We start from the raw sequence: 56,337 nt of genomic DNA on the forward strand, positions 1-56,337 counted from the left end.
AATTTGATAGTCTGTGTTTTTATATAGTAAATGCGGATGAAATAAAATGAATCAGTAGAGGTAATTAGATTGATACATAACGGGGATCGCACACTTCATTTCCAAAAAACATAGATCAATGGACAATGCAGCTGATGGGGCAGGCTTTGGCAGAAAAGTCTTGGCATCCATCATTGATAATCTGTCCTTCAACAGAATGGATGAAGCATGTTTTTTTGAAAACGAAGGTGTCTTCACAGCATTGATTTCTTCATCATAAATGGATGGAGAAATCAGGCTAGGTGTGCTCGCTTCTGCCTGTGAAGCAAAAACGACATTTGAAAAAGGAGAAAACATGACGATGAAGCTAACCAATATCATGATGGAACATCTGATCAATCATCCTCCTCCTTTCAAATTTATTTTCTTTCTTTTTTTACTATATAAAAATATATTTCTTGTTTCAATCATTATGCTTATTTTAGTATCAATTGATCTTGAAATTTTTTGTTTAGAGAAAAAGGTTTTACATGATGGAAATGGAAGTAAGTTATGAGCTTTTAAAAGAAGAGGGGGATGGATGATGACATATATCAATTGTCAGTTAGACGGGGATGTTTTTGAAATCGTTTTCAATAGGCCTGAAGCTTATAATTCTTTTCATGTGGACATGTTTGCTGAATTCAAAGAAGCATGTGATGCAGCGGAGGAAAGCAGTGCAAAAGTCGTTGTCATCAAGGGAGCAGGAAAAGGATTTTCAGCAGGCGGAGATATTGGGATGATGCTCAAGCAGGAAAGTGAAGAAGATTTCCATCGTGTGATGGATTTGATCGATGGTATTACACTTTCTCTAGCTGGTATGAAAAAAGTGACGATTGCGCTTGTCCACGGGTCAGCAGCAGGCCTCGCCTTTAGCTTTGCTCTAAGCTGTGACTACTTGTTTATGCATCAGGATGCAAAACTCGCCATGAATTTTAATGGAGTAGGATTAATTCCAGATGGCGGGGGGCATTTTTTCCTCACAAAAAGAGTCAGTGAGCAAACCGCTAAACAATTGATTTGGAGCGGACAAAAGCTGCCGGCTGAAGAAGCGTTAAAGCTGCGCCTTGCAGACGGGGTGTTTCAGGATGAGGTCGATACGTACCAAAAAGTGTGTGTGAAGCCATTTATGAACATGCCGCTTCAAGCCTTTATCGAAACAAAGATGCTCTATTTCCAGCAGTCAGAATCAAAGCTCTTAGCCGTTCTTCAAAAAGAGAGAGCCGCACAGGCAAGACTGAGAAAAAGTCATGATCACAAGGAAGGTATACAAGCCTTTTTAGAAAAAAGACGTCCTGTCTTTCAAAAAGCATAAATGAACATGAGGCCGGCGAAAGCCGGCTTTTTTAACGTTCAAATAAAAGCAGCTTTCCTGCTTGATCAACGAGTCGATGAGAATGCTTTGTGTATTGCTGTTCCATTAAGCGATGACGTCCTAATTCCTTTGCTTTCTTGTCACTATCCGCTGTGATTTTTTCATTTAATAAAGTCTCACCCGACCGGTCAAATACGGTTAGAAAGTATGTCTTCTCCATTCCTCATCTTCCTTTCCTCTGTTTTTTAATGTAATTAAACATGGAATAAGACAAAACCTCTTTTTTGGCCCTTAAAAATGTGTTTTTTAGATTGAGAGTGATAGAACGTGCATTCGTAAAAATGGCATGATAAAATATGGACAATGACAGTATCGGACAAGGAGAAAGACGTTTGACTAAGCTCACCTTTATTCATGCCGCAGATTTACATTTAGACAGTCCATTTGCAGGAATGTCGACTATACCTAATTCTATATTTAAGCGGCTCAAAGAAAGTACATTCCAAAGTGCTAAGAACATCTTTGATCTCGCCGTTGCGCGGGCGGTAGACTTTGTGCTGCTGAGCGGAGATTTATTTGATGAATCCAATCGCAGCTTAAAAGCACAGCTGTTTTTAAGAAATCAGTTTGTAAGACTGCAAACGCACGGCATTGAAGTCTTTATTATTTATGGGAATCATGATCATTTAGGCGGAGAATGGACACCGATTGAGTGGCCTGAGAATGTACATGTCTTTTCGAGCAGTACGCCAAGAGAGCACTCCTATTATCGAGGAGATCAGCTTGTCGCGAGTATTTATGGGTTTAGCTACAAAGAGCGGGCTGTCTATGAAAATATGACATCTCATTATGTCAAAACAACAGATGCTGCCTATCACATTGCAATGCTTCACGGCACATTAGCCGGACAAGAAGGACATGATGCATATGCCCCATTTCAGCTTCAGCAGCTCATAGCACGGGATTTCGATTATTGGGCGCTCGGACATATACATAAAAGAGCCCTTCTGCATGAAGACCCATTTATTATTTACCCTGGTAATGTGCAGGGCAGACATATTAAAGAAACGGGAGAAAAAGGCTGTTACTTGATTCACCTCTCCGAAGATTCTCAGGCAGCGGATTTTATCAGCTGTGCAGATATCATCTTTGAGAAACTGGCCATAGACATCACAGAAACGGTTCATATGACGGATCTTGTCACACTTGTGGAAGGCAAAATCAATGAGCTGAAAGAGGAAGGCGTTCCTCATTTTGTGAGAATTGAATTGACAGGTGATGCACCTTCTTACTTTGAGCATATGCAGCTTGAGGTCCTCGAAGAGCTGTTGACTGTTTTTCATGAGCAGGAGGAAGATGAAGACGTGTTCGTTTGGGTGATGTCAATTGACTGCCGAACAAATGAGGATGTGATCTATCCAGAGGATTCTTTTTTGAAGGAACTAACGGCAGAAATTGCACAGTTTGAGTCATATGAAGAGCTGCTTTTACCGATCAAGCGTCACCCAATCTACAGGAAGTCAGGAAAAGCGCTCACAAAAGAGGATGAATTGGATATAAAAGAAGAAGCACAAAGGCTGCTGACGGAACAGCTGAAGCAATTATGAGAAAAGGAGAGGTATGATGAAAATACGTTCACTCCATATAGCGAATTTCGGGAAATTTTCAAATCGAACCTTTCACTTTTCTGATGACGGTTTTCAGCTAGTTTACGGCCTGAATGAATCGGGGAAAACGACATTGAAGGCGTTTATTGAGTCGATGTTATTTGGTTTTTCAAAAAACAAGATATACAAGCCGAAACAAGGATCTTTCTATGGCGGCTCCCTCACTTGCTTAGATGAGGAGTTAGGTGTCATTCACATTGAGAGATCGTCCGATCGAGGCGGTCAAGCACAGGTGTTTTTACCGAATGGTGAAGTGAAAGATGAAGCATTTCTACGAACTCTTTTAAAGGGAACAGATCGCAGATTATTCCAATCAATCTATTCATTTGATGTGTTTGGACTGCAAAATGTCCAAGCCTTAAACGAAGATCAAATCGGTGAATTTCTCCTTTTCTCAAGTTTATTTGGCTCAGATGCTGCCTCTAAGATGGATAGCAGGCTGCTTAAGCAGCAGGAGCAGCTGTTTAAACCAAATGGACGCAAGCCGGAATTAAACCAGCAGCTTGATCGTTTAAAAGAGCTGGCTGCCCAGCTGAAACAAGCTAGATTGGCAGAAGGCCGTTATACAGAGAAAAAACGGGAGCATTCTGAATTAATAGAGAATATCGCAGCGCTTCAAAAGGAAATGAAGCAGACAGAAGAACAGATACACCAGCTAACTGAACACATTCAACTTTATCCCATGATAGAGAAGAAGATGGAGTTAAAAAAAGAATTAGCCCGTTATCCAGAACGAGTCAAACGCTTTAGAGCAGAAACAGAGCATGAATTGGATAAATTAGAATCACACCTTCACCCGAAAAAGGCTCAAATGACTGCACTAAAGCAAAAATTTGATCATTTGCAAACCTCGCTGGCACAAGTTCAACCGCTTTATGACAAGGATACATTACTGGAGATGAAGCGTGTCGTTGATGAATCTTCTCATGCTGAACGTATTAAAAACCGCTTAGCTGAATGTAAAGCAGAACGTGATTCATTGAAACAAAAAATGGACGAAGCCGCAGCGAAGCTAAAGTGGCAGCGTTCAGTCAAGCTTGATCAGATTGACGACTCCCTTGAATTTGAGTGGGAATTAAAGGAGGCTGTCAGCCAATACGTTCGTTTAATGGACAGAAAAGCACAGCTGGATGAACGGTTTGATCATGCAAGACATGAGCTGGAGGAAGCGGAAACCGCTTTAAAAGGATTAAAGGAACAGCAGGCCAAATCGCATAGTACAGTAGAAGCTGGGGAAACAAGAACAAAAGAGAAACAGGTTCATTCCCGGGCGTGGTTATTTCCTGTGATGGTGACGTTTGATGCTGCATTTCTGCTTGTCCTCTTCTTTTTAACAGAGTGGTGGGTCACTTTCTTATTTGCGGGATTTTCTGTTTTTGTTTTCTTTGCTATTTACCCATTTTTAAAATCGACACAGGTGAAACAGGGAAGCGGCATGGGCACATTCGATTCCTTCCAAGTGCAGGCAGCTTCAGCTGAAACGCTTGTGAGGCAGAAGGAGCTTTTGTACGAAAGGATCATCCGGCAATATGAAGACTGGGAGCAGGAGCTGGAACCTGTCCAGCAGCAAGTAGAGGAAAAGAAAAGACAGCTGGGCTTGTCCTCAGAGCTTTCTTTCCTAGTAGAAGCCTTTCTTATTCTGAAGCAATTAAAAACGGATACAGCGGAATATGAGGAGCTTAGCCGGGAAATAGACGACCTTGCCGGCCAGCAATCCAATTATGAGCAAAGGGTGGAAGCGTTAAGCAGTCTTCTGCAACGAAAGGAAGGCACCATTCAAGAGAACATCTCGGCCTTTCAAGAGATTTTGAAAGATGAGGCGAAAAGAGAAAAAGAACGTCAGACATTGGGTGTATCGATTCAACATGTGAAACAGCAGATCACGGCGCTGGAAGGGGAAATTGACTATTACGAAAAACAAATGGACGCGCTTTTTCGTCAAGTAGAGGCAGAGTCCAAAAAAGATTACCAAATTCTTTCCCATCTATCGAAAGAATATCGGGAACGGCTTTCCCATTTGCAGCAGCTGAATCAAGAGCTGCATAGAAGCGGCTGCTTTGATGAGGAAGAATCGATTGTTCGTAAAGGATTGCGTCTTCTTGAAGAAGAGTGTGCGGAAGCAAAGCAGCACCTGAATAACATACAATCAAATGCAGCGAAAATGGAAAAACGTCTGGCAGAACGAGCAGTGGAAATCCGGCAAATAGAAGCTTCAGGTACGGTGTCTGATTTGACTCATCAGCTTTCAGCTGAGCAGGAGCATGCAAAGCACCTTGCGAAAAAATGGGCGGCGGTTCAGCTTGTTCGCTCCGTTATTCGAGAAAAATTGAATGAACATAAAGAAAAAAGGCTGCCAGCACTGCTGCAAACAGCTTCCCGCTTTATTCAGCCGTTAACAAATGATCGATATGAAGCCATTTTATTTTCACCCGAGGATGACCGGCTGATCGTGAAAAGGATGGACGGACGAATATTCCGCCCAGAAGAGCTCTCACAAGCAACCTGTGAACAAGTCTATCTGGCCATTCGTTTTGCACTCGCCTTGTCTCATCAGCATGAATGTCAGCTTCCGTTTATGATGGATGACAGCTTCGTTCATTTTGATCATGTTCGTCTAGGAAGAGTACTGGAGTTGATGAATGAACTCACGCGTTTTGAAACACAGCTGTTTTATTTTACCTGTCATCAGCATATGACGCAGGCAGCAGAAGATGGACAGATTACGAGTTTAGCAGTTGAATGATTGACAAATAATGACTTATGTTATACTTATATGAGCAGAAACATGGAAGGAGCTTTTATTGAATGGCTAAAGGGATCATGACCTATGATGTCGGCGAACAAGTTGACCTGCATTTATTAATTAAATCATCTACTAAAGGGATTGCAAGTAATGGCAAACCATTTTTAACGCTCATTCTTCAAGATCAAAGTGGAGATATTGAGGCGAAACTATGGGATGCAAAGCAGAATGATGAAATCACCTACGGTCCGCAAACCATCGTGAAGGTAGTAGGCGACATTCATCATTATCGCGGGAGGAATCAGCTGAAGCTTAGGAATATACGCCCTGTTGCTGAAAACGAGCAAATTCGAATTGATGACTTTCTCGAAACAGCTCCTATTCCAAAACACGATATGATGGATACGATTATGCAATATATTTTTGATATGAAAAACCCTAATATTCAGCGTGTTACAAGGCATTTGCTGAAGAAATATGGACAGGAATTTGCTGATTATCCAGCAGCGACAAAAAATCATCACGAATTTGTCTCTGGACTCGCCTACCACGTCGTGTCTATGCTGCATTTAGCAAAATCAATTGTTGACCTATATCCATCACTAGATCGAGATCTTTTATATTCAGGCATCATTCTTCATGATTTAGGGAAAGTCAAAGAGCTTTCGGGTCCAGTCTCCACGACATATACTGTGGAAGGGAATTTAATTGGCCACATTTCCATTATGGTGACAGAAATTGCGAAAGCTGCGGAAGAGCTTAGCATTGATTCAGAGGAAATTCTCATTTTACAGCACTTGGTCCTGAGTCATCACGGAAAAGGAGAATGGGGCAGCCCGAAACCACCAATGGTGAAAGAAGCTGAAATTCTCCACTATATTGATAATTTAGATGCGAAAATGAACATGATGGATCGTGCGCTTGAGCATGTGAAACCAGGAGAATATACAGAACGTATTTTTGCACTTGAGAATCGTTCGTTTTATAAACCAACCTTTCATCACGAATAATCATGTCAAAACGTCCGTTTATGCGGGCGTTTTTTTCATAACTTGTCTTCTTTTCGCATAAGCATATAACACAAAGGAAGAGAGGAATGTCCTTAAGAAAAGGAGGCGATGAAAAAATGTTGTTTTTTCCGTGGTGGGTGTATGCATGTATTATCGGCATTATTTTCTGTGCGTATAAATTAATGACAACAGCCAAAGAGGAGCAAGAAATTGATCAATCCTTTATTGAAAAGGAAGGAGAAATATTTATCGAGCGAATGGAACAGGAAAGAGAGCGCAGACGCCAGAATCAGCAGGTAAAAAGATCACAGGATACTGCGGCACATGAAGATCATTCAATTGCTTAATCTCGTCATACAAAAACCCCTCTGCACGATTACGGCAGAGGGGTTTTTTGTGATTACTGGTTCTGTTGTGTCTGCTGATTTTGTGCAGGCTGTTCAGATTTTTCTTTGAACGTTTTTTGAAGCTCTTTATCTTTTACTTTCACATCAGCATCTTTTACTAATTTGTTTAAGATGTTTTGGATTTCATTTGTGTCTGCTTGTTTTTGGTCAAGCAGTTCTTTTTTCAAGTCTGCTTTCATGTCATCATATTTACCGCGTTCTTCAGTCTTTTTAATGATATGGTAGCCGAATTGGGATTTTACTGGCTTGCTGATTTCATTTACTTTTAGTTTGAAAGCAGCTTTGCTGAAGTTCTCGTCCATTTGACCTTCTTTTGCGAACCAGCCTACATCGCCGCCTTGTGCTGCTGAAGCAGTATCAGTTGAATATTCAGAGACAAGGGAATCCCATTTTTCACCTTTATCTAATTTCTTTTCCACTTCGTCAGCTGTTTTCTTATCAGCTACTAAAATGTGGCTTGCACGGATTTTTCCTTTAAGGTCATCGTAATACGATTTTACTTCTTTATCAGTGATTTTGATGTTAGCTTTGGCAGCCTTTTGAGTCAGCAGCTCATATTTCACTTGATCTTTGATGTAATCTTTACCGAATTCATCTTGAAGCTGTTTTAAACGATCTTCACCAAGTGTCTTTTTATATTCTTCCAATTTCTTATCAATTTCTTTATCAGATACTTTGTATTTGTCAGCAAGAACCTTTTGTTGAACAAGTAGGTTTAGAGCATCTCCACCTGCTTGTTTCTTAAGAGTTGTATAAAGTTCTCCTTTTGTGACATCTCCTGATTTCGTTGTGGCGATCACATCTTTATCACCGCTACTGCATGCGCCAAGAGTTAAAACACTTACTGCTGTTACAGCTGCTAAAGCCATTTTTTTCATTCAAAAAACACTCCTAATCTTTCCAATTTATTTATCATTGCTTGTATCATAACATATTGTGACACGCTGTAAAAAGAAATGCAAATGGAAGGGCATTCGTCTAGTCAAAAAATTGCGCGCGACATACACATATAGTGATCACAAAAAGGAGGCTGAATTATATGGGAGCAGGATATTCTAATGGGTTTGCTTTATTGGTCGTGCTATTCATTTTGCTGATCATCGTTGGTGCAGCATATCTTTACTAATTAAATCGCTGTGACAGAAGGGAGCCGTCCTGCCGTGCGTTAGGGCGGTTCTTTTTTCAAACGATGACAGGTGCCTAAACGTTTTTTATTTTTCTGCATACACTGAGCTTAGAACAGAGGAAGAACTGGCAGGAGGTGTTTTCACATGGGAGGAGAAGTCTTTGCTGGCGGTTTTGCACTAGTCGTCGTATTATTCATTTTATTGATCATCATCGGTGCATCTTGGATTTGCTAATTAAAATATACACAAAAAGCTGCCCTCAAACTGGCAGCTTTTGCTTTGATCTTAAATGGAAATGGTAATTTCAACAAATGATGAGATAAGTAAGATCAGTATCGATACATTGATAAAGCGAAACACCTTATCTTGCCGTTCTTCAGGAATCTCTCTGACAAGGCATAATGTATTAGTAAGCCTGTTTATTGAATACACAATAAACGCGGCAAAGACGATGAAGTAAAATAAAACTATCGGAGATCCCCCCTCTCTATGCTATTCCCATACTACATTACCAAATTTTTTATGAAAAAGATAGAAGTTGGCTTTAAAAACCTCATGATGAGGAAGTTTGGTCAACTAAAATATCAAACTCGTCTTGAGCTTGATCGATGATGCAGGATTTAGGTGCTTTGAGCAGCTTCCATGCAAATAAAAAGTCAGGCAAACAATAGCCTGCATGTATACTTGCGATGATGATAAAATAGTGTGCGTACATAGGAAACGCCACGCCTAACACAAAGTAAACCGGTGAGATGACACAAAACGGGCTGAGAAGTGAAAAAAGCATCACTTTCTTAGGCACGCGCTGCCAGCAATTTCGTTTCATCAATAGCGTCATTTTTTTCTTATTTTTCATCACTGGGATCAAGTGAACCACACGGTGGACAAGCAAAGTCACAAGTAAGAGCACGGCAAAAAGCGGTGCGTTATGGCTGCTTAGCCTCGTTTCAGGATGAGTCAGTTGAAAACATAAAAATGCCATAATGAAAAAAAGGATAGCAAGACTTATGGCAGAAATCATCATTCTCGTATAACCATAATCCTTTTCAAGATTAATGGTCTTCCAACAATTCATTTTTCATCCTTCCAATCTAAAAATCGAATTGAATATCTCAAGATAATTTACTCTTCCTGAGGATAAAAATCAATGGTTTTGATGAAAAAAAATAAAATGATGCCTTCATATGGAATAAAGAGAGGAAACTTTGGATTTTTCAAGAAAAAAGAACTGAAGGGGGAGGTTCGTCTCTTTCGTCAATGAGTAATTTCGGCTAAAATAGAAGGACTAAGAGAAAGAGGGAACGTACATGAGTATTGAGGAACGAATGAGCCAGCTAGAATACTATATGGAACTTTTATTGACGGCAGCCGATATGAGCCGTTATCCATATTATGCGTTATTGATCAGGCAGCGTGTATCGAAAGAAGAGGCAGAGGAAATTGAGCGTATTTGTGCTGAGCTTACAGAGGAAATGGATAAGCAAAAAGCACAAGGCTACGTCATGTTTGACGATCTCCTTGCGCTCTTTGCGGGACAGTTAATTGAAAAGCTGGATGTTCATGAGACGATATTTGCTTTGCATGATCAAGGGCTCTTTCAGCCGCTAATGAATGAATTTATAAAGATCATTAAACAATTTGATTTGTTTTAGACGCTTTTTCTGCTGCCTCAGCTGAGTTTTCAAGTTCCTCAGTCTTTTTTGTGACTTTTCCTTGCTCATTCAAAAAGTCCTTCTCAATGTTTGAAAACGATTTCTCAAAAATCTCCATGAAATCCTCACCATAAATGTTACGGATGATACACATCATTTCTAAAATCTCAGGGAACTTTCCGTAAATGTCATGAAGCGGCTGTGCGCCTTTGACAATACCAGTTCGGGCCGGGTCATAATCTTCGAGTAGTTTATGGAATGTCTCTTCGCCTTTTGGCGTTAGCTCAATATACGTATTGCGCTTATCGTTTAACTTTTTAGAAAATTTTAAAAATCCTCGTTCCTCCAGTTTCTTGGAGAAGTTAAACGCCGTTGATACATGCATGACGCCAAACTTTGCAATTTCTGATATTGAAGCTCCTTTTAATTGATACGCAATCCACAAAATATGATGTTCATTGATATTTAGGTTATACGGTTTGATCCACTGCTGCCAGTCCTTTTCAATGGATTTCCAAAGAGCTTTGCTCAATTGGGCCATTCTTTGACTGAATAAAAGTGCTTCTTTTACATCGAAAGGCTGTTCCGAATGATTCATCCATTTCACCTACTTCTCTTTTTCTTGTAATTCTATTATGCCAATAAAATAAAGATTAATAAAGCTGAAAATTCAAGAATTTTTAAAAGTCATGAAAAACATTGTCAAAATAACCTTTTTTCAACAAAAAAAGTGCGGGATACGCACCCCGCACACTTTTGTAAACGAATATTTTTTTGTGAGTATATTAGTTTTGTAAGGTTTTCTCCAGTTGTTTGAGCTTTTCCTCAATTTCCTGAATTTCCTTTTGTAAGTCCTGCTGATGAGGTTTGATTTCTTCGCGCCATTGCTGAATCGATGTTTGCAATTCAGACCCGACTTCTTTAATCACCTCTGCGCTTTCTTTTGCTGTTTCCACAATTTGCTCTTTTAAAGCTTGTCCATCTCTTTTTAATTTTGTCAGCGTATCTTCGAATTTGTCATAGCCGTCTTTCACTTTTCCGCGCACATCTCTGCCAGAAGAGGGAGTCGTCAGGAGCACTGCCGCACCTCCGAGGAGACCGCCTACAAATAATCCTGTTAATAAAGAACGTCCACTAGCCATTCAAATCACCTCTAGTCAAATTTTACACATTCGCATGTTCTCTCTGAGCTGACGATCAGCTTCATTGAACTTCCATACATAGCTTGCTTTATTTTAGCATACTTTTGAAGAAAAGGGAGGGGAGAAGGTTGTCTGTCTTTCTGTTCGTTTTTATGTGTATCGTTATCGTTTTTACAGGTGGTTCTATTCATTATGCAAGACAGCTTGGGTATGCAGGGTCTTATCCGCCAAAACATGTTTTAAAGCAAAAAGCACTTGTGTGTGCGGCTGGTGCAGGAATTTCGCTCCTCATTTTGCTGCTGACCCTTTTTCTTTTATAAAAGCATGAAAAAAACCTCTTCATCTATCATGAAGAGGTTCGGTTATTCGTTAAGCAACTTCTATCATTCTTGCACGTCTCAGAATGGACTGAGCAATTGGGAAGACAAATACCATAGCGATGGTATTAATCACGGCTGCTGGCAGGACAACACCCACAAGAAGTGCCGGTAATGCAGCTGGCAGTCCAGTGATCAGTAAAGCGGCAGATAAGAAAATCACGCCGGATACGATGGTTCCAATCGCAGTTAATACAGCGGTCAGCACCACTTTGTTCTTTATCTTCAAGCAAGATAAGAAAAGGGCTAAGAAGATAAAGGCTGTCACTGGCTTATCAATCATATTCGGAATTTGTCCGCCTGGGAATCCCGTTGTTAATGCAGAAATGACACCAGTCACTAGCGCAATCACGACAACATGCTGTACCTTTGGGAAAAGGATGATGCTTAAAAACATCATGACCAGCATCATATCAGGTTTCATTCCGAAAAAGATGGGCGGGAAAATCGTATGCAAGACAGCTCCCATTGCTGCAAGCAATGACATAATCACTAATTCTTTTGTTTTCATTTCTATGCTCTCCTCTGCTAAGCTCTTATAGGACTCTCCAATAATATGGCTCATCATTTATTGCAAGAGTCATGACTTTATATTTCTCGTTATTATAACAAATTTATTTCCTTATAGAAAAGCCTTTTTACTCATTTTCTTGCTGGAACTTTTTCATAAAGTCCGCAAGCTTTTGGCAGTCTTCAATTGAGACCGCATTGTAAATAGATGCTCTGCATCCACCGACAGAACGGTGGCCGGCAAGTCCAACCATTTGCTCTTGCTTTGCTTTTTCCACAAAGGAAGAAGTAAGTGCATCATCGCGAAGAGTAAAGGTGACATTCATATGTGAACGGCTGTCAGCGCGCGCATGCCCTTGATAAAAACCGCCGCTTTGATCAATGGTATCATAGAGAATGCCTGCTTTTTGTTCATTGCGTTTTTCCGCTGCTTCTACACCGCCAGCTTGTTTGACATGCTCAAGGACAAGTGACAGCATATAAATCGCAAAAGTCGGTGGTGTATGATAAAGAGAGTTAGCTTTTGCATGTGTTGAATATTTTAATATTTTCGGTGTGCTGCTTTTCTCTTTCTCTAATAAACGTTTGCGCGCAATCACAATCGTGATACCTGAAGGCCCTAGGTTTTTTTGTGCCCCAGCATAGATGAGATCAAATGAAGAAACGTCTATTTTTTTGCTGAGAATATCACTGGACATATCCGCAATGAGCGGGAGTGACGTGTTCGGGAACGTTTTCCACTGAGTGCCGAAGATCGTATTGTTCGATGTGATGTGCAAGTAAGCACCATCTGTTAAACCAGAAGTATCTACTTCTGGAATATACGAGTAGTTGTCATCTTCACTTGAAGCAAGCACAGATGTCTGACCAAACCCTTTTGCTTCTGACAATGCTTTTTCTGACCAAGCGCCTGTTTGAATGAAATGAGCTGTTTCGCCTTCATGTAAGAAGTTCATAGGAATCATCGCAAATTGAAGACTAGCTCCGCCTTGTAAAAAGAGGACTTCATAATCTTCTGGAATGTCCATCAGTTCCACCAAAAGCGCTTTTGCTTTATTGTGGACTTCTTCATATTCACCGCTGCGATGAGAAAGCTCCATCACAGACATCCCAGTTTGTTTAAAATCAACAAGTTCTTCCTGTGCTTTTTGAAGAACTTCTAGCGGCAGTGCCGCCGGACCAGCATTAAAATTCGTCGTTCGCTTCATCACAATCTCTCCCTATTTCTCGCGTTAATGGATCAAAAGATAAAACCATCCTATCACAAATTTGAAGCATTTGGACAAAAAATTTGAATCGTTCAAAATATCTTACTATTAGGAGATGGAAGCGAGGAAAAGGGGCAAAAATAAGAAAAACCTCATCTGTTAAGATGAGGTACAGATTGTTGACAAAGGGCTAAAATGATCTTTATTTTAGCCCTTTGTCTTTTTTTCAGCGTGAAAGAAAACCTTTGAAGTCTAGGAAGCTTGAGCACTGGAGCGGAGCGAATTTGACATTCGTGAGCACCAGCGCGCAGAGCTGACAACGAATGCGAGGGTTTGTCTACACGCTGAACCTCACCTGTTAAGATGAGGTAAGCCGCGTGTGGATGGCAGAAGAAATGTCTTTTAAATCCTCTGACGTGTATTGATCTTGGTGTGATTTCCATACGGCACCAAAGCCATCGCCTTTTCCGTAGCGCGGAATGATATGCATATGGTAATGGAACACCGATTGACCGGCTTTTTCACCGTTGTTGTTCAGGAGGTTTAACCCAATTGGTTCAAACTCCTGTTTGATCGCCCTTGCAATTTTCGGAATCGCTTGGAAGTAGTGGTTAGACACTTCTGGTGTCATCTCATAGATGTTTTCTTTATGTATTTTCGGGATTACAAGGGTATGTCCTTTTGTTACTTGGCTGATATCAAGAAAAGCCAATACATGCTCGTCTTCATATACTTTTGCACATGGAATGTCTCCATCAATGATCTTGCAAAAAATGCAGTCGCTCACGCCATGTCACTCCTCATTATTTTTCCTTTATCGTATCACAAAAAGAAGCAAAAAAGAAAACAGGACAAGCGAACTCCTTTGGTCGCTCATCCTGCTCCTGCAGAAGAAATGCTGATGCTTTCATTCGAATGCCTTTTGAATTCTCTATTTACTGAAATAAAGAATTCATGTGCCTGCTATTTCTGCCGTAAACACCTCATTTGACGTTTTGGTTTGTCGTATACATATTGTATAGGACACAAAAATCAAGAATCAGTGAAGCAAAACAGAAGCTAAGGTTTTTAGATGAAAAACCAACTTGTCATGCGGTTCTTTGCCTTTAACAAACACCTCATTTACTTATTGGTCATCAAGTTCATTTCTTCTACATACATTATGATGACCAAAGCGCCTATTTTTTATTCATGACTCGTCTATAGGTAAACATTTCAAATTATCATTCGTTTTTGTTACTATAAAGGAAAAAAGAAAGAAAGGAACGAATTCATGTCCCTTCTCACTGTAAAAGATGTAACGGGCGGATATACGAAGAATCCCGTTCTAAAAAATATTTCATTTGAATTAGAAAGAAATCAAATCGTCGGTCTCATTGGCTTAAACGGGGCGGGGAAAAGTACAACCATCCGCCATATTATCGGGCTCATGAAACCGCATAAAGGTGTCATTGAATTGAATGGACGAACTCTTCAAGACGACCAAGAGGCATATCGTTCACAATTTACATTTATTCCTGAAACACCTGTTTTATATGAAGAATTAACGTTAAAAGAGCATTTAGAGCTGACTGCGATGGCTTACGGTCTATCAAAGAAACAATTAGACGAACGCCTGCCATCATTGCTGAAAGAATTTCGAATGGAGAAAAGGCTGAAATGGTTCCCTGCTCATTTTTCAAAAGGAATGAAGCAGAAGGTCATGATTATGTGTGCATTCCTTGTGGAACCAGAGCTGTATATCATCGATGAACCGTTTTTAGGGCTTGATCCTCTTGCAATCAATGCACTGCTTGAACGGATGAATGCAGCGAAGAAAAGCGGCGCTAGTGTCCTGATGTCAACGCATATTTTAGCGACAGCTGAGCGCTATTGCGATTCCTTCATTATTTTGCACGAAGGGGAAATCAGAGCGAAAGGAACACTGGCAGAGCTGAGAGAACAGTTCAATATGAGAGATGCGACACTCGATGATCTTTATTTGGAATTAACAAAGGAAGAAAGCTATGAGTAAAACAACGCTTACTATTTGGAAATCAAGATTAGAGGAACACATACAAGAAACAAGAAAATACTTAAAATACATGTTCAACGATCATCTTGTCATTGTGCTCATTTTTTTCCTTGCAGGCGGAGCAAGCTGGTACAGCAGCTGGCTCAAACATATTCCAGCTCACTTCCCATCCTACTGGGTGATGGCAGTTGTTTTCTCATTGGTACTTACAAGCTCATACGTACGTACGTTGATTAAAGAAGCCGATCTCGTGTTTTTGCTTCCTTTGGAAGGGAAGATGGAGCCTTACTTAAAACAAGCGTTTAACTTTAGCTTCATTTCTCAGCTGTTTCCTCTCATTGCTGTATCCATTGTCGCGCTTCCGCTTTATTCGGCGGTGTCTTCAGGAGGCATCACGGGGTATGTGCTGATACTGGCGCAAATGATCTTAATAAAGGGTCTGAATACAGCCATTCAATGGAGAATGACTTATTTTCAAGGAAAACACGTGAGATGGCTCGATGCAGCCCTTCGTTTTCTATTAAATATGATGTTGATCTACACCATCTTACAGGCAGCCTATGCGATTGCAATCGTTTTTTATCTTATCTACGGTGTCTATCTTGTCTACTTAACAAATGCAGTGAAAAAACAGCCCTTTCAATGGGAACTGCATATTTCTGATGAATTAAAACGGAAGCAGCGCTTTTATCGTTTGGCAAACTTATTTACAGATGTGCCTCACTTAAAGAAACAGGTGAAAAGAAGAGCATACATGGACTGGATGTTGAAGTTTGTTCCTTATGATCAGCGTAAAACTTTTTCTTATATGTATGTGAGGGCGTTTGTACGCTCAAATGACTATTTTGGTCTGGTGTTTAGATTAACGGCCGTGTTTGTCCTGATTATTTTGTATACAGGTGCAGCAGGCTGGGTGGGTGCGTTACTAGTCTTGTTCACAGTATTTATCACAGGTGTACAGCTTGTGCCGTTAACGAAGCACTTTGCTCATCTTTCATTACAGGCACTTTATCCAGTTTCTCAAAAAGAAAAGGATCGAAGCTTTTTTGTTCTCGTCCGTAATGTGCTCATCATCCAATCGATATTGCTGAGCTGTGCGGTACTTCCAGCAGGAGGCTGGCAGGGAAGCGGACTTGCCCTTCTCATTTCTGTAGCGTTTGTGCTTGTCCTCTTTAAGCCTTACGTACAAAGCAGGTTAAAAAAGATGAGATAAGTGGAGATTACAGCGAGCGTATGATGACATCAAGGAGGGGACCGGATGAATGCAGCTGAACGGAAGTTGTATGAAGAAGCCATTCTTTTTCAAACACGTTTTTTAAGAAAACCTTCAAAGATCGAACGGTTTTCAAAAGGAGTTCAGCAGCAGGTGAACCGCCGAATTCCTGCCAGGTTTCATCAAGTCATCACAAGTGCAGTCAAAACAATGGTTGAATCCACCGTATCAGGATCACACTTTACTTCATTTTCAGTGATTGATGAACAATTATCTATTGTAGAACGAAATGAACTGGCAAAGGATAAAGTGAAGTATTACCAAAAGGCGGCTGCTATCGAAGGGGTTGGAACAGGTGCAGGCGGTTTATTCCTCGGAATGGCAGACTTTCCGCTGCTGCTGAGCATAAAGATGAAATGCCTTTATGAGCTGGCGTGTATTTATGGCTTTGATTTATCTCAAAAGGAGGAAAGACTCTTTTTGCTCTGTATATTTCAACTCACCTTTTCCAGCAGTGCACATCGTCAAAAAATGATGAAAATCATAGATGATTGGGAAACGAGCCGCGAGGAAATGGATTGGTACAGCTTTCAGCAGGAGTATCGAGATTACATTGATCTTGTAAAGCTGTTTCAATTAATGCCGGTCGTCGGAGCCGCTGTTGGCGGGGTGGCAAATCATCAGCTGACAGGACAGCTCGGAGAGGTTGCACGCCATGTGTTTCACTTGCGAATATTGAAAGAAATGAAATAGAAAAGCCGCTGATGACAGCGGCTTTTTTTATTCATTGTAGGAAAGAACGGCGTTAGCGAGTACCTTTGCTGCGATAGGCATTGCTTTTTCGTTGATATCAAACTTTGGATGATGATGTGGATACACGTCCTGGCTGTTTTCGGGCATGGCGCCTGTGTAGAAGAAGGTACCAGGGACATGCTGAAGGTAGTAAGCAAAGTCCTCTCCGCCCATTTGGGTTTCCGCTTCTTTTACTTCTGTGACACCTTCTGTCTGGTTTGCGATGCCAGCAATATATTCAGTCGGCTTTGGATGGTTTTTGACAGCTGGGTATCCTCTTACGTATTCATATGTGTAGGCAGCATCATGCATCTGGCATACCCCTTTTACCACCTGTTCAATTTCTCGTTCGATGATATGCCGTGCACTTTCTTCAAAGGATCGTGCAGTACCCGTTAAAACAGCTGAATCTGCAATAACGTTAAAGGCATTCTCCGCTACAAAACCTCCAACAGAAACAACAGCAGAATCAATTGGATTGACTTTACGTGCAACGACTTGCTGCAGGTTTGCGACGATTTGTGAACCGATGAGTACGGCATCTTTTGTTAAATGAGGCTGGGCGCCATGTCCGCCTTTCCCTTGGACTTGAATGGAGAAACGATCGGCCGCTGCCATAAAGTTCCCGCTTTTATAAAGAATCGTGCCACAAGGCTCTGAAGACCAAAGGTGCGTACCAAATATCACATCGACCCCGTCTAAACAGCCGTCTTCAATCATTGGTTTTGCACCGCCGGGAGCATATTCTTCTGCATGCTGATGAATGAGGACGATCTTGCCTTTTAATTGATCACGATGCGTATGCAAGACTTTTGCTAATACAAGAAGTGTCGCAGTATGCCCATCGTGACCGCACGCATGCATCACACCAGGCTTTGTTGATTTGTAAGGTACATCTTTTTCATCGTGGATGGGAAGTGCATCAAAATCAGCTCTGAGGGCAATGGTTGGTCCCGGAGAAGCTCCTTCAATAAAAGCGAGTACGCCATGACCGCCCACCTTGGTGCGCGTAGGTATTTGTAATGTATCATAGTAGCTGGCGATGAAAGCGGCTGTTTCCTCTTCCTGAAAAGAAAGTTCAGGATTCATATGGAGATGGCGTCTAATTTCAACCATTTCCTCATAATGTTCATCAAGACGTTCATTGATGCTTTTTTGTAAAGTGGATATTGTCATTGAATCGAAAACCTCCTTCATGCTCTTTTACTGATTGTATGGTAATTGTTAGAATCTTTCAACAGAAGAGGATTTCGTGGTCAGTATCCAAAGGTCATTTTACATAAAAGTCGAAGTTGATATGAAGCAGGGAAAGGGAGGAGTAGCGTTGGGAAGCTGTCCAAATTGTTCAAAAACATTTTCTTTCGTCGAAAAATTTCATTTATCACATACGAAAATGATGATGTGTCCAAGCTGCCGGCATCAAATCAAAGAAACCTTTGTCTCAAAAATGAGTTTTTTTATGATCTGCTTGATTCCACTATTGGTGCTGCTGATTCAATTGAAAGGTGCTTCACCTATGTTGAAGTGGCCGGTCTTATTAGGGTGGATATTGCTGAATTTCTATGTGCTTCAGCCGATCATTCATCGGTACGAGCTGAAATCAAGTTCATAAAATGAAGAGCCCAGGCGACTGGGCTTTTTTTGATGAAAAAAAGAAGTGCTGAGAGCAGCACTTCCTTAATTGTCTGTGACGGCATGGTAGGATGTGAGGTAAGCTGGACGAGAGAAAATGGAGCCTGTATCTTCGTGTGGCTGAAAGAATGCTTCTGATTCTTGAAAGTCTTGAAATAAGTCCTCTGATTCCCAAAGTGTCAAAATCAAATAAACTTCTTCATCTTTTTTAGGTCTTAAAACGCGAATAGCCTGGAAGCCGCGCTGATGTTCTGAGATGTTCGTCTTTTTCTGAAAGGTGGATTCAAACAGTGCTCTGCTTTCAAGCTTAACAGGGATATGATTCAAGGTGACGAAACCAGATTGGACAAGCTCGCCTTTCGCATAAATCACATCATAGGCATGAGGGGCTTTAAATACAGTCTCACCCTCCGTTTCATGAAAAAGAGCTGCTTGTTCTTTTCCGACCATATAAAGCAGATTTTCCAGATGGTGTTTCTTTGCGATTTTATGCAAAAAATCTGCTGTTCCATATGTAATATAGAAATTCATCTAAACCGCCTCCTGCTTGATAGTATAACAAAAGAATGATATATAATTCTTTGGCAGTCAATCCATAAAACATATTATGAAGCAATACATCCCATACTATCCGTATAAAGGAATGAGGTGACCTAATTTGAAGAAAAAGAAGATAATCATTCCATTAGTCATTGCAGGAAGTACAATCGTACTCTCATTCATTGGCTATCTGACGATTTTATTTTTAGGACATTATGTCATAGATGAAAAGAAGCTTGTTTTTCACGCTTCCTCCAAAATCATTGATCAGAATGGAAAAGAACTCACAAGCATGTATTCAGAAAATCGGGACCCTGTGTCATTAAAAGAGGTGCCTGATAAAGTAGCAAAAGCTTTTGTGGCTGTCGAGGACAAGCGTTTTTATGAGCATCACGGAATTGATGCACAGTCTATTTCAAGGGCGGTTTATCGAGATATATTAGCAGGAGGGAAGGTAGAGGGCGGCAGTACAATTACCCAGCAGCTCGCAAAAAATATTTTTCTCACAAATGATAAAACCTTTCTTCGAAAAACGAAAGAAGTCATTATTGCCATTAATTTAGAGAGAGATTATTCAAAGGATAAGCTGCTAGAGATGTATTTGAATCAGCTTTACTTTGGCCATGGTGTTTATGGTATTCAGGCAGCAGCCAATTATTATTTTAGTAAGGATGTGAAAGATTTAACGGTCAGCGAAGGTGCCACACTCGCTGCGATGCCAAAGGCACCATCTTCTTACTCGCCTGTTTTACACCCTGATAAAAATAAACAGAGGCGGGACACCATCCTGAATTTAATGAATGAACAAGGATATTTGTCTTCAACAGAAACAGTAGAAGCAAAAGGGAGAACACTAGGCATTCATTTAAAAAAGAAATCAGAAACGCCTTGGGTGGACAGCTATGTTGATCTCATTATTAAAGAAGCAGAATCAGAGTATGCCATTTCGCATGAACAATTGCTTCAAGGCGGCTATACCATTACAGTTCCGATTGATATGAATCTGCAAAAAACCGCTTATGATGCGATGAAGAACAACCGTTATTTCCCGGGAAAAAGCGGTTCTCCGGAAGGCAGCGCCGTATTCATTGATAACGAGTCTGGTGGAGTGAAAGCAGCCATCGGTGGACGAGAATATCAGGCAAGAGGTTACAACAGGGTGACAGCTGTTAGGCAGCCGGGATCTGTTTTTAAGCCGATCGCAGTCTACGGTCCGGCAATGCAGGAGAAAAAATTCAGACCTTATTCACTGCTTGAAGACAAAGAAAAAAGCTATGACGGCTATTCACCTAAGAATTACGATGGGCAGTATGAAGGCAGGGTCACAATGGTAGAAGCCCTCATGAAAAGTAAAAATACCGCTGCTGTGTGGACATTAAGCCAGCTGGGCATTGATACGTCGAAATCATATCTCGAGAAAATGGGGATAGATATCTCGGATAAAGGCTTAGCTATTGCGCTTGGCGGTTTAGAAAAAGGAGTTTCTCCATTACAGATCGCTGGAGCCTTTCATACATTTGCAAATGAAGGCGTATATAAAAAGCCTTTCTTTATTCAAAAAATCACCAATGATGAAGGAGAAACTGTAGAAAAGAATCGTAGTCAGCAAGAACGAGTATTTAGTGTGCAGAATGCTTGGAATATGACAAGAATGCTCCAGCAAGTCGTCAAGGGCGGAACAGCCCAGAGCGGTTCATACGCTGGAGATTTAGCAGGTAAGACAGGTACGACCACATATTCAGGTGTGAAAGGTGCAACAAAGGATGCTTGGTTTGCCGGCTATACGCCTAGTACAACGGGTGCAATTTGGATGGGGTATGACAAAACCGATAACAGCCACTATTTAACTGGAGGCAGTCAATACCCTGTACAGCTGTTTAAAGATATTTTAACAGCAGCTCAAATCACCAATGAAACGTTTGAAAAACCAGCGGGGATAAAAGAGCTTCAATCTCCTATTCATTTAGAAGGACTATCAGGATTTGAAGCCCGCTATGCGTTTAAAATCAAAGGCTTGTTTACATTAGAGCTGTCTTGGGACAATCAGGAGGATAAACGCATTGAATACCGCATCTATGAAAAGAGAAATGGAAGCGAGACGCTGATCGACACAGTGACAGGCGTGGACAGCTATACAATGCCGTATGCCAATGTATTTTCAAATGCAGAGTATAAGGTTGTTCCATATAATACCCAAACGCAAGAAGAAGGAGAAGGCAGTCCATATGTCAAGCCAGAGGCTTTTGGACGTTAATATTCGGCGATTTTTTGAACATTGAGCCGCTTTAGTATACCGTGCCTTGAAAAAACGGTATAGTAAAAGCAGGTTTGAGCCTTGTACAAAAAGAGAGTATAAGGCGAAAGGTGGAATGAAAGGTAATGGGAAAAACGAAGGTTTTTAATGACACGTTCTTAAAGGCGTGTAAAGGGGAAAAAACAGACCATGTACCAGTGTGGTATATGAGACAGGCAGGACGCTCACAGCCTGAATATCGTGCCCTTAAAGAAAAATACGGGCTATTTGAAATTACGCATCAGCCAGAGTTATGTGCTTATGTAACAAGACTTCCTGTAGAACAATATGGTGTAGATGCCGCTATTTTATATAAAGATATTATGACCCCGCTTCCGGCTATTGGAGTGGACGTAGAAATTAAAAATGGAATTGGACCTGTGATTGATGCACCGATTCGATCTAAAGCAGATATTGAACGTCTTGGGGAACTTCATCCTGAAGAAGACCTGCCATATGTGCTTGATACCATTCAGCTTTTAACGAAGGAGCAGCTGAATGTTCCGCTTATCGGTTTTGCTGGCGCACCATTTACGATGGCAAGCTATATGATTGAAGGCGGTCCATCTAAAAATTATCATAAAACAAAGGCGCTGATGTACAGTGATCCTGAGGCGTGGATGCTGCTCATGAACAAGTTAGCTGATATGACGATCACGTACATACGTGCGCAGGTAAAAGCCGGGGTCAGCGCATTTCAAATTTTCGACTCATGGGTTGGTGCTTTAAATGCAGCAGATTACCGGACATTCATTAAGCCTGTCATGCAGCGAATTTTCACGGAGCTGAAGTCTGAAAACGTCCCAATGATCATGTATGGAGTTGGTGCAAGCCATTTAGCGAAAGATTGGCATGACCTGCCGCTTGATGTGGTTGGACTGGATTGGCGTATGAGTGTAGACGAAGCAAGAAAAGAAGGGCTCACAAAAACGTTACAGGGGAACCTTGATCCAACTATTTTACTTGCTCCTTGGGAAGTCATTGAAGAGAGAGCAAAAGATATTTTAGATCAAGGAATGAAATCAGATCACTTTATCTTTAACTTAGGTCATGGGGTATTTCCAGATGTTTCACCAGATACGTTAAAGAAGCTGACAGATTTTATTCACGATTATTCAGCGACACATAAAAAATCATCCATCTAAACTATTTCAAATGATCTGAAGGAGTGTTGGTTGTGGAGAAAAAGAAAATGGGACTTCTTGTCATGGCATATGGCACCCCATATAAAGAAGAAGATATTGAGCGTTATTATACACATATTCGCAGAGGCAGAAAGCCGGAGCCAGAGATGCTGCAAGATTTGAAAGATCGCTACAAGGCAATCGGCGGTATTTCTCCTTTATCAAAAATTACCGAACAGCAGGCAAATGGTTTGTGTGATCATTTGAACGACATCCAAGACGACATTGAATTTCATGTCTATATTGGCTTAAAGCATATTGAGCCGTTCATTGAGGATGCAGTTGCAGAGATGCACAAGGACGGCATCACAGAAGCAGTGAGTATTGTTCTTGCGCCCCATTTTTCAACCTTTAGCGTAAAATCGTATAACAAGCGTGCACAAGATGAGGCAGACAAGCTTGGCAATCTGAAGATTACGTCTGTGGAAAGCTGGTACGATGAGCCGAAGTTTGTGGACTATTGGGTGAAACAAGTGAAGGATACGTATGCATCAATGAGTGATGAGGAAAGAGAATCAGCCGTACTCATTGTGTCTGCACACAGCCTTCCTGAAAAGATTATTGCAGCAGGAGATCCATATCCTGATCAGCTCGCACAATCTGCCAAAATGATTGCAGAAGGTGCAGGAATTGAACATTATGAAATTGGCTGGCAAAGCGAAGGCAACACGCCTGATCCATGGCTTGGACCAGACGTTCAAGACTTAACACGGGACCTATTCGAACAAAAAGGCTATAAAACGTTCGTATATGTGCCTGTTGGGTTTGTCGCTGACCATCTTGAAGTGTTATACGACAACGATTATGAATGTAAAGTCGTGACAGACGAAATCGGTGCAGCCTACTATCGACCAGAAATGCCAAATGCGAAACCAGCATTTATTGATGCCCTCGCAACTGTCATATTAAAGAAGCTTGACGAAAGCAAGTAATTATATAAAAGAAGGCGATCCTATGCATGACAATCAAAAACACCTTGTCATCATTGGCGGTGGCATCACTGGTTTAGCCGCCGCCTTCTATTTGGAAAAGGAAGTCGAAGAAAAAGGTCTTCCCATTCAAATATCTCTTATTGAAGCGAGCCCTAGGCTAGGTGGAAAAATCCAAACATTATATAAAGACGGCTACATCATTGAACGTGGACCTGATTCATTTTTAGAAAGAAAGGTCAGTGGACCGCAGCTGGCGAAGGATGTGGGTCTCGCAGATCAGCTCGTCAATAATGAAACAGGGCAGGCGTATGTACTAGTCAATGAAACCCTTCACCCGATGCCAAAAGGCGCTGTCATGGGTATTCCAACTCAAATCAGCCCATTCATCACAACCGGTCTTTTTTCAGTTGCAGGAAAAGCGAGAGCCGCTATGGATTTCGTTTTGCCAAAAAGCAAGCAAACAGAAGATCAGTCGCTCGGTGAATTTTTTAGAAGACGTGTCGGTGATGAAGTAGTTGAGAATTTAATCGAACCTCTTCTATCAGGCATTTATGCAGGTGACATTGACCGTCTCAGCTTAATGTCCACCTTCCCGCAGTTTTATCAAACAGAACAAAAGCATCGCAGTTTGATTCTTGGGATGAAAAAATCACAGCAGCATGCGAAAGCGCAGCAAGTGACAGCGAAAAAACAAGGGCAGTTCCAAACGATCAATCAAGGACTTCAAGCGCTTGTTGAAGCAGTAGAAAGCAAGCTCAAGCTGACAACGATTTATAAAGGGACAAAAGTGAAGCAGATTGAAAAAACAGATGGGGGCTACGGTGTGCAGTTAGACAGCGGTCAAACGCTTTTTGCTGATTCAGCCATTGTGACAACTCCGCATCAATCGATCTATTCCTTGTTTCCAAAAGAAGCGGGGCTTGAGTACTTGCATGATATGACATCTACTTCTGTTGCAACGGTTGCACTCGGTTTTAAAGAAGAGGATGTTCATAATGAATATGACGGTACTGGTTTTGTCATCTCAAGAAACAGTGATTTCTCTATTACAGCTTGTACGTGGACGAACAAAAAATGGCCGCATACAGCTCCTAAAGGAAAAACGCTATTGCGTGCTTATGTAGGGAAGGCTGGCGACGAATCAATTGTCGAACAGTCAGACCATCAAATCGTCAGCATTGTGCTGGAGGATTTGAAGAAAATTATGGATATTAAAGCAGATCCAGAACTGACAACAGTGACTCGCTGGAAGACGAGCATGCCGCAATATCACGTCGGTCATCAAAAAGCCATTTCGAACATGCGAGAAACGTTTAAGCAATCATATCCTGGTGTTTATATCACAGGTGCTGCTTTTGAAGGTGTCGGAATCCCTGATTGCATTGATCAAGGAAAAGCTGCCATTTCAGAGGCTGTATCTTATCTATTTTCATAAAACAAACTCCCTTTTCTATCAAGGAAAGGGAGTTTTTCATGTTCGAATAATTCAAAAAGAGTGGTGAATCATAAAAGTGAACAAAGTTGTTGCATCTGGAGAAAAGGATATGGTATATTACTTTCTGTACTTAATGACCAAAACGTTCAAATAGTCATTTTGGGAGTGAGATCATGAGTGTTGATAGGAGACAAATGATTTTAGACGGGGCTACGAAGGCATTTACTCAATTCGGGTATAAAGCCACCACAATGGACCTTGTGGCGAAGCTTGCCAACGTTGGAAAAGGAACCATTTATACCTTTTTCAAAAACAAAGAAGAGCTGTTCGATGAAATTTTTACATCCCTTTTAAGTGAGATGAGGAAAATTGCGGATGAAGCAATGGATGAGGAGAAAAGTTTCTCTGAAAACCTTCATTTAGCACTCTTTGCAATATTGGAATTTCGAAAAAATCATCAGCTCACAATCAAAATCTTTCAGGAAAATGCGAAGCTTGGCACGTCAGCGGTCAAGGAAATGATTGAGAAGATGGAGCAAATGATCATTCGCTATATTAAAACGAAAGTAAAAGAAGCGATTGATAAAGGCGATATTAAGCCATGTGATCCTGAATTGACTGCATTTGTGATGGTGAAACTATATATTGCACTTATTTTTGATTGGGAAAAGCGATACGAGCCTTTAACAAAAGAAGAGGTGGCCGAGTCGCTGGAGCTTTATGTACTCAAAGGACTTTTAGCAGCAAGATAATTTTTTTTAAGTTCAAATGACCAAATTCTAAATTTAGTCATTCATCTATGGGAGGAAAACAGCAATGAATTTAATTCGGAATCAATGGAAAGACATTGTGACGAGCAAAAAACTACTGATCCCGATTTTCGCTGTCTTATTTATTCCGCTGATTTACAGCGGTGTATTTTTAAAAGCGTACTGGGATCCATATGGTACAGTTGATCAATTGCCTGTAGCAGTTGTCAACTTGGACGAAGGCAGTCATTATGACGGAAAAACACTGCATGTCGGCGATGATTTAGTGAAGGAATTAAAGAAAAATGATAATTTCAAATGGAACTTTGTCGATAGTGAAGAAAAAGCCTTGAAGGGATTAAATAACGAGGATTATTATCTCGTCGTGGAAATACCAAAGGATTTCTCGAAAAATGCAAGTACAGTCCTTGATAAACATCCGAAAAAATCGAATCTGAAATATTATACGAATCCAGGCGCCAACTATGCGGCGTCACAAATTGCGAATAATGCCATTATCAAATTAAAAGATTCGGTTTCAAAGGAAGTCACAAAAAATTACGCAGAGGTCATTTTTGATAACTTCAAAACGATTGCAAAAGGCTTAGATCAAGCAAGCGATGGTGCGAAGAAAATTGATGACGGAACAAAAGATGCAAAAGATGGCAGTAACAAGTTAAAAGAAAATCTAGCAAAATTGGCTGAAGGAACGTTAACCTATAGCGAAGGTGTTCATCAGTTTGCTGGTAAAATGGGTGAACTGAACACAGGGATACAATCTCTTGACAGCGGTCTTGGCCAGCTCTTAACAGGCTATCAAACCATCGATCAGAAATTTGGAGAGCTTGGTACAGGGATTGATACATTGACTGAAGGGCTAAACACAAGCCGCGAAGGTCATCAGCAGCTCGCTTCTAAAATGCCGCAATTTACAGCGGGTATTGAGCAGCTAAACAACAAAGCACAATCTTTTTCAGAAAAAATTGAAGCAGTAGAAAAAGTCTTGTCGTCACCAGAATTAGCGAATCTTGAAAAGATGGCGCCTAAACTTGATCAGGTGAAAAAAGACGCAAAAACGTTTAGTACAAAACTGGCTTCATTAAAAGAAGCGTTATCGAATCGAGATGCTAAAGTAAAAAGCATCATCCAAAACAGCTCAATGACAGATGAAGAGAAAAAGGCGGCAATGGATCAGCTTGACAGTCTGCCTAAAATCGAACTGCCTGATCTGTCTGGACTTGAACAAAGCTTAGCAGCCTTGCAGGAACTGCCTGATGCTAGTGAGGTTCAATCTGCGGTTGCTTCTGCAAAAGCTCAGCTGCAGCAAGTCAAACAGCTGCCAAAGAAAACGGAACAGCTGTACACGTCTACAGTCGCGATACAAAATGCGATTGATCAAATGACATCTGGTACGAATAAATTGTATCAAGGTGCACTGAAGCTCCAAACAGGTCAAGGCCAATTACAAGATGGTCTGCAAACAGCAAATGGAAAGCTTGATACAGCGAAAAGCGGTGCAGATAAGCTTGCGAATGGTTCAAGCCAGCTTAGTGCAGCGTTAAATAAGCTGGAAAGTGGTTCAACGAATATCCAAAGCAACACATCTAAGCTTGCTGAAGGCTCAAAATCACTCGATAAAGGATTGGGAGATTTAAAGAGCGGTACAGGTAAGCTGTCCGATAAATTAAAAAGTGCCGCTGATGAAACAGGAGAAATTGATGCGGGTCAAGACAATTACAATATGATTGCGAGTCCCGTGAAAACAGAAAATGATACAGCGAAAAAGATCAATAATTATGGTACAGGGCTCACACCTTATATTTTATCGATGGGACTCTTTGTAGGGGCTCTCATGCTCACTGTTGTATTCCCAATGAAAGACCCTGCTGGACGCCCTAGAAATGCGTTTGAATGGTTTTTCAGCAAATATAGTGTGCTCCTCTTTGTCGGTATCCTGCAAGCAGTCATTGCAAGCTCCATGCTCATCTTTGGGCTTGGTCTTGAGGTGGAAAGCCTCTGGCGCTTCTATCTCTTTGCGATTATCGTCAGTCTGACATTCTTAGCGATCATTCAGCTGCTGGCGACAACTATGGGGAACCCAGGACGCTTCATTGCCGTTATTATCTTGGTTCTTCAGCTCGCAGCAAGTGCTGGTACATTCCCGCTTGAGCTTGTGCCGAAATTCTTCCAAGTCATTCATAGTCTGCTTCCAATGACGTATACCATCAACGGATTTAGAACGATCATTGCAAGCGGTGATGACAGCTATTTATGGCACCAGGCAGCGATTCTTGGAACAGTTGCGATCATCATGATGGCAGCAACAACAGCATACTTTGCTTGGAACGTAAGAAAAATGAAACAGGACGAAGCTTAATCTATGAATCCTTCCTCTTTATAGAGGAAGGATTTTTCATTTGAAATTAGACATCTCGAACCTGAAGCGATATATTTTAAGAAGAGATGCTGAAAAAGGCATACATGGAAGGAATTGCTTTCAGACAAAGGAGGAAATGCCGAATGACAACTGAAGTAAACGAAACCGTTCAGCTGATTCAAAAGCTCGTATCAATCCCAAGTCCATCAGGCAATACAGAAAAAGTGATCGGCTTTGTTGAACGTTTTTTACAAGATTTGAATATTGAGACAAAACGAAATCGAAAAGGCGGATTAATTGCCACCATCAAAGGGACAAATGACAAAGAACACCGCATGCTGACAGCGCATGTTGATACGCTCGGTGCGATGGTTAAGGAAATTAAATCAAATGGACGGCTTCGTCTTGCACTCATTGGAGGCTTTCAATATAACTCAATTGAAGGCGAATATTGTGAAATTGAAACAGCATCAGGCCATACATACACAGGGACCATTCTTATGCATCAAACATCCGTACACGTCTATGCGGATGCTGGAAAAGCGAAACGAAATCAAGAAAATATGGAGATTCGTCTCGATGAAAAGGTGAAAAATGCAGACGATATCAAAGCACTTGGCATTCAAGTAGGGGACTTTATTTCATTTGATCCGAGAGTGGAAGTGACGTCTTCAGGGTTTATTAAATCAAGACATCTTGATGATAAGGCAAGTGTTGCGCTGCTTTTGCGTCTCATCCACCGGATTCAAAAGGAAAAGATCACATTGCCGCATACGACGCATTTCTTAATTTCCAATAATGAAGAGATTGGCTACGGCGGCAACTCGAATATTCCAGAAGAAACAGTGGAATATCTAGCTGTAGATATGGGTGCGATCGGTGACGGTCAATCAACAGATGAATATAGTGTATCGATTTGTGTAAAGGATTCGAGCGGCCCTTATCACTATGGATTACGCAAGCATTTAGCTGCATTAGCAGAAGAGAACAACATTGATTACCGCCTTGATATTTACCCTTATTATGGCTCTGATGCATCAGCAGCCATTAGAGCAGGGCATGATATCATTCATGGACTGATTGGTCCTGGTATAGACTCCTCGCATGCTTTTGAAAGAACACATGAAGATTCACTTATCCATACAGCGGATCTCCTTTACTACTATGTTCAATCACCATTAATCACAGCATAAAAAAAGAACCCCTGATAGATGGGGTTCTTTTTGATTAGCTTGAAAGCTGTGTTGGCTCAGGTGCCTCTTGTCCAGTCATCACACGATGTCCTTTTTCAGGGTCATACTGCCCTTCCCATTTAGACATGACAACAGCTGCAAGTGCATTTCCTGTTAAGTTTACAACTGTCCGCGCCATATCCATGATACGGTCCACACCTGCAATAAATGCAAGACCTTCAGCAGGTACACCGATCGTTCCTAATGTCGCGAGTAATACAACAAATGAAGTACCAGGAACGGCAGCCATTCCTTTAGATGTAACCATCAGCACAAGAACTAGTGTAAGCTGCTGGACGATCGTAAGGTCAATGCCATATACCTGTGCAAGGAAAAGCGCAGCAATGGCTTGATACAAGACGGAACCGTCCAGATTAAATGTATAACCGATTGGGATAACGAACGAAACAATGCCTTTTGGACATCCGATGCGCTCCATTTTATCCATGACTCTTGGTAAAACTGTTTCAGAGCTGGATGTACTAAAGGCAAGAAGCATTTCGTCTTTCATGTAAGCAAGAAATCTGAAAATATTGACGCCAATCATCTTTCCGATAATTCCGAATACAACGATAAGGAAGAGAGCGAGCGCAAAATAAACAAGACCTACAAGCTTACCTAATGAAATAAGAGATTCAAGACCAAATTTTGATACGGTCACACCAATGAGTGCAAATACACCAAATGGTGCAGCTTTCATCACAACATTGACGACATGGAACATGGCATGTGATACACCTTCGAAGAAGGCGAGCACTGGTTTACCGCGTTCCCCAATCGCTGAAACGCCAAGTGCAAATAGCACAGTGAAGAAAATAATCGCAAGCAAATCACCTTCCGCCAATGATTGGAAGAAGTTCGTTGGAACGATATGAAGGAACGTATCAGCAACTGATTTGCTGCTTTGCTCTTTTTCCGTTTCAACATATTGGCTAATATCTTGTTTTTCTGCATGTCCAAAGTCAACGCCTGCACCAGGTTGTACAAAGTTTGCAAGGACAAGACCAAGGACAATCGCAAATGTTGTGATAATTTCAAAATAAAGAATGGTTCTAAAACCTAGTTTCCCTACTTTTTTACCATCACCCGCACCTGCAACACCTAAAATTAAGCTGGATACGACAATTGGTATGACAATCATCTTGATGAGTCTTAAGAAGAAGTCTCCAATTGGTTTTAAGTATGTCTCGACACCTGGGTTACCGAAAAAGATTGCCCCAACAACGACACCGAGAATAAGACCGATTAGGATTTGAGTAGCCAATCCAAATTTTAATTTTTTCATAGATTTCCTCCCTAACATATTCATTAAAGGAATATTCCCATCATATTAAGTTTTAATATATGAATTAAAGTATAACTAAAATTAAAGAGGTTCGTCCACGATAAAATTATATTAAGAAAATACAAAATTGTTAGAAAAAATAGACATTTAGAACCCCCTTCATTGCTTCGAGTCAATAAAAAGTGTCTTCAGAACTAAAACTCATCATATGAAAATACTAAAAAACCCTTTTGTGACAGGGGTTTTACCTTTTTACCTATTTTTCAGAAAAAATAAAAAGCACTTTTGACTCCAACTGACGAAGGAGGAAAAAAGTGCTTTTTTATTCAATTTATTTCCTTATTTAAGATAACTTACTTGTGAGCATTCCTCACATTCATTACCATAACACTCGTGCTGTTCCATTAAATCATTTCCACATTTTGTGCATTTTTTTGAGGGCAAATTTCTAAAAAACTCTGTGATTTTTCCTAGCATTTGTCATCCTCCTATAAGTTTTGTTGCTATTATTGTATTATAACAGATTAATAATTGTCAATCTGTTTTGTAACAATAGGCAGGAAGAATGCTTTTTTCATGAAAAATGGGTATATTGTAAGAAGGGGATTTTTAGAAAAGGAGGGAAAAATGACGATGAAATTAACCGTAATTGGATGCTATGGAGGGTTTCCGGCAGCTGGTGAAGCGACATCAGGCTACCTTTTTGAATCAAATGGCTTCAGGCTTCTTATAGACTGCGGAAGCGGTGTTCTTTCAAAGCTTCAGCAATACATTGATATAGAAGAACTAGATGCTGTTCTCCTTTCTCATTATCACCACGATCATATTGCAGATATCGGACCACTCCAATATGCGAAGCTAGTGGGATATCATTTAGGAAAAAGCAGCGGCCCGCTTCCGATCTATGGACATACTGGTGATCAAGAAGCATTTGGACGGCTTTCTGATGATGTACATACAAAGGCAAAGCCTTATCAGCCGGAAGAAGGGATTCAACTCGGACCCTTTCAAATTGATTTTTTGAAAACGGTTCATCCAGCAGAATGCTATGCGATGAGAATTCAGGTAGAAGATGCTGTGGTCGTGTATACAGCAGACTCAAGCTATCAGGAGGCATTTATTCCATTTAGCAAGGGGGCAGATCTGCTCATTGCCGAAAGCAATTTTTACGCTGGACAAGATGGATCAGGTGCTGGACATATGAACAGTACGGAAGTAGGAAAGATTGCAAAGGAAGCAAATGTTGGGGAACTCATCATCACCCATCTGCCCCATTTTGGTCGTCATAAAGACCTAGTCAATGAAGCACAGGCGTTATATACTGGCAGTATACAGCTTGCCCATTCAGGGCTTAGATGGAACAAGGAAGGAAGATAGAGATGCTGTTTATCGATAACGAACAACATTATGATCCAATGATTAATTTGGCAATTGAAGAATATTGCTTAAAATATTTAGATCCAGAAGAAACGTATTTGCTGTTTTACATTAATCAGCCGTCGATCATTATCGGAAAGAACCAAAATACAATAGAAGAAATCAACACAAAGTATGTGGAAGACAACGGAATCAAAGTCGTGCGCCGCTTATCCGGCGGTGGTGCAGTTTACCATGACAAAGGGAACTTAAACTTCAGCTTTATCACAAAAGATGATGGAGACAGCTTCCATAACTTTAAAAAGTTCACAGAGCCAGTCATCAAAGCGCTTGAAAAGCTGGGCGTTAAAGCTGAATTGAGCGGCAGAAATGACATCATGGCAGATGGACGTAAAATTTCTGGAAATGCCCAGTTCGCAACAAGAGGACGTATTTTCAGCCATGGCACACTTCTATTTGATTCAGAAATTGAACATGTCGTTTCGGCTTTAAATGTGAAAAAAGAAAAAATTGAATCAAAAGGCATCAAATCGATTAGAAGCAGGGTTGCCAATATTAGTGAACTGATGGATCAAAAAATGACAACAGAAGAATTTAGAAAAATTCTTTTAAGCTACATTTTTGATACAAATGGGGACGTGCCTCAATATCGCCTGACTGAAAAGGATTGGGAAAAGATTCACGAAATTTCTCGAGATCGCTATCAAAAATGGGAATGGAACTACGGCCGTTCACCGAAATTTAATTTGCAGCATTCTAAGAGATTCCCTGCAGGCTCCATTGATTTGCGATTAGAAGTGAAAAAAGGGATGATCCAGGATTGCAAAATCTTTGGTGATTTCTTTGGCGTAGGGGATATTGCCGATATTGAAAAGCGGCTCATCGGACAGCAATATGATCGTAAAACGATCAGTGATGTCTTAGAAGATATGGATATGCGCCACTATTTCGGTAACGTATCAAAAGAGGATTTTCTTGATTTGATTTATTAATTGCGGGAAAGCACGGCTAGAGATAGCAGTGCTTTTTTGATTGAAGGAAATGAAAGCGATTTACATTTGATCTTGTGGATTTTTTCGATTGTCTATTATAATAGAAAAGAGGAATGTTCGGCCATAAAATGAATGGTCATTCATTCATTGATGACATGTAAGGGGTGGGAGAATGGATTTGATCAAAAATCTTCAGCAGACGGCGATGACGAAGGGAGAAAATATCGCACTGATCTTTGAAGGAAAGAAGTGGACCTATCGAGAGCTGATGACAAGTATCGAGCGTTTTGCAGATGGATTAGTCAACGAAGGGTTTCAAGCTGGGGATCATATCGCGCTTATTTTAGGAAATTCACCGCATTTTGTCATTTCTTTTTTTGGCGCATTAAAGGCAGGGCTTGTCGTTGTACCTATTAACCCAACGTATACACCTAGTGAAATTGGATATATGCTCATCACAGGCGATGTGAAAGGTATTGTGGCGCCTGAACAGCTTCTGCCAGTTTACGAGCAGGTGTATGAGCAGCTTCCGTCCATTGAAAGAGTCATTATTTGTGCAGAAAATGAATCGGCGTGCAGATCAAGCTTCAAGGAAGTATCTGATCGACTTGTTTTCTTTGGAAAACTTGTGTCAGGTGCTGCGAATGAAAACGTACATCCTTCCATTCAGCCAGATGATACTGCTGTTATTTTATTTACATCTGGCACGACAGGAAAACCAAAAGGTGCCATGCTGACTCATTTCAACCTTTATTCAAATGCCAGAGATGTCGCTGAGTATTTATCGATTGATAAAAAGGACAAGGTTATTGCCGCTTTACCAATGTTCCATGTATTTTGTTTAACAGTCTGTATGAATGCACCGTTGATTCATGGTGCGACGATTTATGTCTTGCCGCATTTCAGCCCGTCAGAGCTTTTGCGCATGATGGAAAAAGAGAAGCCAACGCTATTTATTGGAGTGCCCACCATGTATAACTATTTGTACCGTCAGGAGGGGCATGAGGGAGCGATGTCATCCGTGAGAATCTGTATATCAGGTGGTGCCTCAATGCCTGTTGCCTTACTCCATGGCTTTGAGAAAAAATTCGGTGTTACGGTCCTTGAGGGCTATGGGCTATCAGAGGCATCTCCAGTGACTGCATTCAATCCTCTTGACGGAAAAAGAAAACCAGGTTCTGTCGGGACTGACATTATGAATGTGAAGAATAAAATTGTGAATGAACTAGGAGAAGAAGTCGGTCCAAATGAAGTCGGAGAGCTGATAGCAAAAGGGCCAAACATCATGAAAGGCTATTATCAAATGCCAGAAGATACAGAAGCTGCACTAAGAGACGGCTGGCTGTATACTGGCGATTTGGCGAGAAGAGATGAAGAAGGATATATTTATATTGTCGATCGGAAAAAGGATATGATTCTTGTTGGCGGTTATAATGTTTATCCAAGAGAAGTAGAAGAAGTACTCTATCAACATGAAGCTGTAGCAGAAGCCGTTGTCATCGGTGTGCCAGATCCGAACACGGGAGAGGCAGTCGTCTGTTACATTTCCCCTAAGAAACATGCTCACATCAATCAAGAAGACATCATCACACATTGTTCACGCTATTTAGCAAAATATAAGCAGCCCCAAACGATCCATTTCATAGATGATATTCCTAAAAACACAACAGGTAAAATTTTAAGAAGAGCGCTAAGAGAAAAGTATCAAGCAGAAGAAAGTAAATAAAAAAAGGGGGTCTCTGATGAAGAGACTCCCTTCGCATGTAGACAAATCCTCGCAATTCAAAGTTTTCTCTCAAAGATCATTTTAGCTCTTTTGAATGGCTTCTTTTAACTGTCTCTGAAAAGAATTCGACTGTTTTTGATTCAGTTCATAAAACGTTCCATCAACTAAAAAAACGACCTGTGATCGGTTGGTCCAAAGCTGGAAGGTGGTGCCGTTTGTTCGTCCGAACATCACCTTGGCGATATAATCGGGCTTTTTTAAATTTTTCTTGAGATGATTGCTTGTTTGTTTGCCTTTATTTAATTCTTCGATTAAATCTTCTACTGTGTCCTTATCATCTATTTCATAAGAGATGGATTCATTCGCAGGTGAGAGCAGCAATTTTTCAGCTCGATTCTCATCAAAGATTTCGCTCGTCCGGCTGAACACATAAAAGAAGGTAATTAATAAAAGTCCAAAAATCACAACTCCTGCAAGGATTTTCTTCATTTTGATCCTCCAACTTACTGTTTTACATGTAGCTTCCCCGATTTTTGAGTCGCATAATCATTTTTTTCGCGAAAGCTTTTTCTGATGGGGCATGCTATGATGGAGCCACATGAGACAGGTTCTAAACGAAAAAATGCATGACTAGAATAGAGAGAGGGATGGAAAGGAGGCTGACCTGTGCGAGTACGTAAATGGATGGCTCTTGCAACGGTAGCATACATATTGTACGGTCTTTTTATTTATTCGTATCTGTTTCTAATGGGGGATTCATCGGTACCTGAAAGTGTAAAAGGGACAAGTGCAGATCCGCATACCTTTATGACAAGTCATGAGCTTGTAATCAGCGAGAATTTCTCGAACATACGGAATCTGCTGTATTTCATAACCATCCCATTAGATTGGTATGTCTTTTTCCTTTTGCTCATTTCAGGGTTTTCACGGAAAATAGCAGATTGGAGCCTGGCAGCAGCTCGTTTCAAGTTTTTAAGCAAACTTGTGTATGTGTTTGTGCTGTCACTTCTAACAATGATCATTTCATTGCCAATTAAGTGGATTGGCTATCAGCTGTCTTTGCACTACGGAGTATCTGCACAAAGTACGGCAAGCTGGTTGAAAGATCAAACACTGGATTTTTGGATTCAATATCCGCTCCTTGCCCTTTGTGCTATTGTGTTCTTTTGGCTGATTCAAAAGAGAAGAAAACACTGGTGGCTGTATGCGTGGTGTTTGACAGTCCCAGTTACGCTGTTTCTCTTCTTTATACAACCGGTCGTCATTGATCCGTTATATAACAATTTTTATCCACTAAAGGATCAAGCTCTAGAGAAGAAAATATTAACGCTGGCAGACAAAGCGCATATTCCGGCAGATCATGTATATGAGGTCAATATGTCTGAGAAAACGAATACGATGAATGCTTATGTCACAGGAATTGGTGAAAATAAGCGTATTGTCTTATGGGACACAACACTGCAAAAGCTGAAAGACCAAGAAATTTTATTTATCATGGCGCATGAAATGGGACATTACGTCATGAAACACGTCTATATTGGATTAGCAGGATATTTAGTGCTGTCATTGGCCGGATTATTTGCAATCGACCGTCTTTATTTTTATCTTTATCAAAAAGGAGCAGCCACATTTCGTCTCAAGGTGTCACACGACATTGCTGCTCTTCCGCTTCTTTTAATCATCGTATCGATGCTGTCATTTGCAGCTTCACCTTTTACAAATGCAGTGTCAAGGCATCAAGAACGGGCAGCCGACGAATATGCGGTGAACATGACAAAAGACGGGGAGGCAGGCGTAACGTCTTTTCAAAAGCTTGCAAAATCAGGGCTGTCCCAGGTAAATCCACCGTTTTTAGTGAAGATCTTCCGCTATGGACACCCAACCATGATGGAGAGAATCATGGATATGGAAAAAGCGGCGGAAAAAGAGAAAACGCCGAAAAAGCAGTAATAAATAAAATCCGGCTGGATCAGCCGGATTTAGATTGTTGACAAAGGGCTAAAATGATCTTGATTCTAGCTCTTTGTCTTCTTTTCAGCGTGATAGAAAACCTTTGAAGTCTAGGAAGGACGAGTACCGGAGCGGAGCGAATTGAGCATTCGTGAGCACCGGCACGCAGGACTGACACCGAATGCGAGGGTTTGTCTACGCGCTGAATCCGGCTGGATCAGCCGGATTTTTTTATCACACTTGGTTAGTTAGAAGCAGCTTGAACGTTGATTAACCCTTTTCCATAATAGAATGAGTCACCAAGCGGTGTCGCTGTATTTTCTAAGCGCTGGCGAACCTGTGAATTTGTTAGGTTCGGGTTTTTAGAAAGAATAAGCGCTGCTGCTCCTGCTACATGAGGAGACGCCATAGATGTTCCAGTATAAGAAGTGTATCCACTGCTTGGCACTGTACTTAAAATAGAAGTACCAGGTGCAGAAACATCTAATTCAGGACCTGCGCTAGAAGATGAGTTTCTGACATTGTTACTGTTTACATTGGCAACAGCAATTGTAGACTCGTATTTGGCTGGATAGCCAACTGTACTTCTAGAGCCACTAGAGCCTGAATTACCTGCGGCGGCAACAACAACGACTCCGCGGCTGTTTGCTGTATCAACGGCATTTTTAAGTGCTGTTGAACCGCTTGCTCCGCCTAAACTCATATTGATGACATCCATGTTATTGGCTACAGCCCATTCAATACCGCTAATAATCCAGCTGTATTGTCCGTCGCCATTGCGGTCTAATACTTTCACAGCATATAGGGAAGCGCTTGGAGCGACCCCAAGAACACCAATTGTGTTATCAAGGGCAGCAATGGTTCCAGCTACGTGAGTTCCATGTGATTGAAAGTCTTGGGTGGCATTTGGCTCTGAAGGGACGAAGCTCGCACCGCCTGCAACATTTAAGTCAGGGTGTGCAGCGTGGATTCCAGTATCAAGGACAGCTACTTTGACATTAGCACCTTTATAACCTTGAGCGTGTACAGCTGGAGCTTTGATTTGAGGGATTCCATAAGGGACGGTTTGTGCATATGCTTCTGCTTTATGGTCTTCTTCTACGTAAGCAATGCTAGGGTCATGTTCAAGTTTTTTGGCGGCTTGTTCGGACATTTTCACTTGTGCAGCATTAATGAGGCGGTATTGTTTTTCTAGTTTTCCACCATTTTGAATGACAGCTTGTTTCTTAGAGCTGTTTGTGGTGGCAGAGGCTTTAAAACCAACAATATAGCTTTTTTCACTATCTGTTTTGGAGACCGTCTCGGCATTTGCCATGGAGCCTCCAAACCCTGCTGAAAACAGAAGAGGGACAGCCAATAAAACACTTGTCATCACATTTTTCTTTTTCACGCACATTCCACATCCCTTTTTCTTATTTCAGAATAATCATCCGTAGTCTATAAGAATGATCCGTTTGATTATTCTGTATATTCAGTTTAAGGGAAGTAGGCAAATAAGAGTAGACCCGAATTTTTGTGAAAGTCCTAGCGAAAATTGGGGAATTAAGTCACTTGGAACTGGTGGTAAAATATGTTTATTCTATCATTTCAGCGATGATCTATTAAAAAGGGAGTGTGCTTTTTTTCTCATGATCCATTTCCGGTTAAATATTCGATACTCGAAAAGCCATAAAATAGGTAGAATCATCTAGCATCTATTTCGAATTTCGATATAAAAAAATATTATTTTATCATTGTTTTTGCCATAAAAAAGAACCTGCTAAGATAACAGGCTCTTTAAGAAGGGGCGGTTTGAGTTAAATGGCTGACCACGTTGTAATCACGGACCTTCCATTTACCATCTGACCATTCCACATAATTTAAGCAAGCATTAACAAGTCTCGTGTTCTGTAGACCCATATGTTCATCAGCCAAAGTGGTGAGTAAAGCATGGATAGCAGCGCCGTGAGCCACGATCAGGACATGTTGATCTGGATAGGCGGCTCTGACTTTCTCAATACCTTCCAGCATTCGGTTTTGAATCGTCTCAATTGGTTCCATATTTGGATATTGTTTATCTGGAAACAGCTTTTGACGCTCCTCAAACGACATGCCTTCAGCGTCACCATAATCTCGTTCTATAAAATCATCCATGATGACAAGTGGGGCATGGACATGATTTAAAATCAAGTGTGCCGTTTCTTTTGCCCTTGTTAGTGGACTGGAAATGACAACATCCCAATGGACATCCTTTAAGTAAAGTCCAGTTTGTTCAGCCTGCCATTTACCTGTGTCGTTTAAAGGGATATCTGTTCGTCCTTGAATTCGTTTCGCTGCATTCCAATCTGTTTCCCCGTGTCTGACTAGGCAAATTGTTGTCAATCAAATCCCGCCTTTTCTATCTTTTCTTCTATTATACTAAAGCAGAAGAAAAAAGACTGTATTAGCGATTTGTCAGGCTTGTTAAGGATTCGACGGAGCTTGCAACTTGAGACACCGTTTGTTTGACTTCCTTCAATTCGTTAAGGAAGGTCTGAAGGTCAATCTCAATTTTTCCGTTTTGGTTTTTGCTTAAGTTCATGCTGCTGACGATATCATCAAAGAGTGAATTGATTTGTGTCATTTTTTCTTTACTGTCTGTCACAAGTAAATTCACGTCCGCAATGTGCTGAGAAACAATGGCGATTTGTGAATTAGTATTGTTGACAAGTTCGGATACAGTTGAAACCGTTTTCTTGGTGTCCTCTGATAATTTGCGTACCTCGTTTGCAACGACAGCAAAGCCTTTTCCATGTTCACCTGCTCGTGCAGATTCGATTGAAGCATTTAAAGATAACAAGTTCGTCTGCTCTGCAATGCCTGTGACAATCCCAAAGATTTGTTCAATTTGTTTGGCGATTTCTTCAAGGCGTTTAATTTCTGTTTCAATCTTTGTCATGCTGCCATCAATTTGGTTCATTTGTGTTTGCTGAATTTCTAATTCTTTTTTACCGCCGATTGATTTTTCTTCAACCTGGGCTGAAATTTTTGTTCCAGCTTGTGACATGTCCGCCATCTCATCCGATTTTGAGACAAGCTTGTCGACTGCACTTGTTGTGTTTGAGAAGAGCGAAGCAAGCGAATTTGAAGTCTCTGTGATTTTTGTATGAAGCTCCTGCTGCTGCTCTTCTGCTTCATCACGAATTTTAGAATATTCATTTTGGAATGTATCTAGGACAAGCTGCTGCTCTAAATTTAAAATTTTCGTCGTCGCTTTGACCGCTGTCTGATATTCTTTGAAATCTTGGATATGGTTAGCGAATAAATCCATAATGGATAGCAGAAGGTCTTGGAATGCTGCCATGTACCATTTAGGCTGGAGTCCAATCCGTAAATGAACTTGCGCGATTTTAATGCGTTTTGCCACATAGGCTTCGTCAATCACACCTGCAAACATTTCGCTAATATGAATGCGGAGTGTTTTTTTCAAACGATCGACAGAACTATTGTCTTGAATGATATGCATCAAGGAAGATTCGACTTCTAAATTTTTATAAAACTTATCAACAATATGTGCAATATCATCCTGAACAATTGGATTGAGCTGTTTTAATATCAATAGGTCATGCTGCGTCAGGTCAATCATTTTGATTTGTTTGGCGATGTCCGTATTGTTCGAGAAGTTGATTCGTTTTATCCCATCATCCTGCTGTGTGAAAAAAGCAGTGTTTTTTCTTTTCGGTTCTTTTTTAAATAACAATGTGTTTGTCCCCCCATAATCATCAAAAATATCAGACTTTATGTTTTTTATCGGATAATATTGGATTTTTTAAAGGGGGACGAGTGAAATTTCACTGTTCTTTATATGACCTTTTTAGTGGTTTTTTAGCAGGGCCTTCTACTACTTCTCCAGTAATGGAAAAACGTGAACCGTGACACGGGCAATCCCAAGTGCGGTCACTATTATTCCAAGCCACTTCACAGCCTAGGTGAGTACATGTTGTATCGACTAGAAAAACATTCCCATCCTCTGATTTATAGGCGCCGCACTTTTTATGTTCATACGAGATAATGCCGCCCTCGCCTGGTTTTAAATCATCGATTGTTTGATCAGTTCGTTTGAATTTACCACTGATCAGCTTGGCAGCGACATTGGCATTTTCTTTAACGAAATCTTTGACGAAAGAGTCAGTAACAGGTCTTGATGGCGTAAAGATTGATTCATATGGATTCGATTTTCCTTCAATTAAATCACCGATAAGAGTGGCTGCGACGTGGCTTGTGGTCATGCCCCATTTTCTAAAGCCGGTTGCTACAAAGATATTCTGGTGGTGTTTGGTCAGGCGGCCAATGTAAGGGATTTGATCCATTGTGACCATATCGTGTGTCGACCAGCGATACAGCACTTCTTCTATTCCAAGGGTGGCATCTCCAAACGTTTCTAGTCCTTCATAGTGAGCGGATTCATCTCCGCCTTGTCCTGTTTTATGGCCTTCTCCTCCGATGAGGACTACTTCTTCACCGTGCCATTCTGCCGTTCTTAAAGAGTGAGCAGGCTGGTCAATTCCTAGGTACATTCCGTCTGGGAGTGGTTTGGTTGTTCTAGCTGCTACGACATAGGATTGCTCTGGATGAATTCGGGTGAAATAAAGTCCTTTTCCATCATAAAAAGGAAAGTGTGAGCATGAAATGACATAGCGCCCTGTCAGATGATGTCCGCTTTTTGTGACGACAGCAGGGCGGTTCCCTTCTTTTACATCAACAGCGGTTGTTTGTTCAAAGATACGTACACCTCGCTCTAGGAGCTTGTCGATTAGCGCATTGAGATAATGAAGGGGATGAAACTGTGCCTGATTGGTCATCGCAAGGGCTGCTTTAATGTCAGCGTCAAAAGGAAGCTTTGTTTTCCATTCCCGGTCAATACCAAGCTGTTTGTAGGCATCTAATTCCTTCTTTAACTTTTTTACACCGCTTTCTTCCTTTGTATAAAGGTAAGCATCTTTTATCTCTAGCTGACAATCAATGTCGTGCTCTTTGATACGAGCTTGAATGAGGTCTTTTGCTTTCTCATTTGCTTCTACATACAAACGTGCTTTTGGCATCCCAATTTGTTGAATCAGCTCATAATAGTACACATCATGCTGTGAGGTGATTTTAGCCGTTGTGTGTCCGGTCGTGCCTTGCAGCAATTGTTCGGCATCAATGATGATCACATCTAGTCCTCGCTCTGTCATTTCAAACGCCGCAGCGATACCGGTAATACCGCCGCCGACAATGATCACATCTGCTGTGAGATCTTCACTGACAGCAGGGAAAGAATATTTCTGACTGCCGGCCAGCCATAACGATTTTGCCTGTTCCATTCCTTTATGTTCTTGTTCCATGTTGTCGCCTCCACTTGACTTGTTGTGTATAATTTTTCCACAATGCTGAAAATCATACATCTGAAAGGAAACAAGGGCGCCATACATAAAAAAGCCGCCAGCACATAAAAATAAACAAGATAAAAGGAAGGAGTGGACTAACGTGTCAACAAAGCAGCCGAAGAAAACATTGCCGCCTCAGCACCAAAATGAACGTCCGGGTCTTGAATATAAAATGAATCCTAGACCTGTCTTTGATCGTGAGGTGCAGGATAAAAAGTTAGCAGGAAAAACAGCCATTGTGACAGGTGGAGACAGCGGGATTGGAAGAGCAGTTTCTGTTTTATTTGCGAAAGAAGGTGCCAATGTCGCCATTGTTTACTTAAGTGAACATCGTGACGCTGAGGAGACGAAGGACTATATTGAGAAAGCGGGAGGCCGTGTCATCTTAATTGCAGGTGATTTAGGGGATGAGGCTTTTTCAAATGAGGTCGTCAAAAAAACAAAAGATGCCTTCGGTTCCATTGATATTTTGGTGAATAACGCCGGGGAACAGCATCCGCAAAAAAGCATTGAGCAAATTACCTCGCATCAGCTTCTTCGGACGTTTCAAACGAATATTTTTGCCATGTTTTATTTAACAAAGGCTGTTCTTCCTCATTTAAAAAAAGGAAGCAGTATCATTAATACAGCCTCTGTCACCGCCTATAAAGGGCATGAAACATTGATCGATTATTCATCCACAAAAGGGGCGGTCGTAACCTTTACGAGATCATTATCCTTATCGCTCATTAAACAAGGGATTAGAGTGAATGGAGTAGCTCCCGGTCCTATTTGGACACCGCTGATTCCCTCAACCTTTACGGAAAAAGAAGTCTCTGAATTTGGCGGAGATGTCCCAATGGAACGTCCTGGTGAGCCAGTAGAGCTTGCGCCAAGTTATTTATTTTTAGCGAGCGAAGACTCATCTTATATGAATGGACAAATGCTGCATGTGAATGGCGGGACCATTTTAAATGGATAAACAAAAAACTTGCGGTAAAGAGACGAGTTGCTGTCTCTCTGCCGCAAGTAAAATCATCATGATTGATGTAAGCAGTGTTCTGCATATTGAGCTGACAGGTCATTGAATCGCTTTTCATCACGCTGATCCAGTGCCTTATCAATCTCTTCTCTTAGGAAGGTTAAGCGCTGTTTATAAAGCGCCTCATCTAAAACCATTTGAATATAGATGTCTAAAATGGTGACGCCGTTTTCTTCGGTTTTTTGGGTGTTGCGGGACTTCATGAGCTCAGCATACGTTTTTTTCTCTTTCATAAAGAATCCCCCCGATGCCTTTTTTATAGTATATGGATTGGCGGAGAAAAAATCAACAAGAATTTATAATTTTTAGACAATTTATTTTTGAGCAGAATCGACACCTCTTGTCCAATCGACAGGATGTGATATATCTTTAAAAATGGCTTTTCGATAGATCGAATGGACTAAAAAATATGATAAAAAGATGATTTTTAATAAATTTTGAAAAAATCCTGTCGTTTCTTATATGTTGGTGATAGATTAATAGTATCTTAAATAACCAAATATTAACACAGGAGGAAATGAAGTGTCAGGAATTAGTGAAACACCTTTAGATTCATACGTCATTAATCAAACAACAATGGCGGTCCTTCCAGTTGAAGAAGGAAAAAGAGTATATTCAAAAGTCATAGAAAGAGAGACAAGCTTTTACGTTGAATTAAAGCCCCTGCAAATTATTGAACGCAGCTGCAGATTCTTCGGCTCAAGCTATGCAGGCAGAAAGGCAGGAACATACGAAGTAACAGGAATTTCTCACAAACCCCCAATTGTGATTGACTCATCCAATCATCTGTATTTCTTCCCAACTTATTCATCCAACCGTCCTCAGTGCGGCTGGATCTCCCACAAATACATTCATACCTTCCAAGAATCATCCCTCGGAGACACGGTGGTCACCTTTACAAATGAGCAAACCGTCAAACTTGATGTCTCATATAAATCATTTGAGAGTCAGGTGCACCGGACAGCATATCTCCGAACGAAATTTCAAGATCGTCTTGATGGCGGTCTTCCGAAGAAACAAGAATTTATGCTGTATCCAAAGGAACAGCAGCTCAATCTCGTATACGATTTTATATTAAGGGAGCTTCGTAACAGATATTAGTCAAAAGCCAGCGGCAGAGCAGCCGCTGGATCTCTTATCAAGCATGAATGCAATGTAAAAAGATGCCGCTGCATCATAAAGATGAATTCATTGAAACCAAATACGTATGTCTCATCGTCTATTGGTTGTATTGGGAAATGACAGGGAAATGTGGATCCTTTGACGTATTTTCATCCATTTACTCATAAATCACAGAAGTGACACGAGCTTGTCTGTTACAATAAAAGAAATCTTATGTGGTAAAGGATGCTTATATTTGACCGATATGAACGAATGGGATGAAGAAATGGAGGCTCTGTATGAAAAAACAATCACATTTGGTGCTGCTATTTATCCTAACTTTGACATTACTAGCAGCCTGTCAGCAAGCAGATCAGCCGCCTTCAAAGCAAGACACAAAAGAAGCTGCTTATGAACAATGGGTGCAGTCTTATATGGATGAATTAAATAAAGCATATGAAAATATGACAGATCAGTTTATCTCAGATGGACATGGAAAAATCCAAACAAATAAAAAATTGACAGAAGCGACGAAAGCATTTGATCGTGTGATTCAAAAAGGGCTGGATCATCAAGAAGTTCCAGCCGCTTATCAAAAGGCCGATGAACAATTAAAGACAGGTCTTGCTTCCTTTGAAAAAGGGATCAGTAAGGTGGAAAAGCTCTTGAAGCATCCCGATCAAGAAAAGCTGTTTATTTCCGCTACCCATCATTTTCAGGATGGCTTGCAGCAAACAGCCGCATTTATTGAAGAAGTAGGTCAAATTCAGCAATCATCCTAAAAAAGCTTGGAAGTAAACCTTCCAGGCTTTTTTAGATGTGAAGGATTTTCTTTAAACGGCGAACGCCCTCTTGAATCATGCTTTCGTCCGTACAGGCGAATCCTAGTAGTAATCCCTTCGATTGCTTTCAAGCCAACACCAGCTGCTTTTGCTGCCTGTCTCATTCTCTTAATTTCAGGTGCCGGGCAGAAACAAAAGTAAGATGTCCATCTTTCTCTTTCTCCTCCAATTCGTTTAAAATATAGAGAGGAGAGGGGAAGATGAACATGAAAAAAGTGCAGCTTGACGGTGCAGCGTGCAGGTCGCAAGAAGAGCTTCATGACCAGCTAAAAACAGTTTTACACCTTCCTGACTATTACGGAAAAAATCTTGATGCCCTTTGGGACTGTTTGACAGGGGAGGTGGCTCTTCCAGTAGAGCTGACATGGGTGAATTTTCAAACGAGCAAAGACGCTCTTGGTGATTATGCTGAGAGCTTGCGTCAGTTATTTCAAGAAGCAGAAGAGGAATTGAAGGGACAATTTCAATTGAATATTCAATCATGATGAAAAAAGCAGCCGCTGCCGCAGGCTGTTTTTTTTGAGTTTGCGTCTTTTTCATACCGCTATTGAATATTTCACTAGATGTGATAATATATGAACTGTCGCTTAATTGATAATGATAATCATTTGTGGCGGATAGAGCTTGATAGAAAGAGAGAAACCTGTATGAAATTGTATCAATTAAGTTTGTTTTTTGTATGTTTGGCATGTATATCTCTGTTTGTCGGTGTACAGGATCTGTCCATTTTACAGCTGTTTCATTTAACAGATGAACAAGTGCACACGTTAGTTTCAAGCCGCCTCCCGCGTCTTGTGAGTATTGTACTTGCTGGTATGAGCCTTAGTTTATGCGGCTTTATTATGCAAAGCATGACGAGGAATAAATTTGTTTCACCAACCACTGCAGGAACGATGGATTGGGCGAAGCTTGGTATTTTAGTAGCAATGCTTGTTTTTACACAAGCGAATCCGCTTATGAAAATGGGGATTGCGTTTCTATTTACTTTAGCTGGGAATCTTCTTTTCTTAAAAATCCTGCGGCATATTAAGGTGAACGATACGATTTATGTACCATTAGTCGGCTTAATGTTTGGGGGGATTGTCAGTTCAATATCTACGTTTATAGCCTATAAATATGATTTGATCCAAAACGTATCCGCATGGCTTCAAGGAGATTTTTCTCTTATTGTCCAAGGGCGTTATGAACTGCTCTATGTGAGCGTTCCACTATTGATCATTGCGTATTTATATGCTGACCGCTTTACAGTGGCAGGCATGGGCGAGAGCTTTGCCGTTAACTTAGGTTTAACGTATAAACGTGTGATGGCGGTTGGGTTGGTGATCGTTTCAATGATTACGTCTGTCACCATTTTAACTGTTGGAATGCTGCCATTCCTTGGATTAATCATTCCGAATATTGTATCGATCTACCGCGGCGATCACTTGAAAAAAAGCCTCCCGCATACAGCTTTACTAGGAGCTATTTTTGTTCTGATTTGTGATGTGCTCGGAAGGGTGATCATTTATCCATATGAAATATCAGTTGGACTCATGGTAGGCATCATCGGAAGTGCGATCTTCCTGTACATGTTATTAAGGAGGAAACGCTATGCATAAGAAACGTATATTATGCCTGATTGCAGCCATTGCAGCCGTGTTGATCGTAATTTTTATTACCTTTCAAATGGGGTACTGGCCGTACACAGTCCCAAGTCGTTTAAAGAAAGTGCTTGCGATGACATTAACGGGAGGCGCGATTGCCTTTTCATCTGTTGTTTTCCAAACTTTGACCAACAATCGAATCTTAACGCCGAGCATATTGGGTTTAGACGCACTGTACTTGTTTTTGCAAACAGCAATTATTTATGTGTTTGGGTCGACTCATTTAATGATCGTCAATAAGAATTTTAATTTTTTCCTTTGCGTTGGGCTGATGATTCTATTTTCTGTGCTGCTGTATACAGTCATGTTCAAACGCAAAAATAAACATATTTTCTTGCTTCTGCTTGTTGGAATTGTGTTTGGGACATTGTTTAAAAGTCTTTCTTCGTTTATGGAAATGCTGATCGATCCGAATGAATATCAAGTCGTACAGGATAAATCCTTTGCAAGCTTTAATCACATGAACACGGACATCTTACTGATTGCTTCTGTTTTATTTGCGGCGCTGTGTGTGTACATTTGGACATTCCGCTCCAAATTAGATGTCATGTCTCTTGGGAAGGAGCATGCGGTGAATCTAGGCATTGACTACGACAGTGTCACAAAAAAGATGCTGATCGTAATAGCTGTCCTTGTGTCTATCGCAACGGCACTTGTCGGACCGATTACGTTCCTCGGCTTACTCGTCGTAAACGTCGCACGAGAGCTTTTTCGGACATACCGGCATACATACTTGCTATTAGGCTCTTTTTTTATTAGTGTGATTGCCCTTGTAGGCGGGGAATTTCTTGTAGAAAAGGTATTTACTTTTCAAACGCCGCTTAGTGTGTTGATTGATTTAGTCGGCGGACTGTATTTTATTTATTTACTGTTAAAGGAGAGTCGTTCATGGTCTTGATGAAGGGCGTCAGTAAGACGTATAACGGAAAAACAGTGCTTCACGACACAACAATCAGTGTGAAAAAGGGACAGCTGACCTCTCTCATTGGTCCGAATGGTGCGGGGAAAAGCACGCTTTTATCCATTATGAGCCGGCTGATACAGCCAGACTCAGGTGCAGCTTATTTAGAAGACAACCCATATAGCGCATACCCTCCGCAGGAACTTGCGAAGAAGATGAGTATTTTAAAGCAGGCCAATCATATGAATGTGCGGCTGACCGTTCGGGAGCTTGTCAGTTTTGGCCGTTTCCCTTACTCACAGGGCCGTCTGACTAAAGAGGATGAGAAGATGATCGATGTGTCCCTCCAATACATGAAGCTTGCTGATATCCAGCATCAATATGTAGATGAACTGAGCGGTGGACAAAGACAAAGAGCCTTTATTGCAATGGTGCTGGCGCAGGATACAGATTATATTTTTTTAGATGAGCCTTTAAACAATTTGGATATGAATCATTCTGTCGAGATGATGAAGCTCTTTCAGCAGCTCGTCAAAGATCTTGGGAAAACAATTGTTGTCGTTCTTCATGATATTAATTTTGCTTCTGTGTATTCCGATCATATCGTCGCCTTAAAAGATGGACAGGTTATTAAAGAAGGTGGAGTGGACGAAGTGATTCAAACAGATGCACTTGAACAAATTTATGACATGCGCATACCGATTGAAGTTATTCGCGGTGAGCGTATTTGCTTATATTTTTCTTAAAAAATAAAGAGGTGATCACGTATGAAAAAATGGATATGGATGATGACTGTATTAACAGCGATCGTGGTACTCGCTGCCTGCGGAAATCAAGGAAAAACAGAAGGAATTAAAGAAGAAACTGTGACGGTAAAAGACATGCTGAATAAAGATGGTGTAAAGATCAAGAAAAACCCGAAAAAAGTGGTCGTGTTTGATATGGGAAGCCTTGATACGCTAGACAAACTAGGTGTGAATGTAACAGCTTTACCGAAACAAGTGGTGCCTAAATATTTATCTAAATATGAAGGAGACAAATATGAAAATGTCGGCGGATTAAAAGAGCCGAACTTTGAAAAAATTGCAGAAATCAAGCCGGATTTAATCATTATCCAGCACCGTCAAGCAGATGCATTCGATGAATTTTCTGAAATTGCCCCTACGATTTATATGGATGTAGACAATGCCAATTATATGGAATCATTTAAAAAGAATGCCGCAACTTTAGGCAAGATTTTTGATAAAGAAGACAAAGTCAAAGAAGAACTAGCTGCCATTGATCAAAAAGTGGATGCTTTAAAGAAAGAAGCAAAAGAGTTAAAGAAAAATGGACTGGTAATCATGGCGAACGACAGCAAAATGACAGCCTTTGGTCCTAAGTCAAGATACGGTCTCATCCACGATGTGTTTGGTATCACACCGGCAGATCAAAAGCTTGAGCCATCTGATAAACACGGACAAAGCATTTCGTATGAATACATGGTCAAAACGAACCCAGATTATCTATTTGTCGTTGACCGAGGCGCAGCGATCGGAGAAGAAACGTCTGCGAAACAGCTTGTTGAAAATGATTATGTGAAATCAGTGAAAGCAGTCAAAAACAATCATGTGGTGTATTTGAACTCTGACATGTGGTATTTATCTGGCGGCGGCCTTGAATCATTCACTGCCATGATTGATGAAATAAAACAAGGAATTAGCCAAAAATAATGGACGAAAGCTGCTCATCTTGAGCGGCTTTTTTATTGTGGATTCATAAAAATATGTTGCATGCAGGAAACTTTCATCAAAATATGTTATAGTGGAACCTACATTGATAGACTAAGATAGAGTGAGGGTTCGGAAAGGATGAAGGAAAAAAGATCAAAAAGAAGACTAAGGCCTTGGGTAAAAGCCGTGCTGTTTATCATGGCATTTGTCATGGTGATGGCGGTATCCGTGACTGGATACGCATACTATAAAATTTCAAAAGCGTCGAATAAGGCGCAAGTATCATTAGAAAGAGGAGACACCTCGCAAAAGCGTGTGAAAGCTTTTGATCCAGGAAAGGACAGCTTTTCGGTGCTGCTGCTTGGAATTGACAGCCGTCCAGGTGAAACGGTAGACGAAGCAAGAAGTGATGCGGTCTTACTGGCGGCGGTGAATCGAACAGACAAAACCATTAAGCTTCTCAGTATTCCTCGTGATGCTTATGTGGATATACCAGGGAGAGGATATGATAAAATTGCTCACGCCCATGCGTTTGGGAGTGCAGATTTGTCAGTCAAAACGGTCGAAAATTTGTTGAACATTCCTGTAGACTATGTGATTTCAGGGAACTTTAAGGCGTTTCAAGACATTGTGGATGAGCTAAATGGAATTGACGTAACGATTAAAGATGAAGGCATCGCAAAACAAATGGAAAAGGATTCAAAAGGGAAAGTTCATGTGCAAACAGGAACACATACGTTAAATGGTGAAGAAGCTTTAGCCTTTGTGAGAACGAGAAAGGCTGATAGTGACCTCATGCGCGGAAAACGCCAAATGGAGGCACTTCAAGCCATCTTCGAAAAATCTAAATCGATTTCTTCGATCCCGTCATATGACAACATCATTGATACGCTTGGTGATAATGTCTCAACCAATCTTTCCATGAAGCAGTTCATCGGTCTTTTTCCATTACTGAGCTCATTGAAATCAGTGGATACGATTCAGCTAAAGGGCCATGATTATCAGCCTGGGAATGTGTATTACTTTGAGTTAGATGGACCAGGATTAGAAGAAGTTAGAACAGAGCTGAGAAAACAGCTTGAATTATCATAAATAAGAAGGAGCCTGCCGCCGCGGCAGGCTTTTTTCTTTGAATGGGTACCACGCCGCATTTCAGCAAGAAGTTAATTTGCTTGATGCAGAAAATATCCAGTCAGCAGTTCCTCTACCCGGTGACGTATACGCGGATTAAAGTATTTATGCTTTTCTTCATAGCCATTTATGATAAATAGATACGTTGTAAATCCTTCATCGTGTTCAATTTGCTGTACCTTCATGTTTTCTTTACGTAAATGCTGCTTCAGTTCGTAAAGTGCTTTCTGTGCTTCCTTTAACACGGAGGTCACAAGCTGAATGTATGGTTCATTTAATTTAAATGTTTGATGTTGTTTTAAGTGTGTCAGATCACGATTGAGGATGGAGATGACCATTGGGAGAAAGATGGCCTGTTCCATCATCTGAAGCTGTATTCTTGATAGTCTCGTCATGTCCAAGCCTGCTTTCTTTAAAAATAGAACAAATGTTCTTATTTATTATATCGAATGAGTCAAACAATCTCAAGGGGGGCGAGTGGTATTCATTTGTATATTTTTATGTTTTCCATGTAAAATGAAATGTAGACAAACCTTGAAGGAGTCAAACAAGTTGACATCATTTCTTTCTCTATTTACTCATGAAAATATCACATCATTTTTTGAAAGCTACAAGGCCTTTGGACCAATTGTCGCTATATTGCTTCCTCTGATTGAAGCATTTCTTCCGTTTTTACCACTCGTGGCGTTTGCGGTGGCAAATGCGAATGCATTCGGCCTTTGGGAAGGCTTTTTATTAACCTGGATCGGTGCAAGTGCAGGTTCTATTCTTGTCTTTTTACTGATCAGAAAATTTGGACAGATGAGAATGCTGAACTTTATCAGCAGACACCCTTCCATTAAGAAATTAATGCTTTGGGTAGAAAAGCGGGGATTTGGTCCGTTATTTATTTTACTCTGCTTTCCTTTTACACCTTCTGCGGCTGTCAATGTTGTCGCAGGCTTATCAAGAATTAGCATGTGGCAATTTTCATTAGCTGCTTTAGCTGGTAAGTGTGTCATGCTCTTTATCATTAGTTTTATTGGTTATGATCTTTCTGCTTTAGTAAAGAATCCGTTAAGAAGTGTTTTTGCGGTTCTAGTTATCGTTTTATTATGGTATGTTGGAAAGAGAGTAGAAAATAGGTTGAATATTCGAATGAGCAAGCGTGAGGACAAAGGAGGCTTTTAATGAAAAAGAAGCCATTGCTATGGTTGATGATTATTACATGCATCGTCTTATTGTTCCAGGTAAAGAATTTCATGTTTGTGAAGTATAAAGTAGAAGGGGTTAGTATGGACCCCACATTTACAGATGGAACAGAATTATTAATCAACAAGTTCTCGCCAAAACTCACGAAAATTAGCCGGTTTGATTATGTGTTATTTCACGGCCCTAAAAATCAAATTTTGATCAAAAGGGTCATTGGGCTCCCAGGAGAATCGATCAAGTATGTAGATGATCAGTTATTTGTTAATGGGGAAAAATGGAAAGAACCCTATTTAAAAGAGCAGAAAAAACATAAAATGGGGAATGTCCTGACAGGAGATTTTCAGCTGAAAGCCATCACAGGACAAGATAAAATCAAAAAAAACCATTACTTCGTAATCGGAGATAACCGAATACATAGCTTCGACAGCCGGCATTTTGGAACGATTTCAAAGGATCAAGTAGTTGGTGTCAAAAGAAATCAGGATGAATAAAAGAAGAGACGCTCTGCACATGCAAAGCGTCTCTTTTTTTATTTTGCGGCTTTATATTCAGGATGTCTTTTTGCCCAGACATGATGTAAGAATCGAAAAAACGGTGGCAGCATCGCAATGACAAGAATGATTCTAACGACTTGTACAGCTACTACAAAGGTTGAGTCCTCATGGAGTGTGACTGCTGTTGTTGCCATTTCTGCAATACCGCCAGGCGAAAAGGCAAGAATGGCTGTAATGACAGAAATGCCTGTGACCTCTGCAATGGCAATTGAACTGAGAACCGTTGCAGCAATCAATCCTGCTGAGCTGACGACGGCTACAATTAACGTGTTTTTTAGCCCGACAAACATCTGTTTATTCATTTTTGAACCGATGGTTGCACCGAGAAATACCTGTGATGCGATATTCGCTTGTGCTGGCCAATAAGGAATCAAATCATGACCTATGAGCGCACCTGCACCTACTTGAAGAGCTGCAACTCCTAACATGCTGCCAATCAGCCAAGGGGCAGGGAAATGAAGCCGAACCGCGAGGCGTGACATAAGCCAGGCACCTAAAATAAGTGCAGCAGTCCACGAGATATTTGACAGGGTGAAAACGCCGGATGAAAAGGCGCTCCCTTGCACGCCTGCAGCTGCATCCGCTGGATTTTTTGTATTTAAATAGAACACCGTAAATGGGATGGTGAGTACCACCATTAATACACGTGTTGTTTGTACGAGACTGACAACGGCTGTATTTGCTCCAACCTCTTGGGCAATCCCTGGCATAGCAGATAAACCGCCTGGGGCTGTTCCGACAAAGCTGGTCAGCATATCTGTTTTACTCAGCTTCCATAAGGTAAAGCCAGAGAGCATCGCCAGTAGAATAGAAAAAACGAGCATGAAACTCACAGGGAGCCAATGTTCAGCGAAAATATGAAGAACTTTCATGTTCATTTTCTGTCCGAGTTCGATTCCGAGAATGAATTGACCAAGGAGTAGCCATCTGCTGTGAATACGCAAGGTGTTGTTTCCTTTACGCTGAAACAGGGTGGGACGTCGCATGGCAATAAATGCAGCTGTGATTAATGTACCGACCATCCAGCCAATAGACATTCCTGTTAAAGACAAAAGAAATCCACCTAAACCGCTTATCGCGATCAAAATGAGATCGGTTCGAAGGCTGTTTCCTTGTTTCATCACATGTAAACCTTCTTCCTATAAATTTGTTCAGTAAGTGAAATGTTGTTATCTCTACTATAATACAAAAGTCTTTATAAATAAAATACGAATTTTTTTACCTTTTTCATAAGATTATCTTATCAAAGGCGAGATAGCCTCTTGATAAAAGTAAAGATATAATTTTTACCAAAAACAAAAACAATATACAACGATTTTCCCCTATTTTAGTTATCAGTTGACTATCATTTTCAATTACACTACAATCCTTAGTGTGAGGTGATTACATGAAAATTCCTTCTTTTAAATATAATGAAAAGGGATTGAATCGTTTTTTCGGTCCTTTAGAGGGAAGAATTATGGAAATCCTTTATCAAGGTGAGGATATGCCGATTAAAGAAGTGCAGCAGAAGCTGTCAGATGAAAAGCCGATTAATTTCAACACAGTGATGACTGTGCTGAACCGCTTAACCGAAAAGGGAATTGTCGAGAAGAAAACAAAAGGGCGTTCATCTATTTATAATCCCATTTTAACAAAAGAAGAATTTCTAAATGAGCAGACAAAATGGATTACGCAAGGGCTGATGGACGATTTTGGTCCACTGGCAGTGAATCATATGGTGGATGCAATTGAAAGTGCTGACCCTGAATTACTCAAAGTGCTTGAAGCAAGGCTGGCATCCAAAAAAGAGGAGCAGCAAAATGAATAAAATGAAATCGAGCCTGCTATTTTTAAGCGGTATATTGATTGGTTTAACGATTTTTTATCAGATGGGGTATTACGTGCTTTCAAGCTTTTTTGGCTGGAATCAAGCATATAATCTCATTCATGTATGCCAGTCTGTTCTCGAATTCTATGGATTCACTCCTTTGAAATATTTTCTAGATGCTTTAGTCCTCTACACATTGGGATTTGCAATTTTTTATATGACGAAGCAAATCAAAACGTACATTCAATTCAAGCAAAATCTGATGCTTGCAGTCGATTACCAGTCGACCGAATCTTTATCTGAAAAATATGCAAACGACATCGTTGTGTTTCATTGTCATGAACCGCTTGCTTTTGCCATGGGGATGCTTCATCCAAAGGTCTACTTATCAACATCTCTCATGGACATGCTGGATGAAGAGGAAATTGATGCTGTTGTTCATCATGAATTGCACCACAAATACAGCTACGATCCTTTAAAGGCCTTCACATTCTCAATGCTTACAAAAGTGATTTGGTACATTCCAGTGTTAAAGCATATGAGACAAAGCTATTCCGTTTTTCGTGAAGTGATCGCAGATGACTACGCGATTCGGCAGACAGGCACTGAGCTTGGAGTAGGGCAAGCCCTTTTGAAACTGATTAAAAAGAGAACGCAGTTTCAAAAACAAACGAAGTTTGCGGTATCCTTTGGAGATCGGGCATTGAATTTAAGAATACAGAAGATCTTAAACCCAACATACAATATTCCTTTCAATGTACCCATCATTCCCATTGTCACATCAACGATTCTCATGGTGGCCTTAATCATTATGCTTAATCTAAATTACTAATTTTTTTTACTTATTAACATTACATTATGTAGTGTAAAAACAGGAGGAAATCACTATATGAAAACAAATCAAGAAATAGGAACACTTTTCGTACGTGTTATTTTAGGTATCATCTTCTTTCTACACGGACTTCAGGCATATCAAGGAGGTCTGGGAGGAACAGCGGCATTCTTTGGACAAATCGGTATACCGGAATTTATGGCCTATATTGTGAAGACAATTGAACTGGTCGGTGGTATCGCCTTGATTTTAGGTCTAGGAACACGTATTTTCGCAGCCTTATTTGTTCCCATTATGGCTGTGGCGATTATGACGGTTGGTTTTTCTAAAGGATTTGTGGGAGGTTATGAATTTGAACTATCGCTGCTTGTCATGGCGCTTTATTTAACACTTAGCGGCAGTAAGATGCTGTCCATTGATGGGATGCTAAAACATCAGCAGCAAAGCAATGAAGCAAAATTTCATTAAGCGATCATGAAAAAAACTCCTTCTGCTATTTGTGGCAGAGGAGTTTTTTATTTATCAAATTGTCGTTTTCACGTTTGAAAAAGTGAAAGAGATGAGAGGTTTGCTGAGAATCCTTCTTTTATTTTATAGATTGAATGAATAAAAAGACAATTTCATTTTTTGACGGAACATACGATCTCCTATTAAAATAGGACTATCTAAGACACATGGTGCGTTAAAAGATATAAAAACCATACAGCATGCTGCTGTTCATCTTGAGCGATACGTTTCATCAGCTCTTTTGTTCCTTGATCCCGGACATAATCTGATACCGTTAAGTAAAAATCGACCGTTTTTTGTTCATCTTTAAATGCGAAAAGAAGCCCTTCTCTAAATTGATCTGGACAAGGTTCTGTTACGCTTGGTTTGTGGTTTTTACCTGTTAGAGAATAATATAGCTTTGAAAATAGTTGATAGTGTCTGACTTCATCCTGGCGTATTTCTTGAATGATTTTTTTTGCCTCAGGAGTTTTTGCTCTTTGGGCAAGTTTTTCGTAGCATTGGATCGCAGAATATTCACCATTGATTGCTTTTTCAAGGTCTGAAATGATTCTTGTGTTTTGGCGCATGTCATATGGCGAGTAGTCATAATAACCGTAATACATGATATTGCCAGCCTCCTTTAAGTTCATGATGGTTTATGATATGAGAAGAGTGAGGAAAGGTGCCTATATCTTTTTTAGGAAGGAGAAGGGGAAAATAGCTATTTACTTTTATTTTCGCTAGAATATGAGTACATAAGAAAGGTGTTGTGGAGCGTGGAGATTCAGTTTTTAGCAGGCAGATCGGGGAGTGGAAAAACGACTGCA

62 protein-coding genes (1 of these 62 running past the window's edge) are annotated in these 56,337 nt (G+C 40.7%); 39 read left to right on the forward strand and 23 right to left on the reverse strand.

What is annotated here, in order from left to right:
* Positions 1-51 precede the first annotated feature (51 nt).
* Complete coding sequence (locus tag NSU11_RS05030) at positions 52-378, reverse strand: potassium:proton antiporter (protein ID WP_224426399.1); 327 nt, start codon at positions 376-378, stop codon at positions 52-54.
* 181 nt (positions 379-559) lie between these two features.
* On the opposite strand from NSU11_RS05030, the gene NSU11_RS05035 reads away from it, so the two are divergent.
* Positions 560-1,333: an enoyl-CoA hydratase gene (locus NSU11_RS05035; protein WP_342493824.1), complete on the forward strand. Its 774-nt coding sequence runs from the start codon at positions 560-562 to the stop codon at positions 1,331-1,333.
* A 31-nt stretch (positions 1,334-1,364) separates the two neighbouring features.
* On the opposite strand, the gene NSU11_RS05040 is transcribed toward NSU11_RS05035, so the two are convergent.
* Positions 1,365-1,553: a YhzD family protein gene (locus tag NSU11_RS05040; protein WP_024425445.1), complete on the reverse strand. Its 189-nt coding sequence runs from the start codon at positions 1,551-1,553 to the stop codon at positions 1,365-1,367.
* Positions 1,554-1,725: 172 nt separating this feature from the next.
* On the opposite strand from NSU11_RS05040, the gene NSU11_RS05045 reads away from it, so the two are divergent.
* The 4 genes from NSU11_RS05045 to NSU11_RS05060 all read left to right on the forward strand — a co-directional run bounded on the left by NSU11_RS05045 (position 1,726) and on the right by NSU11_RS05060 (position 7,100).
* Positions 1,726-2,940, forward strand: coding sequence for a DNA repair exonuclease (locus NSU11_RS05045; protein WP_212052639.1), 1,215 nt, complete (start codon positions 1,726-1,728; stop codon positions 2,938-2,940).
* A gap of 16 nt (positions 2,941-2,956) precedes the next feature.
* Positions 2,957-5,743: an AAA family ATPase gene (locus tag NSU11_RS05050; RefSeq protein WP_286099014.1), complete on the forward strand. Its 2,787-nt coding sequence runs from the start codon at positions 2,957-2,959 to the stop codon at positions 5,741-5,743.
* Between the two features lie 62 nt (positions 5,744-5,805).
* Complete coding sequence (gene yhaM / locus NSU11_RS05055; RefSeq protein WP_024425447.1) at positions 5,806-6,753, forward strand: 3'-5' exoribonuclease YhaM; 948 nt, start codon at positions 5,806-5,808, stop codon at positions 6,751-6,753.
* Between the two features lie 116 nt (positions 6,754-6,869).
* The gene (locus tag NSU11_RS05060; protein ID WP_024425448.1) at positions 6,870-7,100 is read left to right on the forward strand and encodes a sporulation YhaL family protein; all 231 of its coding nucleotides are present in this window, start codon (positions 6,870-6,872) and stop codon (positions 7,098-7,100) included.
* A 53-nt stretch (positions 7,101-7,153) separates the two neighbouring features.
* Here the strand turns inward: NSU11_RS05060 and NSU11_RS05065 are convergent, their stop codons facing one another.
* Complete coding sequence (locus tag NSU11_RS05065; protein ID WP_024425449.1) at positions 7,154-8,038, reverse strand: peptidylprolyl isomerase; 885 nt, start codon at positions 8,036-8,038, stop codon at positions 7,154-7,156.
* Between the two features lie 161 nt (positions 8,039-8,199).
* On the opposite strand from NSU11_RS05065, the gene NSU11_RS05070 reads away from it, so the two are divergent.
* A complete protein-coding gene (locus NSU11_RS05070; RefSeq protein ID WP_008361129.1) occupies positions 8,200-8,286 on the forward strand; it encodes a YjcZ family sporulation protein in 87 nt (28 codons plus the stop codon).
* Between the two features lie 145 nt (positions 8,287-8,431).
* A complete protein-coding gene (locus tag NSU11_RS05075; RefSeq protein ID WP_017360317.1) occupies positions 8,432-8,521 on the forward strand; it encodes a YjcZ family sporulation protein in 90 nt (29 codons plus the stop codon).
* A 51-nt stretch (positions 8,522-8,572) separates the two neighbouring features.
* Here NSU11_RS05075 and NSU11_RS05080 read toward each other — a convergent pair whose 3' ends face one another.
* A complete protein-coding gene (locus NSU11_RS05080; RefSeq protein ID WP_072368131.1) occupies positions 8,573-8,758 on the reverse strand; it encodes a hypothetical protein in 186 nt (61 codons plus the stop codon).
* Positions 8,759-8,840: 82 nt separating this feature from the next.
* Positions 8,841-9,362, reverse strand: a complete 522-nt coding sequence (locus tag NSU11_RS05085) for a DUF3267 domain-containing protein (protein WP_024425450.1) — start codon at positions 9,360-9,362, stop codon at positions 8,841-8,843.
* A gap of 232 nt (positions 9,363-9,594) precedes the next feature.
* Between NSU11_RS05085 and NSU11_RS05090 the strand changes: the two genes are divergently transcribed.
* Complete coding sequence (locus tag NSU11_RS05090; protein WP_024425451.1) at positions 9,595-9,939, forward strand: YhaI family protein; 345 nt, start codon at positions 9,595-9,597, stop codon at positions 9,937-9,939.
* On the opposite strand, the gene NSU11_RS05095 is transcribed toward NSU11_RS05090, so the two are convergent.
* Positions 9,917-10,537 carry an HTH-type transcriptional regulator Hpr gene (locus NSU11_RS05095; protein WP_024425452.1) on the reverse strand — a complete coding sequence of 207 codons (621 nt, stop codon included), beginning with the start codon at positions 10,535-10,537 and terminating at the stop codon, positions 9,917-9,919. The genes NSU11_RS05090 and NSU11_RS05095 overlap by 23 nt on opposite strands.
* Positions 10,538-10,724: 187 nt before the next feature.
* Positions 10,725-11,081, reverse strand: coding sequence for a YtxH domain-containing protein (locus NSU11_RS05100; RefSeq protein WP_024425453.1), 357 nt, complete (start codon positions 11,079-11,081; stop codon positions 10,725-10,727).
* A gap of 128 nt (positions 11,082-11,209) precedes the next feature.
* On the opposite strand from NSU11_RS05100, the gene NSU11_RS05105 reads away from it, so the two are divergent.
* Positions 11,210-11,401 carry a hypothetical protein gene (locus tag NSU11_RS05105; protein WP_024425454.1) on the forward strand — a complete coding sequence of 64 codons (192 nt, stop codon included), beginning with the start codon at positions 11,210-11,212 and terminating at the stop codon, positions 11,399-11,401.
* 49 nt (positions 11,402-11,450) lie between these two features.
* Here the strand turns inward: NSU11_RS05105 and NSU11_RS05110 are convergent, their stop codons facing one another.
* The 3 genes from NSU11_RS05110 to NSU11_RS05120 form a co-directional block, all read right to left on the reverse strand.
* Positions 11,451-11,969 (reverse strand): tryptophan transporter, encoded by a 519-nt coding sequence (locus tag NSU11_RS05110; RefSeq protein WP_024425455.1) that lies wholly within the window; start codon positions 11,967-11,969, stop codon positions 11,451-11,453.
* A gap of 127 nt (positions 11,970-12,096) precedes the next feature.
* Positions 12,097-13,176 (reverse strand): 3-phosphoserine/phosphohydroxythreonine transaminase, encoded by a 1,080-nt coding sequence (serC, locus tag NSU11_RS05115; protein WP_024425456.1) that lies wholly within the window; start codon positions 13,174-13,176, stop codon positions 12,097-12,099.
* 358 nt (positions 13,177-13,534) lie between these two features.
* Positions 13,535-13,963: an HIT family protein gene (locus NSU11_RS05120; protein ID WP_024425457.1), complete on the reverse strand. Its 429-nt coding sequence runs from the start codon at positions 13,961-13,963 to the stop codon at positions 13,535-13,537.
* 486 nt (positions 13,964-14,449) lie between these two features.
* Here NSU11_RS05120 and NSU11_RS05125 point away from each other — a divergent pair, with 486 nt between their 5' ends.
* The 3 genes from NSU11_RS05125 to NSU11_RS05135 are packed head-to-tail and all read left to right on the forward strand — an operon-like array spanning position 14,450 to position 17,156.
* Entirely contained in the window at positions 14,450-15,190 is a 741-nt protein-coding gene (locus NSU11_RS05125) for an ABC transporter ATP-binding protein (RefSeq protein ID WP_024425458.1), read from the forward strand.
* On the forward strand, positions 15,183-16,403 hold the full coding sequence (locus tag NSU11_RS05130) for an ABC transporter permease (RefSeq protein WP_024425459.1): 1,221 nt from the start codon (positions 15,183-15,185) through the stop codon (positions 16,401-16,403). Before NSU11_RS05125 ends, NSU11_RS05130 begins: the two co-directional genes overlap by 8 nt.
* 45 nt (positions 16,404-16,448) lie before the next feature.
* Positions 16,449-17,156 carry an EcsC family protein gene (locus NSU11_RS05135; protein ID WP_342493825.1) on the forward strand — a complete coding sequence of 236 codons (708 nt, stop codon included), beginning with the start codon at positions 16,449-16,451 and terminating at the stop codon, positions 17,154-17,156.
* A gap of 27 nt (positions 17,157-17,183) precedes the next feature.
* Here the strand turns inward: NSU11_RS05135 and NSU11_RS05140 are convergent, their stop codons facing one another.
* Positions 17,184-18,371, reverse strand: coding sequence for a M20 family metallopeptidase (locus tag NSU11_RS05140; protein ID WP_024425461.1), 1,188 nt, complete (start codon positions 18,369-18,371; stop codon positions 17,184-17,186).
* Between the two features lie 148 nt (positions 18,372-18,519).
* Here NSU11_RS05140 and NSU11_RS05145 point away from each other — a divergent pair, with 148 nt between their 5' ends.
* Entirely contained in the window at positions 18,520-18,807 is a 288-nt protein-coding gene (locus NSU11_RS05145) for a hypothetical protein (RefSeq protein WP_225315487.1), read from the forward strand.
* A 65-nt stretch (positions 18,808-18,872) separates the two neighbouring features.
* Here the strand turns inward: NSU11_RS05145 and NSU11_RS05150 are convergent, their stop codons facing one another.
* Positions 18,873-19,358: an antibiotic biosynthesis monooxygenase gene (locus NSU11_RS05150; RefSeq protein WP_024426559.1), complete on the reverse strand. Its 486-nt coding sequence runs from the start codon at positions 19,356-19,358 to the stop codon at positions 18,873-18,875.
* Positions 19,359-19,485: 127 nt separating this feature from the next.
* On the opposite strand from NSU11_RS05150, the gene NSU11_RS05155 reads away from it, so the two are divergent.
* From NSU11_RS05155 to NSU11_RS05185, 7 genes are all read left to right on the forward strand, one after another.
* Positions 19,486-21,621 carry a PBP1A family penicillin-binding protein gene (locus NSU11_RS05155; RefSeq protein ID WP_061109627.1) on the forward strand — a complete coding sequence of 712 codons (2,136 nt, stop codon included), beginning with the start codon at positions 19,486-19,488 and terminating at the stop codon, positions 21,619-21,621.
* 125 nt (positions 21,622-21,746) lie between these two features.
* Positions 21,747-22,805, forward strand: a complete 1,059-nt coding sequence (hemE, locus tag NSU11_RS05160) for a uroporphyrinogen decarboxylase (protein WP_056766086.1) — start codon at positions 21,747-21,749, stop codon at positions 22,803-22,805.
* A gap of 32 nt (positions 22,806-22,837) precedes the next feature.
* Positions 22,838-23,776, forward strand: coding sequence for a ferrochelatase (gene hemH, locus NSU11_RS05165; RefSeq protein WP_342493826.1), 939 nt, complete (start codon positions 22,838-22,840; stop codon positions 23,774-23,776).
* A gap of 22 nt (positions 23,777-23,798) precedes the next feature.
* Positions 23,799-25,211 carry a protoporphyrinogen oxidase gene (gene hemY / locus NSU11_RS05170; protein ID WP_332284658.1) on the forward strand — a complete coding sequence of 471 codons (1,413 nt, stop codon included), beginning with the start codon at positions 23,799-23,801 and terminating at the stop codon, positions 25,209-25,211.
* A gap of 173 nt (positions 25,212-25,384) precedes the next feature.
* Positions 25,385-25,963 (forward strand): TetR/AcrR family transcriptional regulator, encoded by a 579-nt coding sequence (locus NSU11_RS05175; RefSeq protein WP_024426555.1) that lies wholly within the window; start codon positions 25,385-25,387, stop codon positions 25,961-25,963.
* Between the two features lie 64 nt (positions 25,964-26,027).
* Complete coding sequence (locus NSU11_RS05180) at positions 26,028-28,337, forward strand: YhgE/Pip domain-containing protein (protein WP_197172757.1); 2,310 nt, start codon at positions 26,028-26,030, stop codon at positions 28,335-28,337.
* Between the two features lie 143 nt (positions 28,338-28,480).
* Positions 28,481-29,530 carry a M42 family metallopeptidase gene (locus tag NSU11_RS05185; protein ID WP_024426553.1) on the forward strand — a complete coding sequence of 350 codons (1,050 nt, stop codon included), beginning with the start codon at positions 28,481-28,483 and terminating at the stop codon, positions 29,528-29,530.
* 34 nt (positions 29,531-29,564) lie between these two features.
* Here the strand turns inward: NSU11_RS05185 and NSU11_RS05190 are convergent, their stop codons facing one another.
* Positions 29,565-30,854, reverse strand: a complete 1,290-nt coding sequence (locus tag NSU11_RS05190) for a cation:dicarboxylase symporter family transporter (RefSeq protein WP_024425470.1) — start codon at positions 30,852-30,854, stop codon at positions 29,565-29,567.
* Between the two features lie 339 nt (positions 30,855-31,193).
* On the reverse strand, positions 31,194-31,331 hold the full coding sequence (gene yhfH / locus NSU11_RS05195) for a protein YhfH (RefSeq protein WP_008359029.1): 138 nt from the start codon (positions 31,329-31,331) through the stop codon (positions 31,194-31,196).
* A 156-nt stretch (positions 31,332-31,487) separates the two neighbouring features.
* On the opposite strand from yhfH, the gene NSU11_RS05200 reads away from it, so the two are divergent.
* The 3 genes from NSU11_RS05200 (at position 31,488) to NSU11_RS05210 (ending at position 34,949) form a co-directional block, all read left to right on the forward strand.
* Positions 31,488-32,231 carry an MBL fold metallo-hydrolase gene (locus NSU11_RS05200; RefSeq protein ID WP_171464126.1) on the forward strand — a complete coding sequence of 248 codons (744 nt, stop codon included), beginning with the start codon at positions 31,488-31,490 and terminating at the stop codon, positions 32,229-32,231.
* Between the two features lie 2 nt (positions 32,232-32,233).
* The gene (locus NSU11_RS05205; protein ID WP_024425472.1) at positions 32,234-33,223 is read left to right on the forward strand and encodes a lipoate--protein ligase; all 990 of its coding nucleotides are present in this window, start codon (positions 32,234-32,236) and stop codon (positions 33,221-33,223) included.
* Between the two features lie 172 nt (positions 33,224-33,395).
* The gene (locus NSU11_RS05210) at positions 33,396-34,949 is read left to right on the forward strand and encodes a fatty acid--CoA ligase family protein (RefSeq protein WP_149125800.1); all 1,554 of its coding nucleotides are present in this window, start codon (positions 33,396-33,398) and stop codon (positions 34,947-34,949) included.
* Between the two features lie 81 nt (positions 34,950-35,030).
* Here NSU11_RS05210 and NSU11_RS05215 read toward each other — a convergent pair whose 3' ends face one another.
* Positions 35,031-35,438 carry a hypothetical protein gene (locus NSU11_RS05215; protein ID WP_024426550.1) on the reverse strand — a complete coding sequence of 136 codons (408 nt, stop codon included), beginning with the start codon at positions 35,436-35,438 and terminating at the stop codon, positions 35,031-35,033.
* A 195-nt stretch (positions 35,439-35,633) separates the two neighbouring features.
* On the opposite strand from NSU11_RS05215, the gene NSU11_RS05220 reads away from it, so the two are divergent.
* Complete coding sequence (locus NSU11_RS05220) at positions 35,634-36,899, forward strand: M48 family metallopeptidase (RefSeq protein WP_175579108.1); 1,266 nt, start codon at positions 35,634-35,636, stop codon at positions 36,897-36,899.
* Between the two features lie 244 nt (positions 36,900-37,143).
* Here the strand turns inward: NSU11_RS05220 and NSU11_RS05225 are convergent, their stop codons facing one another.
* From NSU11_RS05225 to NSU11_RS05240, 4 genes are all read right to left on the reverse strand, one after another.
* Positions 37,144-38,289, reverse strand: coding sequence for a S8 family peptidase (locus NSU11_RS05225; protein WP_025093353.1), 1,146 nt, complete (start codon positions 38,287-38,289; stop codon positions 37,144-37,146).
* A gap of 386 nt (positions 38,290-38,675) precedes the next feature.
* Positions 38,676-39,260 (reverse strand): histidine phosphatase family protein, encoded by a 585-nt coding sequence (locus tag NSU11_RS05230; RefSeq protein WP_025093354.1) that lies wholly within the window; start codon positions 39,258-39,260, stop codon positions 38,676-38,678.
* 61 nt (positions 39,261-39,321) lie between these two features.
* The gene (locus NSU11_RS05235; protein ID WP_151039249.1) at positions 39,322-40,617 is read right to left on the reverse strand and encodes a globin-coupled sensor protein; all 1,296 of its coding nucleotides are present in this window, start codon (positions 40,615-40,617) and stop codon (positions 39,322-39,324) included.
* Positions 40,618-40,708: 91 nt separating this feature from the next.
* A complete protein-coding gene (locus NSU11_RS05240) occupies positions 40,709-42,241 on the reverse strand; it encodes an FAD-dependent oxidoreductase (RefSeq protein WP_024426545.1) in 1,533 nt (510 codons plus the stop codon).
* A 142-nt stretch (positions 42,242-42,383) separates the two neighbouring features.
* Here NSU11_RS05240 and NSU11_RS05245 point away from each other — a divergent pair, with 142 nt between their 5' ends.
* Positions 42,384-43,244: an SDR family oxidoreductase gene (locus tag NSU11_RS05245; RefSeq protein ID WP_024425480.1), complete on the forward strand. Its 861-nt coding sequence runs from the start codon at positions 42,384-42,386 to the stop codon at positions 43,242-43,244.
* Between the two features lie 56 nt (positions 43,245-43,300).
* Here NSU11_RS05245 and NSU11_RS05250 read toward each other — a convergent pair whose 3' ends face one another.
* Entirely contained in the window at positions 43,301-43,537 is a 237-nt protein-coding gene (locus tag NSU11_RS05250) for an IDEAL domain-containing protein (RefSeq protein ID WP_008348804.1), read from the reverse strand.
* Between the two features lie 289 nt (positions 43,538-43,826).
* On the opposite strand from NSU11_RS05250, the gene NSU11_RS05255 reads away from it, so the two are divergent.
* From NSU11_RS05255 to NSU11_RS05290, 8 genes are all read left to right on the forward strand, one after another.
* Positions 43,827-44,405 (forward strand): competence protein ComK, encoded by a 579-nt coding sequence (locus NSU11_RS05255; RefSeq protein ID WP_024425481.1) that lies wholly within the window; start codon positions 43,827-43,829, stop codon positions 44,403-44,405.
* Positions 44,406-44,704: 299 nt separating this feature from the next.
* Positions 44,705-45,187, forward strand: a complete 483-nt coding sequence (locus tag NSU11_RS05260; RefSeq protein WP_151039250.1) for a hypothetical protein — start codon at positions 44,705-44,707, stop codon at positions 45,185-45,187.
* A gap of 266 nt (positions 45,188-45,453) precedes the next feature.
* Positions 45,454-45,732: a barstar family protein gene (locus NSU11_RS05265; protein WP_342493901.1), complete on the forward strand. Its 279-nt coding sequence runs from the start codon at positions 45,454-45,456 to the stop codon at positions 45,730-45,732.
* A gap of 162 nt (positions 45,733-45,894) precedes the next feature.
* Positions 45,895-46,845, forward strand: coding sequence for an ABC transporter permease (locus tag NSU11_RS05270; RefSeq protein WP_149125796.1), 951 nt, complete (start codon positions 45,895-45,897; stop codon positions 46,843-46,845).
* A complete protein-coding gene (locus NSU11_RS05275) occupies positions 46,838-47,788 on the forward strand; it encodes an iron chelate uptake ABC transporter family permease subunit (RefSeq protein WP_024425487.1) in 951 nt (316 codons plus the stop codon). Before NSU11_RS05270 ends, NSU11_RS05275 begins: the two co-directional genes overlap by 8 nt.
* On the forward strand, positions 47,779-48,537 hold the full coding sequence (locus tag NSU11_RS05280; protein WP_024425488.1) for an ATP-binding cassette domain-containing protein: 759 nt from the start codon (positions 47,779-47,781) through the stop codon (positions 48,535-48,537). Before NSU11_RS05275 ends, NSU11_RS05280 begins: the two co-directional genes overlap by 10 nt.
* A 21-nt stretch (positions 48,538-48,558) precedes the next feature.
* Entirely contained in the window at positions 48,559-49,503 is a 945-nt protein-coding gene (locus NSU11_RS05285; RefSeq protein ID WP_120207354.1) for a siderophore ABC transporter substrate-binding protein, read from the forward strand.
* A 138-nt stretch (positions 49,504-49,641) separates the two neighbouring features.
* Positions 49,642-50,595: an LCP family protein gene (locus tag NSU11_RS05290; protein ID WP_024425490.1), complete on the forward strand. Its 954-nt coding sequence runs from the start codon at positions 49,642-49,644 to the stop codon at positions 50,593-50,595.
* Positions 50,596-50,666: 71 nt separating this feature from the next.
* Here NSU11_RS05290 and NSU11_RS05295 read toward each other — a convergent pair whose 3' ends face one another.
* Positions 50,667-51,029 (reverse strand): hypothetical protein, encoded by a 363-nt coding sequence (locus NSU11_RS05295; RefSeq protein ID WP_024425491.1) that lies wholly within the window; start codon positions 51,027-51,029, stop codon positions 50,667-50,669.
* Positions 51,030-51,186: 157 nt separating this feature from the next.
* On the opposite strand from NSU11_RS05295, the gene NSU11_RS05300 reads away from it, so the two are divergent.
* Positions 51,187-51,804 (forward strand): TVP38/TMEM64 family protein, encoded by a 618-nt coding sequence (locus tag NSU11_RS05300; RefSeq protein ID WP_342493827.1) that lies wholly within the window; start codon positions 51,187-51,189, stop codon positions 51,802-51,804.
* A complete protein-coding gene (gene lepB / locus NSU11_RS05305) occupies positions 51,804-52,316 on the forward strand; it encodes a signal peptidase I (protein WP_024425493.1) in 513 nt (170 codons plus the stop codon). The genes NSU11_RS05300 and lepB overlap by 1 nt, the downstream gene beginning before the upstream one ends.
* Before the next feature lie 38 nt (positions 52,317-52,354).
* Here lepB and NSU11_RS05310 read toward each other — a convergent pair whose 3' ends face one another.
* Entirely contained in the window at positions 52,355-53,500 is a 1,146-nt protein-coding gene (locus NSU11_RS05310; RefSeq protein WP_133744063.1) for an AbrB family transcriptional regulator, read from the reverse strand.
* Positions 53,501-53,766: 266 nt separating this feature from the next.
* Between NSU11_RS05310 and NSU11_RS05315 the strand changes: the two genes are divergently transcribed.
* Genes NSU11_RS05315 through NSU11_RS05325 form a run of 3 tightly spaced genes read left to right on the forward strand, consistent with a single transcriptional unit; the run spans position 53,767 to position 55,489 of the window.
* A complete protein-coding gene (locus tag NSU11_RS05315) occupies positions 53,767-54,189 on the forward strand; it encodes a BlaI/MecI/CopY family transcriptional regulator (protein ID WP_024425495.1) in 423 nt (140 codons plus the stop codon).
* The gene (locus NSU11_RS05320) at positions 54,182-55,021 is read left to right on the forward strand and encodes a M56 family metallopeptidase (protein WP_133744020.1); all 840 of its coding nucleotides are present in this window, start codon (positions 54,182-54,184) and stop codon (positions 55,019-55,021) included. The genes NSU11_RS05315 and NSU11_RS05320 overlap by 8 nt, the downstream gene beginning before the upstream one ends.
* 57 nt (positions 55,022-55,078) lie before the next feature.
* Positions 55,079-55,489 carry a DoxX family protein gene (locus NSU11_RS05325; protein ID WP_024425497.1) on the forward strand — a complete coding sequence of 137 codons (411 nt, stop codon included), beginning with the start codon at positions 55,079-55,081 and terminating at the stop codon, positions 55,487-55,489.
* 197 nt (positions 55,490-55,686) lie between these two features.
* Here NSU11_RS05325 and NSU11_RS05330 read toward each other — a convergent pair whose 3' ends face one another.
* A complete protein-coding gene (locus NSU11_RS05330) occupies positions 55,687-56,133 on the reverse strand; it encodes a ferritin-like domain-containing protein (RefSeq protein ID WP_048238419.1) in 447 nt (148 codons plus the stop codon).
* Between the two features lie 153 nt (positions 56,134-56,286).
* Here NSU11_RS05330 and addB point away from each other — a divergent pair, with 153 nt between their 5' ends.
* Positions 56,287-56,337, forward strand: partial view of a helicase-exonuclease AddAB subunit AddB gene (gene addB / locus NSU11_RS05335; protein ID WP_342493828.1) — the beginning only. 3,459 nt of this gene lie beyond the right edge of the window; 51 of the gene's 3,510 nt are visible here — the first part of the coding sequence; its start codon is at positions 56,287-56,289; its stop codon lies beyond the right edge, outside the window.

The sequence above is a fragment of the Bacillus sp. FSL R5-0712 genome, assembly GCF_038593285.1.
Lineage (GTDB): Bacteria > Bacillota > Bacilli > Bacillales > Bacillaceae > Bacillus > Bacillus safensis.

What these genes read in the sequence shown, in the direction of transcription:
- NSU11_RS05075 (WP_017360317.1), top strand. Translation starts at nt 8,432, where the DNA reads ATGGGAGGAGAAGTCTTTGCTGGCGGTTTTGCACTAGTCGTCGTATTA.
- yhfH (WP_008359029.1), bottom strand. Translation starts at nt 31,331, where the DNA reads ATGCTAGGAAAAATCACAGAGTTTTTTAGAAATTTGCCCTCAAAAAAA.
- hemY (WP_332284658.1), top strand. Translation starts at nt 23,799, where the DNA reads ATGCATGACAATCAAAAACACCTTGTCATCATTGGCGGTGGCATCACT.
- NSU11_RS05130 (WP_024425459.1), top strand. Translation starts at nt 15,183, where the DNA reads ATGAGTAAAACAACGCTTACTATTTGGAAATCAAGATTAGAGGAACAC.
- NSU11_RS05315 (WP_024425495.1), top strand. Translation starts at nt 53,767, where the DNA reads ATGAAAATTCCTTCTTTTAAATATAATGAAAAGGGATTGAATCGTTTT.
- NSU11_RS05215 (WP_024426550.1), bottom strand. Translation starts at nt 35,438, where the DNA reads ATGAAGAAAATCCTTGCAGGAGTTGTGATTTTTGGACTTTTATTAATT.
- NSU11_RS05070 (WP_008361129.1), top strand. Translation starts at nt 8,200, where the DNA reads ATGGGAGCAGGATATTCTAATGGGTTTGCTTTATTGGTCGTGCTATTC.
- NSU11_RS05135 (WP_342493825.1), top strand. Translation starts at nt 16,449, where the DNA reads ATGAATGCAGCTGAACGGAAGTTGTATGAAGAAGCCATTCTTTTTCAA.
- NSU11_RS05210 (WP_149125800.1), top strand. Translation starts at nt 33,396, where the DNA reads ATGGATTTGATCAAAAATCTTCAGCAGACGGCGATGACGAAGGGAGAA.
- NSU11_RS05125 (WP_024425458.1), top strand. Translation starts at nt 14,450, where the DNA reads ATGTCCCTTCTCACTGTAAAAGATGTAACGGGCGGATATACGAAGAAT.
- NSU11_RS05285 (WP_120207354.1), top strand. Translation starts at nt 48,559, where the DNA reads ATGAAAAAATGGATATGGATGATGACTGTATTAACAGCGATCGTGGTA.
- NSU11_RS05100 (WP_024425453.1), bottom strand. Translation starts at nt 11,081, where the DNA reads ATGGCTAGTGGACGTTCTTTATTAACAGGATTATTTGTAGGCGGTCTC.
- NSU11_RS05185 (WP_024426553.1), top strand. Translation starts at nt 28,481, where the DNA reads ATGACAACTGAAGTAAACGAAACCGTTCAGCTGATTCAAAAGCTCGTA.
- NSU11_RS05200 (WP_171464126.1), top strand. Translation starts at nt 31,488, where the DNA reads ATGAAATTAACCGTAATTGGATGCTATGGAGGGTTTCCGGCAGCTGGT.
- NSU11_RS05325 (WP_024425497.1), top strand. Translation starts at nt 55,079, where the DNA reads ATGAAAACAAATCAAGAAATAGGAACACTTTTCGTACGTGTTATTTTA.
- NSU11_RS05065 (WP_024425449.1), bottom strand. Translation starts at nt 8,038, where the DNA reads ATGAAAAAAATGGCTTTAGCAGCTGTAACAGCAGTAAGTGTTTTAACT.
- NSU11_RS05140 (WP_024425461.1), bottom strand. Translation starts at nt 18,371, where the DNA reads ATGACAATATCCACTTTACAAAAAAGCATCAATGAACGTCTTGATGAA.
- NSU11_RS05085 (WP_024425450.1), bottom strand. Translation starts at nt 9,362, where the DNA reads ATGAATTGTTGGAAGACCATTAATCTTGAAAAGGATTATGGTTATACG.
- NSU11_RS05220 (WP_175579108.1), top strand. Translation starts at nt 35,634, where the DNA reads ATGGCTCTTGCAACGGTAGCATACATATTGTACGGTCTTTTTATTTAT.
- NSU11_RS05275 (WP_024425487.1), top strand. Translation starts at nt 46,838, where the DNA reads ATGCATAAGAAACGTATATTATGCCTGATTGCAGCCATTGCAGCCGTG.
- NSU11_RS05320 (WP_133744020.1), top strand. Translation starts at nt 54,182, where the DNA reads ATGAATAAAATGAAATCGAGCCTGCTATTTTTAAGCGGTATATTGATT.
- NSU11_RS05175 (WP_024426555.1), top strand. Translation starts at nt 25,385, where the DNA reads ATGAGTGTTGATAGGAGACAAATGATTTTAGACGGGGCTACGAAGGCA.
- NSU11_RS05110 (WP_024425455.1), bottom strand. Translation starts at nt 11,969, where the DNA reads ATGAAAACAAAAGAATTAGTGATTATGTCATTGCTTGCAGCAATGGGA.
- NSU11_RS05260 (WP_151039250.1), top strand. Translation starts at nt 44,705, where the DNA reads ATGAAAAAACAATCACATTTGGTGCTGCTATTTATCCTAACTTTGACA.
- NSU11_RS05250 (WP_008348804.1), bottom strand. Translation starts at nt 43,537, where the DNA reads ATGAAAGAGAAAAAAACGTATGCTGAGCTCATGAAGTCCCGCAACACC.
- NSU11_RS05280 (WP_024425488.1), top strand. Translation starts at nt 47,779, where the DNA reads ATGGTCTTGATGAAGGGCGTCAGTAAGACGTATAACGGAAAAACAGTG.
- NSU11_RS05205 (WP_024425472.1), top strand. Translation starts at nt 32,234, where the DNA reads ATGCTGTTTATCGATAACGAACAACATTATGATCCAATGATTAATTTG.
- NSU11_RS05035 (WP_342493824.1), top strand. Translation starts at nt 560, where the DNA reads ATGATGACATATATCAATTGTCAGTTAGACGGGGATGTTTTTGAAATC.
- NSU11_RS05150 (WP_024426559.1), bottom strand. Translation starts at nt 19,358, where the DNA reads ATGAATTTCTATATTACATATGGAACAGCAGATTTTTTGCATAAAATC.
- NSU11_RS05265 (WP_342493901.1), top strand. Translation starts at nt 45,454, where the DNA reads ATGAAAAAAGTGCAGCTTGACGGTGCAGCGTGCAGGTCGCAAGAAGAG.
- NSU11_RS05090 (WP_024425451.1), top strand. Translation starts at nt 9,595, where the DNA reads ATGAGTATTGAGGAACGAATGAGCCAGCTAGAATACTATATGGAACTT.
- NSU11_RS05290 (WP_024425490.1), top strand. Translation starts at nt 49,642, where the DNA reads ATGAAGGAAAAAAGATCAAAAAGAAGACTAAGGCCTTGGGTAAAAGCC.
- NSU11_RS05190 (WP_024425470.1), bottom strand. Translation starts at nt 30,854, where the DNA reads ATGAAAAAATTAAAATTTGGATTGGCTACTCAAATCCTAATCGGTCTT.
- NSU11_RS05050 (WP_286099014.1), top strand. Translation starts at nt 2,957, where the DNA reads ATGAAAATACGTTCACTCCATATAGCGAATTTCGGGAAATTTTCAAAT.
- hemE (WP_056766086.1), top strand. Translation starts at nt 21,747, where the DNA reads ATGGGAAAAACGAAGGTTTTTAATGACACGTTCTTAAAGGCGTGTAAA.
- serC (WP_024425456.1), bottom strand. Translation starts at nt 13,176, where the DNA reads ATGAAGCGAACGACGAATTTTAATGCTGGTCCGGCGGCACTGCCGCTA.
- NSU11_RS05330 (WP_048238419.1), bottom strand. Translation starts at nt 56,133, where the DNA reads ATGTATTACGGTTATTATGACTACTCGCCATATGACATGCGCCAAAAC.
- yhaM (WP_024425447.1), top strand. Translation starts at nt 5,806, where the DNA reads ATGGCTAAAGGGATCATGACCTATGATGTCGGCGAACAAGTTGACCTG.
- NSU11_RS05270 (WP_149125796.1), top strand. Translation starts at nt 45,895, where the DNA reads ATGAAATTGTATCAATTAAGTTTGTTTTTTGTATGTTTGGCATGTATA.
- NSU11_RS05295 (WP_024425491.1), bottom strand. Translation starts at nt 51,029, where the DNA reads ATGACGAGACTATCAAGAATACAGCTTCAGATGATGGAACAGGCCATC.
- NSU11_RS05040 (WP_024425445.1), bottom strand. Translation starts at nt 1,553, where the DNA reads ATGGAGAAGACATACTTTCTAACCGTATTTGACCGGTCGGGTGAGACT.
- NSU11_RS05095 (WP_024425452.1), bottom strand. Translation starts at nt 10,537, where the DNA reads ATGAATCATTCGGAACAGCCTTTCGATGTAAAAGAAGCACTTTTATTC.
- NSU11_RS05310 (WP_133744063.1), bottom strand. Translation starts at nt 53,500, where the DNA reads ATGAAACAAGGAAACAGCCTTCGAACCGATCTCATTTTGATCGCGATA.
- lepB (WP_024425493.1), top strand. Translation starts at nt 51,804, where the DNA reads ATGAAAAAGAAGCCATTGCTATGGTTGATGATTATTACATGCATCGTC.
- NSU11_RS05180 (WP_197172757.1), top strand. Translation starts at nt 26,028, where the DNA reads ATGAATTTAATTCGGAATCAATGGAAAGACATTGTGACGAGCAAAAAA.
- NSU11_RS05060 (WP_024425448.1), top strand. Translation starts at nt 6,870, where the DNA reads ATGTTGTTTTTTCCGTGGTGGGTGTATGCATGTATTATCGGCATTATT.
- NSU11_RS05240 (WP_024426545.1), bottom strand. Translation starts at nt 42,241, where the DNA reads ATGGAACAAGAACATAAAGGAATGGAACAGGCAAAATCGTTATGGCTG.